Here is a 57,112-nt window from a genome sequence, read left to right as displayed (position 1 = left end):
TGCCGATCCCGGCCGTCGGCTACGTCTTCTCCGGCTTCGAGTTCCTCGGCATCATCCTGGTCACCGCCATTCCGTTCGGCATCTATGATCTCGTCGAGGCCATGGACAATGTCGAGAGCGCGGAAGCGGCCGGCGACGAATATCCGACCACGCGGGTGCTGACCGCCGACGGCGTCGTCAGCCTGATCGGCTGCCTGATGGGCAATCCCTTCATCAACGCCGTCTATATCGGCCATCCCGGCTGGAAGGCGATGGGCGGCCGCATCGGCTACTCCGCCGCGACCGGCATCATGGTGGTGGTGCTGGCCTGGTTCGGCATCATCTCGGTGCTGCTGGCGTTGGTGCCTGTCGTCGCGATTTCGCCGATCCTGCTCTACATCGGCATGCTGATCGGCGCGCAGGCGTTCCAGACCACGCCGGTCAAGCACGCGCCGGCGATCGTGCTGGCGCTGACGCCGCATCTGGCCGCCTGGGCCAAGCTCCAGATCGACACCATGCTGGCCTCGACCATGACGGCTGCGGCAACCGTCGGCGGCATGGCGGCCGACAAGGCCGACGCGGTCAAGACGGCTGCGGTCGCGGCGCTGCCGCAGCAGGGCGTGTTCTATCACGGCCTCGAAGTCATGGGCGGCGGCTCCATCCTCGGCGGCCTCATCCTCGGCGCAATCGGCGTCTTCATCATCGAGCGCGACTTCGAGAAGGCATCAAGCTTTGCGCTGGTCGGTGCGGTGCTGACCTATTTCGGCTTCATGCACGGCGAAGCCGTCGGCATCGGCGGCGGCTTCGGCGTCACGCCCGCGGTCGCGTTTGCCTACGCCGTGATGGCCGCCGGACTGTTCGCGGCCAGCAAGCTCGGCACCACCGAGCACTACGCCGCGCATCCGGAGATGCACGCCGCGCCGGCGGAGTAGAGTACACGCATTAGTGGCAGCCGGGCGACGCCGTGTCGCCCGGCCGCTTCATTTTAGCCGCCCTTGACGGCCCCCGCCGTGAGCCCGGCCACGATCTGCCGCTGCGCGAACACCGTCAGCAACAGAACCGGGAAGGTGACGATCAGCGCGGCGGCGGCCAGCGGGCCCCAGCTGAGCTGGTCGAACGAGATCATGTTGTAGACCGCAACGGGCAGGGTGCGCGTCTCGCGCCCCGCCAGCACGATGCCAAACACAAAATTGTTCCAGGAGAAGATCACGGCGAGGATGAACGCGACCGCGACGCCGGGTTTTGCGATCGGCAGCGCGACGTGGCGGAACACCTGCCAGCGCCCGGCACCGTCGATCAGGGCGGCTTCCTCCAGCTCCATCGGGGTCGTCTCGAAATAGCCGATCATGATCCAGATCACGATCGGCACGGTCACGACGAGATGGATGATGATCTGCGGCACCAGCGTGCCGAGCAGACCGAGCCACTGGAACAGCAGGAACAGCGGGATCAAATAGGACAGGCCCGGCGTGATGCGGGCGATCAGGATCACGATCGCGGATTTGTGCGCGGCCATGCGGGCGATGCCGTAGCCGGCAGGGACGCCGACCATGAGCGCCAGCAACGTCGCGCTGCCGGTGACGATCAGGCTGTTCATGAAATAGGTCAGGAAGCGGTTGGAGGCGAGCACGTCGGCATAGTTCTTCCAGGCGATGCGATCCGGAAAGAACACCGGCGGGTAGGCGGCATTGTCGACCTCGAACTTGAGCGACAGCGAGATCATCCAGAGGAAGAACAGGATTGCCGGCGAGACGATGACGAAGACAGAGAGCCACAGGCCGATCTTGCCGATGATCTGACGGGGTGTCATGCGCCCCTCGCGATCTCGGTCCACAGCATGCGCTGGCGGGCGTAGAGCATCACCGCCGCAAGCAGGACAATCAGCAGGAAGAACACGACCGCGATCGCCGAGCCGTAACCGAGATCGTAATAGGTGAAGGCGACGCTATAGAGATAGATGTTGATGGTCTCCGACGCCGAGCCCGGTCCGCCCTGCGTGATCGCGAAGATGATGTCGAAGCTCTTCACCGCGTCGATCATGCGGATCATGCCGGCGATGAACAGGAACGGCATGATCAGCGGCAGCGTGATGAAGCGGAACACCTGCCAGAAGCTGGCGCCGTCGATCTGCGCGCTTTCGTAAGGCTCGGTCGGGATCGCGGCGAGGCCGCCGAGCACGATCAGCATGACCAGCGGCGTCCATTGCCAGGTCTCGACCAGCACCAGCGAGGGAATCACGGTTGCGGGGTGGAAGACCCAGAGCTGTGCGGGAATCCCGACCAGCGACAGCAGATAGTTCAGCACGCCGAGCTGCGGGTGGAACATCATGGTCCACACCAGCGCGATCGCCACCGGCGTCGCCATCATCGGCATGATGAAGACGCCGCGCAGAAATCCGCGACCGGCGAAGTTCTGGTGAAACACCACGGCCGAGAGCGTGCCGAGGATCAGCGGCAGCACCACCGACAGCACGGTGTAGACCAGCGTGTGGCCGACCGCTTCGAGAAAGCGCGGATCGCTCGTGAGGCGCAGATAGTTGGAGAACCCGACGAAGGTGGTCGGCGCGCCGACCTTCCATTCGTTCAGGCTCATCCAGATCGTGAAGACCCACGGGAAGATGATGATCGCGAGCACGACGACCAGCGCCGGCACCACGAACGGCCAGTAGGACGGCGGCCGCAGCTCCTTCTCCGGCGCGGCATCGGACCGTGCCGCGGCCGGAGTCGATTGTGTCAACGCACTCACGCTTTTTCACTGCGCTCCAGGATCGGCCGGAACTGCTCGTGAGCCTTTTTCAGCTCTGTAGCGGGGTCGGTACCTGTGATGGTCGAGGTAATTGCGGCGCCGACAAGATCGCGGAATTCGGCGACCGGGATGATCACGGGCAGGCCCAGCTTGCTGATCTTGGCGGAATCAATCACCGACTGCAGCCATTCCTTGGGCATCTTTACGCCGCTCTGGACCTCGGGGTCATTCAGGATTGAGTTGCGGAACGGTACGCCGCCGCCGGCCTGCAACAGCCGCGCGCCTTGCTTCTTGGAAACCACCCACTGGCAGAGCAGATAAGCGGCTTCCTTGTTCTTGCTCGCCGCGGCAATGCCGATGCCGTCACCATAGGTGGCCGAATATTGTCCCTTCGGTCCGGCGGGAACGACGGTGTAGCCGACCTTGCCGACGACGCGCGAGGCGGCAGGATCTTCCAGCGGCGGCGCCCAGCCAACGCCGTCGATCCACATTGCGGAACGTCCTTGCGTGAACGAAGCCATCGACTCCATCCAGTTGAAGCCGACGACGCCGGGCGGAGCGACCTTCGTCAGCAGCGTCTGGTAGATTTTTGTTGCCTCGATCGCTTCCGGACCGTCGGTCAGGATGTTACCCTTGGCGTCGAGGAATTCGCCGCCGCAATTGAGGAAGAAGTTCGTCCACAACGTCATGTTGGCATTGCGCAGGCCTCGTCCGACGAAGCCGAAGGTGCCTTCCTTGGGGTCGGTGAGCTTCTCGGCAGCCGCGATCATCTCGTCGAAGGTCTTGGGCACCGCGACGCCCTTCTTCTGGAACAGCTCCTTGTTGTAGTAGAGGATGAAATAGTCGACCGACCAGGGCAGCGACAGCATCTGGCCCTTGTCGTTCTTGGCGTATTGCAGGCCGGCGGCCGAGAAATCGCTCTCGACGAGATCGGGCGCGGTCAGCGTCGGATCCTTCATGAAGGGCGTTATGTCGGCGAGCCAGCCGGCTTTCTCGAACTGCCGCTTCTGCACGTGATAGCTGAGATGCACGACGTCGAAGCTCGGCCGTCCCGAGGTGAGCTCGATCACGACCTTCTGGCGCTGCTGCTGCTCGGGGATCTGCTCGGATTCCACCTGGATGCCGGTGAGCTCGGTAAACTCCTTGATGTTCTTCTGCAGATTATCGCCGCGTGGGCCCTTGGCGAGGATCACCTCCAGCTTGGTCCCGGCGTATTTCTTCCAGTTGACCTCGGCGCGTGCCGGCAGACCGGTCAGACTGAGCGCGCCGGCCGCGGCGGTGCCCGTCAGCAGCGTGCGGCGCGAGATGTTGTGGTTGGCCAATGCAGTCCCTCCCTCTGATTCATCTTCTTTGGGAGGGATACTAGCGGCCGTACCACGCCTGCCTAGTCCTAATCTACGATCAGGGACGTACGGCCGGCGTCTCCATCGGCAGGCCGCGCGCCCGCGACATCAGGTAAAGTTCGAGCGCGACCAGCTCGGGCGAGCCGTAATCATAGGCCTGGGCGCGGACACCGCTCATGCAGCTGCGCAACCGACGCTCGATCGACCCCAGCGTTTGCCACTCCAGGCGGTAGAGCGGATAGCCGGTCGGCTGCGCTTGCGTGATCGGCGCGCCCGCGAGGCGCTTGTCGAAATTATCGTCGTGGCAATTGGTGCAGGCGAGGTTGAGCTGCCCTTCACGCTGCATGAAGAGGTCGCGGCCCTGGTCGACGAACGGCTTGAGCTGCGGATCGTCGCCGGCCGTGATCGCGACGCCGCTCGACTGGTGCGCGACATAGGCCGACAGCGCCAGCAGGTCGCGGCTCTCGTAAGGCAGCGGCATTACCTGCTGATGATTGGCACGGCAGAGATTGATGCGTTGGTCGAGCGTGACGGGGCGCGCCAGCGCCTTGTCAAAGGCGGGATAGCGCGCTGCGACGCTCTTCATGCTGCTGCGCGCATCGCCATGGCAATCTGCGCAGGCTTTGCCCGCGTCGCCCATCTTCTTGCCCCAGAGTGCCTCGCCGTCGAGCACGAACAACATGCCCGGATTGGAGGTGTCGTCGTCCTGCATGGCGCGCGTGTCCGGCCCCATGAACGAATAGCCGGAGCGGCGCGCATCGGGCGGGATCTCGCCGGCGAGCAGGGCGGGGCCCGTGACGAGCAGCATCGCCGCCGCTATCGCGCGCCAAAGAATCATTCGACCGTGATCGATGCGGAGGCGGTGGATGAATAGCCGTTGTCGCCGGTCCATTCGAACTCGAACTTGCCGCTCTCCTTCGCGACGGTGAAGAACGAGAGATAGGGGTTCGCGGCGATCGCCGGAAACAGGTCGGCGCGGAAGATTTCGGTGCCGTTGTAGCGACAGGTGAAACTGGTGATGATGTCGCGCGGCACCAGTCTGCCGTCCGCGGTGTGACGGAAGCCGGTTTCCATGATATGCGAGGTCAATGTGCGGATCTCGATGATGTCGCCGCGCTTGGCCTTGGCCGGGACGTTGATGAGCGCGGCCATCAGTTCATCTCCTCGGTGCAGGCGGCCAGCGTGACAACGACATCGGCCATGACCTGCCAGAAGGTGTCGTCGGAGAGGCGCGCGATCGCCACGACCTTCTGGGTGTCGGCGAGCCGGATCCTCGTCGAGACCTGGGCACGGCCGGAGGAAGGATTGAGATAGAAGTTGCCGATGTTCGGCTGCGGGTTCTTCTCGTTGAAGACGTGGATGCTCTTGACGTAGTCGGTCGCCGTCATCGGGCTGGCGACGCTCACCGTCATCGGCACGGTATTGCCGTTCTCGACCAGGGGCGGAATGTCGAGCTTGACCCTGCCGGTGCGGATCTGTGCTTCACCGACGACGTTGCGGATCGCGGTGGTGAGCATGGCCGGCGTCGCCTCCAACGGCCGCAGCGTGACGATCGGGACCGTCCCGGCAACGGTGACGCCGCCGGCAAGGCTCAAAAATCGTCGTCGCGTGGTTGGCATGAGCCTAGTCCCGAAGCGTTGCAAGAAAGGCCACGATGTCCTCGATCTCCGCAGCCGACAAGATCGGCTTGCCGGCAAAATTGCGCCCGACCCGGACGAGGCCATCGTTACGATAATAGGACGGCATGATAGTGTCGGGGTTGAAACGCGCTGCATCGACCAGCCGAAGCCGCAACTGGCTCGCCGACCACCGGTTCCCGGCGCCGCTGAGATCAGGCGCGAGGTCGCCCTGGAACCGCGTTTCCGGAAACGGGCCGGAATGGCAGAGGATACAGGTGGTCGTGCGCGCCAGCACCAGCGCGCGCCCGCGCGCGGCATCGCCGGGCGCGCCGGTGAGCGATTGTGGAATGCCGTCGCCGACGATCCTGTAGGGCACGAGCTCGTCCGCGCTCGCGCTGCAGGCGAGGCTTGTGGCGATCAGCGCCGCGATATGGACCGATGATCTAGCCAAAGGTGTCCGCCGTGATGGTTTGAAACCAGCGCTCCGCATCAGTCGCCTCGCGCGCACGCAACTCGCGCGGCGCATCGACCGGGCTCGTCGTGCCGCCCTCGACCTCGGCAAAGATGTCGCCCCTGGGCTGGTAGTTGCCGGCGAGGGAAAAGCCGTAACCGGGCGCGACGGTGTTGTAGCAGACGCCGGTCAGCCGCGGCGCCTCCGGTGCGCGGCCCGCGAGGAGGCCGATGATCGCGCTCGCGCAAGCCTTGCCCTGAGCGCTCGCCGCTGATGCCGATTTCGGGATGCCGCCGCCGAGACAGGCGTCGCCGATGACGTGGATGTTCTTGACGAGTTTCGACTCGAAGGTGACAGGATCGATCGGGCACCAGCCGGTATGATCCGCCGCGCCCGCGATATCGGCAATGCGACCGGCGCGTTGCGGCGGGATGACGTTGGCGACGTCAGGCGTGTAGTTGCCGAATTCGGTGACGATGGTCCGGGTCGCGGCATCGACAGAGGTCACGCGGCCGCCTTGCGACAGAGCAATGCGCTCGATCATGTCGCCGTAGAGCTCCTTCCACGCCTTCTCGAACAGCCGCTGTTGGGAGAAACTGTCCTTGGCGTCGAGGACCAGCACTTTCGAGCGCGGTTTTTTCGTCTTCAGATAATGCGCGATCAGGCTGGCGCGCTCGTAAGGCGCTGGCGGACAGCGCGACGGATTGGCGGGGATGGCAATGGCGACCGTGCCGCCGTCTTCCATCGCCTCCAACTGCCGGCGCAGCAACAGCGTTTGCGCGCCGGCCTTCCAGGCATGCGGCATTTTTTCCGATGCGGCGTTGTCATAGCCGGGCAGGGCCTCGACATGGAAGTCGATGCCGGGCGCGAGCACGAGGCGGTCGTAAGGCAGCGCGACGCCGTCGGTCGTCATGACGCTGCGCCGGTCCGGCTCGATCGCAGTTACGGCCTGGCCGATCACAGTGACGCCCTCGGCGGCGAGCTTGTCGTAGCCGAACTGCTGCGCGTCGATGTCGCGCAGGCCCGCAATCACCTCGTTGCTGAAGGGACAGGAGGTGTAGACTGCGTTGGGTTCGATCAGGATGACCTGCAAATCTCCCTGCGCATGCTTCAGCGCGCGGGCGCAAGCCGCGCCGCCGAAGCCGCCGCCGACCACGACGACACGTCCCGTGGATTGCGCGCGCGAAATCGATGGCCGCGCCAACGCTGCGGCCGCCAAGGTGATGCCGAACACGGCATTGCGCCGTGTCACCGGGCGCGTGGTCATCAGGGGCATCTGGAAAAGGGCTACGGCGGCAATCTCTCGCCGCCGCAGCATGTTGCTTTAGGCGAAGGTGATGTTCTGGTCGCGCAGCGGCACTGAGCGGATGCGCTTGCCCGTCGCCGCGAAGTAGGCATTGAGCACCGCCGGCGCCGCAACGCCGATGGTCGGCTCGCCGACGCCGCCCCAGAACCCACCGCTCGGCACCATCACCGATTCCACCTTCGGCATCTCGTTGATGCGCATCGAGTTGTAGGTGTCGAAGTTGCTCTGCTCGATCTTGCCGTCCTTGACGGTACAACCACCATAGAACAGCGCGGAGAGGCCATAGACGAAGGAGCCCGCGATCTGCCGCTCCACCTGCGCCGGATTGACGACGTAGCCGGGATCGGTGGAGGCGACGATGCGATGCACCTTGATCTTGCTGCCGTCGGTCACCGAGATCTCGGCGGCGCCGGCGACATAGCTGCCATAGCCCATCACCTGCGCGATGCCGCGATAGACGCCTTGCGGCGCCGGCGTGGTCCAGCCGATCTTCTCGGCGACCGCATTGAGCACCGCCAGATGCTTGGGGTGGTTACCCATCAGCTTGCGGCGGAACTCTAGGGGGTCCTGGCCTGCGGCATGGGCGAGCTCGTCCATGAAGCATTCCATGTAGATCGCGTTGTGATTGACGTTGACGCCGCGCCAGAAGCCCGGCGGAACGTGCGGGTTGCGCATCGCATGCTCGACCAGCAGGTTCGGCACCGAATAGCCGAACGCGGCTTCGCCGGATTGGGCGACGCCCTGGAATGCCGCCGGATCCATGCCGTTCTGCAGCGCTTCGGGGCGCAGCGAGAACAGGATCGATTGCCCGGACAGGCGGTAGTGCAGCGCGACCAGATTGTTGTTGGCATCGAATGCGCCGGTCATCTTGCACTGGGTGATCGGGTGATACCGGCCGTGCGCCATGTCCTCTTCGCGTGACCACAGCAGCTTGACCGGGGTGCCCGGCATCTGCTTGGCGATCATCACCGCTTGCCGGACATAGTCGGTCTGGCCGCGCCGGCCGAAGCCGCCGCCGAGCATGACCTTGTGCACGTCGCACTTCTCCGCCGGCAGGCCTGACGCCTCCAGCACCGCCGCGAAGGCGGCTTCGCCGTTCTGCGTGCCGCACCAGACCTCGCACTTGTCCGCCGTGTAGACCGCCGTGGCGTTCATCGGCTCCATGGTGGCGTGGTTCTGGTAGGGATAGGCGTAGACGGCCTCGACCTTCTTGGCGGCGCCGGCGATCGCCGCCTTGGCGTCGCCGTTCTTGTTGCCGACATAGGCCGGCTGGTCATTGTCGAGGCCTTCCGCCAGCCACTTCGCGATCGACTCGCTGGAGACCTTGGCGTTGTCGCCCTCGTCCCAGACGATCGGCAGCGCCTCCAGCGCGGTCTTGGCGTGCCACCAGGTGTCGGCCACGACCGCGACCGCGGTATCGCCGACCTTGACGACCTTCTTGACGCCCTTCATTCCGGCGACCTTGGCCTCGTCATAGCTCTTCAGCTTGCCGCCGAACACCGGGCAGTCCTTGATCGCGGCGTTCAGCATGCCCGGCAGCTTGACGTCGATGCCGTAGATCATCGCGCCGTTGGTCTTGTCGGCGGTGTCGAGCCGAAGCAGGCCTTTGCCGACGATGGTCCAGTCCTTGGGATCCTTGAGCTTGACGTCGGCGGGCGGGGTCAGCCTTGCGGCGGCCTCGGCGACCTTGCCATAGGTCGTGGTCCGGCCTGATCCCTTATGGGTGATGACGCCCCTGGCCACGGTGCATTCGGACGCCGGCACCTTCCACTCATTGGCGGCGGCCTCGATCAGCATCACGCGCGCGGTGGCGCCGCCCTTGCGGACGTAGTCCTGCGAGGAGCGGATGCCGCGGCTGCCGCCGGTGGAGAAATCGCCCCAGACGCGTTTGCGGGCAACGCTCTGGCCGGGGGTCGGATATTCGGTGGTGACCTTCGACCAGTCGCATTCGAGCTCCTCGGCGACGAGCTGGGCAAGGCCGGTGAGCGAGCCCTGGCCCATCTCGGAGCGGGCGATGCGGATCACGACGGTGTCGTCGGGCCTGACCACGACCCAGGCGCCGATCTCGGGCGAGCCGTCGGCGGCGCGCACCACGGCGGGGCCGCCGAAGGGGATGTCGAGGCCGATTGCGAGGCCTGCGCCGACAGCAGCGCTGCCGATGACGAAGGCACGACGGTTCATCTTGGGAGAGACGTGCTTGTTCATGGGGCGGCTCCTTACGCGGCTGCGATCGTGTGGATCGCCTCGCGCACCTGCTGGAAGGTGCCGCAGCGGCAGATATTGGTGATGGCCTCGTCGATATCGGCGTCGGTGGGCTTCGGCTTCTCGTTCAGCAGCGCCGCGACCGCCATGATCATGCCGCTCTGGCAATAGCCGCATTGCGGAACATCCTTCGCGATCCAGGCTTCCTGCACCTTGTGCAGCGTGGCGCCGGAGGCGAGGCCCTCGATGGTGGTGATCTTCTTGCCCTCGGCCTCGGCGACCGAGACGCCGCAGGAGCGGGTGGCGACACCGTCGATGTGAACCGTGCAGGCGCCGCATTGTGCGATGCCGCAGCCGTATTTGGTGCCGGTCAGACCGGCATTCTCGCGGATCGCCCAGAGCAGCGGGGTGTCCGGCTCGACGTCGAGTGTGAGGGTTTTTCCGTTGATTGTTAGGTTTGCCATCGCAGTCCCCTGATTGGCCCAATCCACCGATTGGACTCAGGGGCGTAATGTGTCCGGCAAATTGGAACTGTTCAAATCAAGAGTCCGCGGGGTGGCCGTCAAAGAGATCGAAACGCGCGGGGAAGAATGTCGGGTGCGCGGTGTTGCGGCGTGTGAACGGCCGTGCATGGCCGCAGCGCTTGGCCGCACAGAATTAATTTGACTAACCCAAGGCGTTGTACAACCTTTGCGTTTGGTGGACCATTAGTCCATCCTAAGGGAGAAGTGCCATGGGCCGCATCGTCACGATTGATCTCGAAAAAGTTCTCGCGTCAGGTAATGATCTCAAAGCCAAGTCGCCTTCTGGACTCACGACACACGCAGACCTGCTCGGCCTTGCCAGCGACGTCAGCAAGGATCCCGTCTCGTATCTGAGCAGCGTCGGCGTTCAGCTCGACGACCAGACGGCAACGATGTTGCGGAGCAAGCTCGCCACGCGAAGCGGCGGCGTGCAGGCCGGAACGATCCATATCGACATCCTCTGATTCCGCGTCGGCAAATATCTCGTCGGCAGATCATGATGGCCGGCTGACCGGTTCGCCGGGCAGCCGGGATATGAGGTCGTCGGCCATGGCGCTCGGCGCACAATTCTTATCCGATTTTCGCGCGGCCAGGGTGACGCCCAGCAATCTCGTTCTCAACGTCACCTTGAAATGCCCGCTCAGATGTTCGCACTGCTGCTTTTCATCTGACATGTTTCACGGCGGCCATTTGTCCGCCGCCGATGTCCATCGCTGCATCCGGCAAGCGGCGCAGATCCCGTCAATGGAGATCGTCCATTTCGTCGGGGGCGATCCGATGCTGCATGCCGACATCGTGGCCGAGGCCGTGGCGCTGGCGGCATCGCTGGGCTTGCGCGCCGGCATCACCACGAGTGCGTTCTGGGCCAAGTCGCCCGCGCGCGCGACGGCGGCCGTCCGGCGATTGCGCACGGCCGGCCTCACCGAAATGACGTTGTCTTACGACGATCCCCATGCCGAGTTCGTACCGCTGAACTTCATTGCCAACGCGGTGGCGGCGGCGCGCGAGTGCGGCCTGCTGCTGCGGATCGCGGTGGTGGTTGAAGCAGGCTCGAGGATCACCGCCGCCAGCCTGCGCACTGATTTGGGCCTTCATGACGAGCCCGGCATCAACATCTATGAGACCGTCGCCAACTCGACGGGCCGCGGCGAGGGCACGGACGAGAAAACGCAGGCCGGGCGCGTTCAGCACGCGTCGGCCTATCGCGGTCCCTGCGAGTCCGTTCTCCACACGGTTTCGATCGATCACGAGGGCGGTATCCGGCCGTGCTGCGGCGTGCTGCCTCATTACGATTCACTAAAGGTCGGGCACATCGCGAAGGAGGGGATCGAGGCCGCCATGCGGGCGGCCGCCGACGATCCGCTCTACCGATGGATCAGGCTCGAAGGGCCCATCGCCATCCTGGCCGCTGTCACGGCCGACGACCCCGTGCCGATGCGCGCGCAGGATTTCGACGGCATCTGCACCGCATGCGATCGCATCTTCCGCTCGCCGGACCTGTTGGCACGCGTGCGCGAAGCTGCTGAGGCACGTCGCAGCCAGATCGAGACCTGCGAGATGCTGCTGGACGGACAGCCGTCGCCTGCCAACCTCGTGGGCGCCCAATGAGCACCGATGTCCTCTTCTGTTCGGCACCGGTGATGTCCGTGGTACGGCCGTCGGCGGCGCTCGGTCTGTTGCAGGCGCTGCTGCGGCAGAAGGGCATTCGCGCCGAGACGCTCTATCTCAATCTGCTGTTCGCCGATCGTATCGGGCTCGATCTGAACGAGCAGCTTGCGGAGAAGCTGCCCAGCCATCTCCTGGCCGGCGACTGGTTGTTTGGTGATTGCCTGGGTGCGCGGCCCGACCGGCCGCGGGTGCAGCGCCACAGCCACGAGCTCGGCGCCGCCATCGCGCGCAAGGGGCTGGAGCAACTCTACGAGATCCGCCGCAATTTGATCCCGTCCTTCGTCGCGGAAGCAGCCGACCGGTTGCTTGAACGAGAACCCAAGATCATTGGCTTCACCTCGATGTTCGAGCAGACGGTCGCTTCGCTCGCGATCGCGGCTGCGGTCAAGGCGCGGGATCCGTCCGTCGTGATCTGCTTCGGCGGCGCCAATTGCCACGGGCCGATGGGCGCGGTGCTGCTGAAGAACTTTTCGCAGATCGACTACGTCTTCAATGGCGAGGCCGATACCGTGTTCGGCCCCGCCGTGGTGGCGATCCTGCGCGGCGAGCGGCCCCGGGGCCTGCCGGGATGCCTGTCGCGCGACCAGCCCGCAACGGGTGCAGCGGCCGGTCCGACCGCGATGGATGCGCTGCCGATTCCCGACTACGCCGATTATTTCGCGCAGCTGGCCGAGCTGTCCGACGCCGCGCGCGTGCGTCCCTCGATTCCGTTCGAGTCCTCGCGCGGCTGCTGGTGGGGCCAAAAACACCATTGCACGTTCTGCGGCCTGAACGGGGAGGGCATGGCGTTCAGGGCCAAGTCGGCGCCGCGCGTGCTCGAGGAAATCGAGACGCTGCATGCGCAGTTCGGGATCATCAGGTTTGCCGCGACCGACAATATCCTGGGCATGTCCCACATCGACGGCGTGCTCGGAAAGTTCGCGGAACGCCCGGTGCGTGGCTTTCGCTTCTTCTACGAGATCAAGGCCAACATGGACGAGGCGCAGCTCGAGACGCTGGCGCTTGCGGGGACGGTCTGGTTGCAGCCCGGCATCGAGAGCCTGTCGGATCCGGTGCTGCATCTCATGCGCAAGGGCGTGAGCGCTCTGCTCAACCTGCGTCTATTGCGCAATTGCCGCGAGCTCGGCGTCGGACTGGTCTGGTCGATCCTCTATGGCTTCCCCGGAGAGCCGCGCGAGGCCTACGACACCGTCGCCAAGTTGGTCCCGCTGCTTGAACACCTGCAGCCGCCGGTCGGCTGCGGCCGGATTCGCCTCGACCGCTTCAGCCCCAATTTCGAGCGCGCCGCGGAGATCGGCTTTCGCAATGTCACGCCGATGCCGGCCTATGGCGCGATCTACGACGTTCCGGACGAGGATCTCGCGAACCTCGCTTATTTCTTCGAGGGCGATGCCCCCGACGCCGCGCGCGAGCAGGACTTGGTGTTGCTCAAGGACGCGAGTGCGGCCTGGCGCGCGCGCTGGTTCGACCAGCCCTTCGCGCCGCAACTGACGATGACGGCCGTCGGCACCGCGCATCTCGTCAGCGACACGCGGGCCTGCGCGCTTCAGCCGTTCTATTGCCCGGCACCGGTCGAGATTGCCGTGCTCAATCTGCTGCGCAATCCCTGCACGCGGCCGAGCGCCGTTGCGCAGCTCGCAGATCGCTTCGACACTGTAACGGTCGAGGCCGCAATGGATGCGGTCTTGACGCGGCGGTTCGTGGTCGAGATCGAGGGCCGGATGCTGTCGCTGGTCACGGAGGCCGGCCGGGAGATCTTTGACGCCGATGCCCGCGCCGAGTTTCCGCTCGGATTCGTCCTGCCGCGCGAGCGCGCGACAGCTCGTGCGGCGTTGACTGAAGTTCGCGAAGAGCCGACCGGCCTGGAACGGGTGCAGCCATGACCGTCGAAGTCCGCCCGCTCGGCGACAAGTGCAACATCAAGTGCCGCTACTGCTATCAGGAGGGCATTCGCACCGCCGGCAACGTTCCGACGCGCTACGATCTCGACGCGATCATGGCGACGCTGGACAGGCTGGCGGAACCGTTCAGCCTGTTCGGCGGCGAGATCATGATGACCCGCCGCTCCGATCTCGAGCGCCTGATGCAGCTCGGCTTCGACCGTCACGGCGGCGTCGGCATGCAGACCAACGGCACGCTGATCGAGGAGCGCGACATCGAGCTGTTCAGGAAATATCGCGTGCGCATCGGCATTTCGATCGACGGCCCGGGACCGCTCAACGATGCCCGCTGGGCCGGCAGCCTCGCGGCAACGCGGCGCGCGACCGCCCGTATCGAGGCGGTGATCGAGACGCTGTGCCGGGAGGGCATGCCGCCGAACGTGATCGTGACGCTGAACCGGATGAACGCTGCGCCGGAACGGCTGGGCGTATTGTGCGAATGGATCAGGTTTCTCGGCAGCCTCGGTGTGCGCAAGCTGCGCCTGCATTTGCTGGAGCAGGATGAAACGGAAGGCGGCGAGGGCCTCGCACTTACCGCGCAGGAGAACCTGGCGGCCCTGCGGCGACTGCGCCGGCTCGAACAGGAGTTGCCGTCGGTTCAATTCGACATTTTCGCCGAGATGGCCGCGATGCTTCGGGGCGACGACGCACGCACCTCGTGCGTATTCCACGCCTGCGATCCCTACGCGACCCGCGCCGTGGTGGGCGTCGAGAGCGACGGCCGGCTCGGCAATTGCGGTCGCACCAACAAGGGTGGCGTGACCCATCTGCGCGCGGGCCGCGAGGCGTTCGAGCGTCAGCTCTCGCTCTACCGCACGCCGCAGGCCAATGGCGGATGCCAGGGCTGCCGGTTCTTCCTGGCGTGCAAGGGCAATTGTCCAGGCACGGCGATCGGGGGCGACTGGCGGATGCGCTCGGTCGACTGCCCGGTATGGTTCGGCCTGTTCGAGGACATCGAGGCCGAGCTTCAGGCGAAGGGAGAAACCGTGATCAGCCGGTCGGACCTTAGGTCCGACCTTGAAGCGAGGATGATCGCAGCCTGGTCGATCGGAGACAATCCGACCTTGCATTCACTGATCGAGCAGGTGGACGCACCATGACGTCCGCGGGTCCGACATGCTGGTTGACCTGGCCCCGTCCTCCGCTTGCGGCGACCCCGCGCGAGCCTGTTGTCGCCAAGGCGGCTACGCAGCGCATCAGCTTCAGCGGCCCGCAAGCCCGTAGCCTCTGGCAGCCGCGTCTGGAACGTCTCAGGCGAGCGGCGCTCGCGATCGAATTCGAGATGGTGCGCCAAGGGCGCCTTCCGGCGACGCTGGTGTGGACCGACTATGATGGCGTCGACGCCTTGACGGAACGGGCGCGCGCGATTGGTCTCGAAGCAAAGCCGGTCAAGGCCTCGCTCGGCTATGCCGCAGACTGGCCGCTTGAGGCATCGATCGACGAACCGAAGCGCCTCCTCGACTATGCGTTCCTGATCGGCACCGCGCCGCTCGACGTATCGATCGCCGAGCCGGCCGCGAATGACCTGGCGCAGGCGGCGATACGGTTTGGCTATCCCGCGTGCTGCGCAAAGTCCTGGGCGAATGACCTCCGGCACGGCGGAAGCGATCCGCTGGCGAGCCTTCTCGCGCGCGATGACAAGGCAGCGATGATGGCTCACGTCGCGCTCGCGGTTCTGGGACTGGGACCGGTGCGGCACGCGCCGTGTTCGGCGGATTGTCTCGCCACGCGGGAATGCTCGCGCGCGTTCCTCGATCTCGGCCGCGAACTCGGATTTGTCGAAGAGATGGCGTGGCTCGAAGAGATCGCTGATTGGGCGGTCGATGCGTCGCTGGTCAATGGCATCGCCGAGATCGCGACGACGGCCTTCCGCTGCATGTGGCTCTCAGACGAGGGGGCGGCGCGGGCTCGGCCGCTGCGTCACGCAGTGACGCGCCCCGAAAAACGAAAGGCCGCGCCGGTCGAGCCCGTGGAAAGCGCCAACATCCTCGCCGAATTCGGCAACGGATTTGAAGCGGCTGGATTCGAAAGCCCCTTCGCCATGCGCTCGCGCTTCAGTACCGTGGTGTGGGAGCAGACCGCCGCGTTGCGCCGCGCCACATCAGCCGTGCATGTCGGGTGCGGCGAAGGGCTCCTGCTGGAACTGATCGCGCAAACGAAGCCCAAGCTGAGACTGTACGGCACCGAGGAGGAGGCTGCGGCAGTGGAGGCAGCGCGCCGGCGCCTCGGCGCCTCCTTGCCGGTGCTCGGCGGGTCCAGCATCGAGGCGCTTGCCGCGCTGTCGCGTCTCTTACCCGAAGGTATCGATCTTGCCTTCATCGATGCGGAGCAGCTTGGGGGGCACGACGCGCTGGCCGCCGTCCGCGCGGTCGCAAAAACGGTGATCGTGATTGGCACCGACCGCTCGCTGCACCGGTTCAAGGACATGAATACGTATGCCGCGGCGATGGGGCTCGCCTTGTTGCCTGGACGGGCCGCGAGAGTCTCTGCGGCGCTCTCGCCGGCGAATGATTGCCTGCACTGACCGGTTCGAAGGAGAACGCGCCATGAATGCGACGTCGATTGACTGGGAACGCACGGCACGCCCGCAGGCCGACGGCTACGACACCGCCGTCGCCCTCGGCCTGATCGAAACCGAGCCGACGCCGTGGCGTCCGCTGCCGCCGCAGCGGCCTCCGGTGAACGGCGCGCCGTCGATTGCGGAGGGCAGGGTTGCCCTGCGCACCGAGGATCCGCTGCTGCCCGCGCCGCGGTTCGTCCCCGACGCGCAAGCGGTCCCGGCGATGGAGCAGGCGCTCCATTACGTCCGCCGCTGGCCGCTCGCTGCGAAACAATGGCCTGATATCGTGCATACGATCCAGTGCTATCACGACACCGAGCAGCCCACCGAAGGACCCGGCCGCCTCGGTTCGGCCAGCCACTCGGTCGATGCGCGCTTCGGCGTCATCGGCCTCACCGTGAACTGCCCGCTCGCGACCGCGCAGGCTATCGTGCATGAAATGGCGCATCACAAGCTGAGGGCGTTCGGCGTTGCCAACGAGAATGCAATCCGGATCATCAGCAATCCGCAGGACGAGCTCTATCCCAGCCCGATCGTGGTCGACCGGCCGCGCCCGATGACGGCGGTGCTGCACGCGCAATATTCGTTCATCCACGTCACCCAGCTCGACGTGCACATGCTGGAGCAGGAAGACGATCCGGAAGTGCGCAGCGACATCCGCCAGTTGCTCGCGCGCAACGCATCGCGGATGGAGAAGGGGTTCGAGACCTTGCGGCAGCACGCCCGCACCGACGGGCCGGGCCGGGAGTTCCTCGGCGCGTTCTTCGCCTGGTGCAGTGATGTCCTGGCGACCAGCCGAAAGATGCTTGCAACCGAGCGCGCCTGATCGGCTCGGTCCTCGGCAGGCCGGGTTCCAGCCCGAAATGCCAGATAATGCGGCCTGAAGCGACGCCCGGCCGTGAACGCCGGTTCCAGGCCCCGGCCACCGCTGCGTTGCGGCGACAGTTTGTCCCTTTTGCAGGGGTGCAAGACGGAAATGCTTTGCTACACTGCACCCGAGTAAAAAGGAGTTCCATGAACGTGCCGGGTCCCAACGTGCTAATGCTCTATCCGCTGTTCTCGGCAGAGTCCTTCTGGAGCTTTGGCGAATCCTGCAAGGTGATGGGCGTCAAGCGCCCTGCCGCCCCTTTGGGGCTGATCACGGTCGCCGCGATGTTGCCCAAGGACTGGACGGTCCGGCTGATCGACTGCAACACGCAATCTTTCGGCGACGAGGATCTCGCCTGGGCCGACGTCGTCTTCACCGGCGGCATGTTGCCGCAGCAGGCCGATACGCTGCACCTGATCGAGCTCTGCCGCGCCGCCGGCAAGCCGGTGGTCGTGGGCGGGCCCGATCCCACCTCCAGCCCCCACATCTACGAGAAGGCCGACTTCCGGGTGCTCGGCGAGGCCGAAAGTGTCATTGACGAGTTCATCGCGGCCTGGGAGAGCGGGGCCCGCTCCGGTGTCTTCACCGCGCCGAAATTCCAGGCCGACGTCACCAAGACGCCGGTGCCGCGCTTCGACCTGCTCAAATTCGAGGACTATCTCTATATCGGTGTGCAGTATTCGCGCGGTTGCCCGTTCACCTGCGAGTTCTGCGACATCATCGAGCTCTACGGCCGTGTGCCCAGGACCAAGACGACCGAGCAGATGTTCGTCGAGCTCCAGACGCTCTACAACATGGGCTATCGCGGCCATCTTGACTTCGTCGACGACAATTTCATCGGCAACAAGAAATCGCTGCGGCAGTTCCTGCCCCAGCTCGCCGAATGGCAGCGCGCCCACAACTATCCCTTCGAGCTGTCGACCGAAGCCTCGGTCAATCTCGCCGACGATCCTGAATTGCTGGAGCTGATGGGAGCCGCAAATTTCTTCGGCATCTTCGTCGGCATCGAAAGCCCGGACCCCGCGACGCTGGTCGCGATGCGCAAGAAGCAGAACACGCGACGCAACATTGCCGAGAGCATCCACAAGATCTACGCCGCCGGCATGCTTGTTACCGCGGGCTTCATCGTCGGCTTCGACAACGAGAAGGTCTCGATGGCGGAGGCGATGATCGATTTCATCGAGGAGGCCGCGATTCCGGTCGCCATGGTCGGCTTGCTCTATGCGTTGCCGAACACGCAGCTGACGCGCCGGCTCGAGCGCGAAGGCCGGCTGCATACGGGCCACGATGTGGCGCCGACCATCGGCGCCGATCAGTGCACGGCCGGCATCAACTTCGATCCGGTCCGCCCGTTGCGCGACATCCTGATGGACTACAAGCGGGTGCTGGAGCACATCTACAGCCCGGCGGCGTATGCGAGCCGCGTCGACCGCCTGATGACGCTGCTCGACCGTTCCAGGCAGCGCCCCGAACTCGCCGAAGGAGATATCCGCGCCAGGCTCGGGGCGATGGAGACGGTGCACCGCGTCGTCACCGCCCTTCCCGAGGCGCGCGGGCCGCTGTGGCAGACCTTCATGAACTGCGCCAAGCGCGACACCTCATCGGCGCGCATTGCCGTGCAGATGATCGCGGCCTATGCGCATCTCGGGCCGTTCTCGCGCAAGGTCATCGAAGCCATCGACACGCGCCTCGCCGCGCTCGATGACGAGTCGGTCGTCCCCGCAGCGACGATCGACGTGACGGCGGCCCGGCACCTGGCCTGAGCGCTTACTTCACCGCGAGCCGCAAGAAGCTCATGACGCTGCCGAGCGCGGCAAAGCCCGCGCCAAGGGCCAGCGCGACGGTTGCGCCGTCGTGCCCGGCAAGCGCAAAGCAGAGCGCGGCGAGCGCCGCGCCCGTGGTCTGCCCGGTCAGGCGTGCGGTGGCGACGATGCCGGAGGCGCTGCCGCTGCGATGGGGCGGGGCGCTCGACATCACCGCCTTCATGTTCGGCGCCTGGAAGAAGCCGAACCCCATGCCGCAGATCACCATCCGCCAGATGATGTCGGGGATGGCAGGGTTGGCCGGCAGCATGGCGAGCAATGCCATGCCCAGGCCGAGCAGCACGAGACCGATGCCGCCGAGCAGGCCGACCGCGTGGCGGTCGGACAGGCGTCCTGCGATCGGCGCCATGATACCGACCACCAGCGGCCACGGCGTCATGAAGAAGCCGGTCTCGACCTGCGAGCGCCCGAGCACGTCCTCGAAATAGAACGGCAGCGAGACGAAGGCGAGGCCCTGCACGGCAAAGGAGCACACGGCGGTCGCCGCCGACAGCGCGAACATCGGCCGGGCGAACAGGTCGATCGGCAGCATCGGTGCGGGATGGTCGGCATGGCGGCGCGTCAGGATGAAGCCGAACGCGATGGCCGCGACCAGCTCGATGCCCACGATCACCGGCGACAGGTTATGCGCGGCGCTGCCGATGCCGGTGATGAACAGGCCGAGGCAGGCCGACGCCAGGATCGCGCCGAGGAAATCAAAACCGTGATCGGCCCGCGGCGTCTTCGGCAGCATCGCAAAGCCGATGCCGGTCGCAACCAGGCCGAACGGGATGTTGACGGCGAACAGCCAGGGCCACGGGCCGAGCGCGAGGATGGCGGAGGCGATCGACGGTCCGAAGGTGAAGGCGGTCGCGACAACAAGTGCGTTGTGACCAAAACCGCGGCCCAGCATCCTTCCGGGATAGACGAAGCGTACCAGCGCGGTGTTGACGCTCATGATGCCGCTGGCGCCAAGGCCCTGCAGCGTGCGCGCGACCAGCAGGCTGTCCAGAGACCACGCCACCGCGCAGAACAGCGAGGCGATGGTGAACAGGATCAGGCCGCCGAGATAGATGCGCTGATGCCCGACGATCTCGCCGAGCGCCCCGAGCGGCAGCAGGGTCGCCACCAGCGCGATCTGATAGACGTTGACCACCCACACCGACTGCTCCGGCGTGACATGCAGATCGGCGGCAATGGCGGGCAGCGCGATGTTGGCGATCGCGGTGTCGAGCGAGGCCATCGCCAGCGCGGTGAAGATCGCGGCAATCGCCCAGCGCCGCTGCGTGGCCGGAAGGCCGTCGGCGGTGACGTGGTCGGGCTCGCGCGCGGCGGCAGGTAACGTGATTGTCATTGCGTGAGCGCGTTGCTCCGGCGGCTGAGGGGACTTTTGGCATGTACTACGCCGAAGGCCGCCTCCACAGGCATATGCTTGCATGCTGTGTATGCGCGAAGGTGAGGCGATGTGGCCTCGCGCCGGCATATGATCGCGCCGGCTGCCGCAATATGGGGAAACGCCATGCAAATCGTCGTTCTGCCCGGTGACGGCATTGGTCCGGAGATCACGACCGCGACATCGGGCGTGTTGCGCGCGGCCTCCGAACGCTTCCAGCTCAATCTCCGCCTCGAGGAGCATGCGGTCGGGCATGCGAGCCTCAAGCTATCGGGCACGACGGTGCGCCCCGAGCTGCTCGACATCGTCCGCGCCGCAGACGGTGTCATTTTGGGGCCGACCGCGACGTTCGACTTCAAGGACGAGGCGCATGGCGAGATCAATCCGTCCAGGTATTTTCGCAAGAACCTCGATCTCTATGCCAATGTCCGGCCCGCGCGCACCTATGCCGGGCGGCCCGGCCGCATCAGTGATTTCGACCTCGTCGTCGTGCGCGAGAACACCGAGGGGTTTTATGCCGACCGCAACATGGAGCAGGGCAATGGCGAGATGCTGGTCACGCCGGACGTCGTGATCTCGCTGCGCCGGATCACGCGTCTGTGCTGCGAGCGCATCGCGCACGCCGCCTGCCGCCTCGCGATGAAGCGGCGCAGGCATCTCACCATCGTGCACAAGGCCAATGTGCTCAAGATCGGCGACGGCATGTTCCTCGACATCTGCCGCGCGGCGGCGCAGGGCTATCCCGGCCTTGCGGTCGACGACATCCTGGTCGACGCCATGATGGCGCATGTGGTGCGGAGCCCCGACCGCTTCGACGTGATCGTCTCGACCAACATGTTCGGCGACATCCTGTCCGATCTCACGGCGGAGCTGTCAGGCAGTCTCGGGCTCGGCGGCTCGCTCAATGTCGGCGACCGCTACGCCATGGCGCAGGCCGCGCACGGCTCGGCGCCCGACATCGCGGGCCAGGACGTCGCCAACCCGGTCTCGCTGATCCTGTCGACGGCGCTGCTGCTGGCCTGGCACGGCGAGAAGACGAGCGCCGTGCGCTACGAAGAAGCCGCGCGAGCGATCGAATCGGCGGTGGCGAAGGCGCTTCGCGAGGGCAGGGCGACGCGCGACGTCGGCGGCAAGCTCGGCACCATCGCGGCGGGGGCAGCGATCGCGGAGATCCTGCAGGCGGAGTGAGGGACGTCTTCGCTTTTCCTTGGGGCTCAAAACAAAAAGTCGAAAAACAACCCCATGCACAGTAGAACGGCCCTTGATCGACAAGGGATTTTTGCGATGCGTCGCGACGGCATCCGCAGCCGCGATCAAGTTGACCCGTCGGGCAAAACACTGGCAGGATGCAATCGTGGCGGATCGCGGCGTAAATGCATCTGCATCTGCGGCGACGGCGCGCATTTCCAGCGGGTTGACCTATGAAGTCTGAGACGGATGGCATCAACCTCGCAGCCAAGCCAAGTGGAACGGGTTGCGTGGAATGCTCGGCTGCAGGCGGGTGGTGGCTGCATCTTCGCCGATGCGTCGAATGCGGTCACATCGGCTGTTGTGATGCCTCGCCTAATCAGCACGCATCGAAACACAACGCGGCCACAGGTCATCCGATCATCACGAGCTTCGAGCCGGGCGAGCGATGGTTTTACGACTATCGCACAGGAGAGGCTTTCGCCGGCCCGAAGCTTCAAGGCCCGCAATCGCATCCGTTGGATCAGCCGGTGCCCGGACCCGCCGGAGCGGTGCCTCCGGACTGGCAAACACGGCTGCATGAATAGGCGGTAGGCGGCCCCCGGCGACATGGCTCCGCCCACGTTGAGCCAGATCAATACTCCCCCAGCAGGCCCGCCGGACCTTCCCATCAGCGCAGCGATGGAAAGGACGGCCCATATGCAGACCCTGCTCAGGGAAATCAGGGACACCCCTTTGCTCTGGATGCTGGTGTTCGTGCCGATCGTGCTTGTGGCCGAGGCGGTGGCCCCGCATTCCCACACGCTGCTGTTCGTGCTGGCGGTGCTTGCCATCGTGCCGCTGGCGGCGCTGCTCAGCCACGCCACCGAGGCGGTCGCCGCGAAGACCGGCGATGCCGTCGGCGGACTGCTCAATGCAACCCTCGGCAATCTCACGGAGCTGATCATCGCCATCACGGCGCTGCGCGCAGGCCAATACATGCTGGTGAAGGCCTCGATTGCGGGCGCGATCGTCACCAACGCGGTGTTCATGCTGGGGGCCTGCCTGCTGCTCGGCGGCCTGCGCTATCACGTGCAGGAGTACAACCGCGCCGGCGCGCGACTCTCGTCCGGCCTGTTGCTGATGGCAACCGTCGCCCTGCTTGCGCCGTCGGCGGTCGCCGATCTCGGGCACCTGCCGCAGGGCGCGGGCATCCTGAACAAGCTCAGCCTCGGCATTTCGGTCCTGCTCATTTTGGCTTACGGGCTCGGCCTGTTGTTCTCGCTCGGGACCCACAAGGAATTGTTCGCAAGCGCCGATCACGGCGACGAGAAGGAGGCGCACTGGCCGATCGGGCTGGCGGTCGGCACGCTGCTGGCCGTCACCGTGCTGGTCGCGCTGGTCAGCGAAATCTTCGTGGAATCGGTGCAGAAGGCGGCGGAAACCTTCGGGATGAGCCCGGCCTTCGTCGGCTTCATCGTCGTCTCGCTGGTCGGCGCCGCCGCCGAATTTGCGGTGGCCTTCGCCGCGGCGCGCAAGGACCGGCTCGACATGGTCGTCAGCATCGCGCTCGGCAGCGCCTCGCAGATCGCGCTGTTCGTTGCACCCGCGCTGGTGCTGCTCAGCTACGTCGTGGGGCCGAAGCCGATGGACCTGCAGTTCTGGCCGGGCGCCGTCACCATGGTGATGATCGCAACGGTCACGTCGGCGTTCATCACCGCCAGCGGACGCTCGGCATGGTTCGTCGGCGCGCTGATGATCTTCATCTACGCGGTCTTCGCGCTGACGCTGTATGTGGTCCCGCCGGCGGGCCAGGGATGAAGTGCGGTCGCCCGTCGGCGCGTGAATTGGTTCATCGGCGAACGGCGGCCCGTGACTAGCCATCGTCCGAAGACGCGAATACGTTTCCGCTAGTAAGCCCAATAGCTGCCGGAGGGCGCGCAATAATCGCCGCCGTAGCCGTAGTCGCCGCCATATCCGTAATAGGACGCGGCCGGATAGCCGTAGGCGGGATAACCGCCATAATAGCCGCCATAGCTTCCATAATAGGCGCTCCGCGCGATCGCGCCACCCACGACGGCGCCGGCGACACCGTAACCGAGGCCGCGATAACCATAGCCGCGATAGCCCCAGCCTCCACGATAGCCGTAACCGCCACGGTAACCCCAGCCGACGCCGCGATAGCCGTAGCCGCCACGCCAGCCGCCGACCCAGCGCACTTCGGTCGTGGTCTGATCGACCATCGATTTCATCGTCGACAGATGCGTCGGGAGCGGCCCGGCCTCTGCACCGGTGCCGAGCAGCAGGGCGCTCGCAGCAGCGAGAACGAGGGGGCGCAGGGAGTTCGGGGAGCTCATGATCGATCATCTCCTTGGCTAGGGCGGCGCATTCTGCGCGGCCATCGAGCCTATTCCGTTGTGGCGCTGCCGTGGCGGCCTTGATCTGGATCAAGCATCTGGATGGCAGCGGGCTGCAGGCCACCTCATCGGCGAAGGTTCGCTTCGGAAAGAAGGAGACGTTCTTCGGCTCGGCAGCCGTTTCGGCCTTTGACCCGGAACGGACCTCAGCGCCCACTTTTGCATCATCAGCCCTGCTGCTAGAGTTCCAACCGCGATACCTTTCAGGCAATCCATTTTTGCCGGGGACCTCATGCCCTGGACCGCAGATATTTCGGGGATGACACTATGAAGAGAACACTGTTCGCGGTGGCTTCCGTGCTCGTGGGTCTAGCGACTTGCTTCGGCGCCGCCGCGCCAACTGCTGCGCAGCAGAGCGCTCCGCAGGCCAATATCATCTATATCCTGGCCGACGATCTGGGTTGGGCCGATGTCGGATTTCATGGCTCCGACATCCTGACACCAAATATTGATGAGCTCGCAAAGACCGGGGCACGGCTCGAACAATTTTACGTACAGCCCATGTGTACGCCCACGCGAGCGGCTTTGATGACTGGTCGCTATCCCTTACGCTACGGACTGCAAACCTTGGTCATTCCCGCATCTTTGTCCTATGGTCTGCCGACTGATGAATGGCTCCTCCCTCAAGCGCTGAAGGAGGCCGGTTACACAACTGCGATTGTGGGCAAATGGCATCTCGGTCATGCCAAACGCGAGTTTTGGCCAACGCAACGCGGTTTCGACTATCAGTATGGCGCGCAACTTGGCGAGATCGACTACTTCACACACTCCGTCCACGGCAAGCTTGATTGGTATCGGGACAACAAGCCAGTCAACGAGAAGGGCTATGTGACGAGCCTGTTGGGCGATGACGCGGTTCGCTTCATCGACGCACAGAGCGCCAAGAAGCCTTTCTTCATGTATCTCGCCTTCACCGCACCCCATACGCCCTATCAGGCGCCGCAGGAGTATATCGAGAGGTACAAGAAAATCAGTGACCCCAACCGCCGCATCTATGCTGCGATGATCACAGCCATGGATGACCAGATTGGCCGGGTCGTGACGGCGCTGGAAAGGAAGGGATTGCGGCAAAATACGATAATCATTTTCCACGGCGACAATGGCGGCAACCAATCGGCCCATCTGGCGGGCGAGACCGAGGTGAAGGGACCGCTGCCTGCGAGCAACGGGCCTTATCGTGGCGGAAAGGGAGACTTGTACGAGGGAGGCACGCGGGTGTCGTCTCTCATCAACTGGCCGGGTGGATCAAACCGGGGACCATCGTCGACCAGAAGATGCACGTGGTGGATTACTACCCGACGCTGGCCAAACTTGCTGGCGCGAGCCTCGGCAAGAGCAAGCCGCTTGATGGCTTCGACATGTGGCCGACCATCAGCGACGGCAAAACATCGCCGCGCGACGAGGTGGTGTACAACGTTGAAATGTTTCGCGGTGCAGTTCGCAAGGGGGATTGGAAACTGGTCTGGCGAACGACATTGCCATCGAAAATTGAGCTTTTTAACTTGGCGCAAGACCCCTACGAAAAGACCAACCTAGCAGGTCAAAATCCTGAAAAGGTCGCCGAATTACAGAAGCGAATTGATGGCTTGGCAGCAGAGATGTCGAAATCGCAACTGCTCACCGAAGTCTTCAAGGCGTTTCCAAGGAACTGACCGGTAGGCCCCCGGCATTGCCCGACGAGGATGCGTTCTACGAGCAGATGGATTGATCTCCGAGGGCGGAGATCGGCGTCGGTGACCGCTGATTGAGCCCGTAGGATGGGTAGCCCGTAGGATGGGTAGAGCACTTGCGAAACCCATCACGCTTCACGTCGGATGCTGTCGATGGGTTTCGCTGCGCTCTACCCCATCCTGCGGGCTTGGACCTGCGCCAAAAAATTGCTTACGCTCAGGTTGGGAGCATCGGGGATTGGCGATGCAGCGACGGGAGTTCTTCAAGTTTGCGAGCGGCGCGGCAGCGGCCTGGCCGCTCGCGGGGCTGGCGCAGCAGGCGCGGCGGCAACACCGCATTGCGTTGGTCCATTCGGGTATCCCCGCTGGCCAACTGACCGAGACTGCTGGCCCCTTCTGGGTGCGGAGGTTTTATCAAACGCTGCGTGGTCTCGGATATACCGAGGGAAGCAATATTGTCGTCGAACGTCATTCGGCCGAGGGGCGCTCGCAGCACTTCACTTCTCTCGCCGCTGCCGTCGTCGGCAGCGACCCGCAGGTGATCGTTGTAAATCTTAACGAACTGGTCAAAGCGTTTGCCGCGGCTACGACAACGATACCGATTGTCGCGATCATGGGAGACCCTGTCGCGACAGGATTGGTTGCAAACCTCGCGCGTCCCGGAGGCAACCTGACGGGTGTCAGCGTCGATGCAGGCTACGAAATCGTCGCGAAACGCCTGCAGATTCTGAAGGAGGCGATGCCCTCGGCCGCTAAGGTCGCTTACCTGACATCGTCGCGCACCTTGATGGATACTCCCCTGGGACTGTCGCTTCAGAAGGCAGGGCAGGCCCTGGGCATCGTGCTGAGCTGGAATTTCCTTCAAGAGGTGAATGATGCGCAACTCCGTCGTACCTTTGCCGAGCTGACGTCACAGCGGTTCGACGCTGCCATGGTTGACGCAAGCGGCAGCTTTTTGGCGCGATGTGCGTTGATCACCGAACTGGCCGGGAAATTTCATCTTCCGATGATCTATCCCTTTCGCGACTATTCGGATGCGGGTGGGCTGATCAGCTATGCGCCGGATCTCGGTGAGCTTGCCGAACGGCTTGCCGTTGATGTGCACCAGATCCTCAACGGGACCAGGCCGGGCGACATCCCAATCTACCGGCCCAACAAATTCCAACTGGTTATCAATCTGAAGACCGCCAACGCGCTGAGCCTCGAAATGCCTCCGATGCTGTTCGCCCGCGCCGACGAGGTCATCGAATGAGAAAGCCATTTGCTGCGGTGCATGAGTCTGAAAAATGGCCCATGGCTGACCTTAGTTCGGAGAATGGGTAGAGCACTTGCGAAACCCATCACGCTTCACGTCGGATGCTGTCGATGGGTTTCGCTACGCTCTACCCATCCTACGGGCTAACCGGAAGCGACGGGCCATCCTTCAACCGGCTCTTTTAACCCAAGGCGGACTTCGTATCAGCCAAACAACAGATCACCAGACTGCTATAGTCGGAACTAAATCTCCCTAGCCGGGATGCGTCATGAGCAGCGAGTACGTAGAGCGGCGATTGGCGGTTTTCTGGCAGCCCGATGTCGCAGGCTCATCGTCCGGATCGTGCCGGGACGAGGATAGATTGACCTCAAATAGCCAGCGACTTGGCCCACGAACGAATTTGAGGACAACCCCATGAACAGCAGCGATATCCCCGAAGGTTTTGCGCCCGATCTCCCCAAAAGTCCCATCACCGCCCCATGGGAGCCGCTCTATTCAAAACGGACAGAGAAGGCCGTGGTTCTCGGATTAAGGGTGGCCAAGCCACACACCAATGGGCAGGGGCAGGTTCATGGCGGGCTGATTGCGACCCTTGTGGACAACGCGATGGCCTATAGCTGCAGGCAAGTCATGGGCGGCTGGGCGTCGTCGTGGATGGCGACAATCTCCCTTACGGTCGATTTCATCGGCCCCGCGCAGATCGGGCAATGGCTCACCGTGGAAAGTGACGTGATCAAAACCGGCAAAACGATCTGCTTCGCGCAAAGCCTGGTCAAGGCCGACGACAGCGTGATCGCTCGGGCGAACGCCACGTTTCGCGTGGTGCCGAAGCACCAGAGCGACAACGATCCCCGTTAGCCCGTAGGATGGGTAGAGCACTTGCGAAACCCATCACGCTTCACGTCGGATGCTGTCGATGGGTTTCGCTGCGCTCTACCCATCCTACGGGCTCAGATTTCGCAACCGGTCAAATTCAATGCCCTGCGCAAGCCACCAAACGCCTTGAGCCGGCAGGGCTCGGTATCGCTGACAGCCTTTGAACGCTGGAAATTGGCAGTTCGTTTGATAACGGTTGCCTTCTTCGGCTTGGGGCGTACAGCGGCGATCTTCTTCTGATTGTGCCGATGACGGGCGATCGGCTCCGGCTCGGACGAAACGATATGGATGTCTTCTGGCGGAGCAACGCGGTCTCCGACCGAAGCTGCCTGTGTCGGCATCTCGTTGCTCGCAGCGACAACTTCGAGGCGATCGGCCTTCGCCAAGGCGTCATGGGAAGCAGAAATGCCTGCGTTTTGCTCGGCAAGCGGCTGGACGATCGCGGCTGCGCGACGCGACGGAGCTCTCAGCTCCATTGCTGACAGCATTCCTACACTCAACAGGATAAGGAGGCCCAACAACGCCATTCTCAGCATAATGCGCCTCTAACCTGGGTTAGTGCCGCTGATAATCCTCCGCTCCAATAAGGCAACTTGTCGGCGGCTGCCGACCCACGACGAATCATTTGCCGACAGGGTTAACGCCGTGATGCTCCCAACACGTACCGAGAATACCGCCGCTTACGTCGGTTTCCGCGAGCAGACCGCACCTTGGCACGGAAGATGGTCTGTTAGCCCGAAGGATGGGTAGAGCACTTGCGAAACCCATCACGCTTCATCTCGGGTGCGTTGATGGGTTTCGCTACGCTCTACCCATCCTACGGGCTCTACCCGTCCTATGGGCCTTCCACGGCGTCGCCTTTTGTCTGTATGATGGTTCGTGCTTGGCTGAGGGCCCCATGAAACGGCGCAAGTTCATCACTGTCATTGGGGGAGTGGCTGCCACGTGGCCGTTCGCAGCTCATGCTCAGCAATCGAGCAGGCTTCGCCAGATTGGTATGCTTTCACTCGGCCGCGGCGACAAATCCGACGCCAGTCTGAAGACGCTCGATGCGTTTGTCCCGGCATTGCGTGAGCTCGGCTATGCCGAAGGAAAGGATGTCGCATTGCACCGCAGATTCGCGGACGGCGATGCGGACAAGCTCAGCGAGCTCGCGCAGGAATTCGTGGCGCAACGGGTCGATGCAATCGTTGCTTTGGCTACACCGGCCGTCCGCGCCGCCAAGAATGCGACTTCCACACTTCCTATTGTCGGCATAGGCATGGCCGACCCCGTCGAGGACGAACTCGCTTCCAGCCTGGCGCGGCCGGGCGGCAATGTGACCGGGACGACATTTCTTGGCCCGGAGCTGGTGTCCAAACGGCTTCAATTGCTCAAGGTGATCGTTCCCGGCCTTTCGCGCGTCGTCGTACTGTGGCACCCCCGGGCATACGGTGAGCGCACGATGAAGGGGATGCTGAACGAGATCGAGAGTGCCGCTCAATCTCTCGCAGTCAAGCTTCAACTTGTGCCGGCGGAAGGTCCTGCCGATCTCGAAGGCGCGTTCGCGGACCTGGCCAAAGCGCGCGCCGATGGCCTCGTCCTGTTTCCCAGCCCGATGCTGTACAGCCAGTACACGCGGATTGTGCCATTTGCCGAGAAGAACCGCCTGCCGGCCATCTACGCCGCCAGAGAAGCAGTTGATCTCGGGGGCCTGGTCTCCTACGGCGTCAACCTGCCTGACTTGTCGCGAGCCACCGCCAGCTATCTGGCCAGAATTCTCAAAGGTGCAAAGCCGGCCGAATTGCCGATACAGCAGCCGACCAAGTTCGAGCTGGTCATAAATCTTGCAACGGCCAAAACGCTTGGCTTGTCGATTGGTCGGGACTTTCTCCTAGTCGCCGACGAGGTGATCGAATGAGCAGGCCGCAGAATGGGTAGAGTCCTTGCGAAACCCATCTCGCTTCGTGTCGGATACTGTCGATGGGTTTCGCTGCGCTCTACCCATCCTACGGGCTACCTTGCTTTCGTTGAGCTTGTCTCGATCAGGCTATGGCTTCGCACTCATGAGTCCACGTCCTAGTCAGCCTCAACGTAGCGAATGATGCTCTGATCTTGAACGCTTGCAACCAATTCATCCGCGCGGGACAAAAGCCGGTAGAGCAAAGGAGAGGAATTTGCCTGGTTGTAGCCGAGAGTGAGATCGACGGTTGGTGGGACGCCCTCGAGCGCTCTAGCAACAACGTTTGGCGCCAGCATGTTTTGCGCATAGAGCGGAACGAGAGTCACTCCGCCCGTGGATGCGACCAGCGACATGGCCGACGATATGTTCTCGCCTTCGTACTTTGCCTTGAGCACGATCCCAACCTTCGACGCATAATCCTGAATCACAGCGTGCAATACCGGAGACGTTCTCGCCGAGCTGACATAGATCTCGCGGACAAGATCCTGTGGGCGAATCCTTTTGCGCGAGGCCAAGCGATGGTCTGCCGGTAGCACTGCGATCAAGGGCTCCTTCGCCAACAACTTGAAGGTCAGGCCTGCGTTCTGTTTCTCGGGGCGGAGAAAGGCTATGTCCAGCTTCCCGCGCGTTAATGCGAGGGCGAGTTCTGGCGAGGACTGACTACACAGGGTAACTTCGATCTCCGGCTCTTCCTCGCGGAGGATCCGCAATAAGTGGGGGAGCCACATCACCTCCAGCCCGACCATGAACCCCATGGAAAGTGCGGGCTTTCGCGGCTGTGCGGTCCGCCGCGCACCATCTGTCGCCGCCTCGACTTGCAACAGCGCCAGCCGTGCGTGATCGAGGAAAACTCTTCCGGCATCGGTCAGCACCACGCCGCGCGCCTGCCGCTCCAGTAGCTGCACGCCGACTTCGGATTCCAAATCGCGAATCTGCCGGCTCAGCGACGGCTGCGACGTGTTCAGGCGCCGCTGGGCGGCAGTCAGCAAGCTGCCTTCCTCCGCGACGGCAATGAAATAACGCAAATGCCGTAGTTCCATCCGCCCCTCGCTATACTTTCAAGGCATAGGTCGCAACCTACAAGGTCTTTGTCGTCAGCAGAAGGGAGATCTACGGTCGCTCTCGTTCAATCAGAAAAGGACAAGACAATGCCTTCAACTTCCAAGCCAGCAATCGTTTTTTGCCATGGCGCCGCGCGTCGATGATCGAGGTTGCGCTTGGGGTGGGTTCTGCTCGCAGAGCAACTTCAATCGCCTCTTTCGCCGGCATACGGGAATGACGCCGCGTCAGTTCCGGACCGAGCAGCGCGATTGAGAATGGTTTCCCTCATTCAGCAGGAAGCGCGCACAAATGCGCAGGAACGTCGAATACTGCCGGACCAATTCGGCTGATAACGCGCCGGCGATCGGGTGTTGCCAGGGCAAGGGCTCGCTGGGGCCTTTAATTCTAAAACGCCCGAAAATTGAGTAACGCGTGGCTCAATGGATCAATCAATCGCTATCTTATCGATAGAATGTCTAACAGCGCAGATGGAGCGACTCGATGTCCACGATCACTACCAAAGACGGCGTAAGCATCTTCTACAAGGATTGGGGATCAGGTCAGCCGATCGTTTTCAGCCACGGCTGGCCGCTGACAGCGGACGACTGGGATGCCCAGATGACCTTCTTCCTTCGCCACGGATACCGGGTGATCGCCCACGACCGACGCGGCCACGGCCGGTCCGACCAGCCCAGCACCGGCAACGACATGGACCACTGGGTTGCCGACCTCGCGGCCCTGACCGAACACCTCAATCTGCGCGACGCGATCCACATCGGCCACTCCACAGGTGGCGGTGAGGTGGCTCGCTATGTCGCTCGCCACCAGGAGCGCGTCGCGAAGGCGGCGCTGGTCGCTTCACTGACGCCGAACATGTACCGGAGCGAGGACAACCCGTCCGGTCAACCGCCGGAGTGGTTCGAAGCGATCCGCGCGGGCGTGCTGGGCAACCGGTCGGAGTTCTACCGTTTCGTCCCTGAGAATCCGTTCTACGGCTACAACCTAGATGGGGCGAAGCCTTCGGAGGCGGTCATTGCGAACTGGTGGCGCCAAGGCATGGCCGGCGGTGCCCTCGCTCATTACGCAACCGTCGACTCTTGGCTCGAAGATTATACCGAAGACCTCAAGAAGATCACCGTGCCGGTGCTGGTGATGCATGGCGAGGCTGATCAAGTCGTCCCGTTCGCAAGTTCAGTGCCGCGTGCGGTCGACCTGCTCAAGAACGGGTCGCTGAAGACTTATCCCGGCTACCCCCATGGCATGCTCACCACTCATGCGGATGTCCTCAACCCCGACCTGCTCTCGTTCATCAGGTCTTGACGGCATCTCTCCTCCGTCATCGCCTATGGTGAAGATGGGGTTGTAAATTGAGGAGGGTTCGGGTTTCGTCGTAGTGACGAAGGAACGATCAAGAAGCTCAAACCCTCCTCGAAAATTCGCCGGCCAAAACCCCTGTGCCGCCCATGCGGCAGCTCCCGAGGCTGCATCTCGGCGCTCGTCCAGGCGTCGGGTGTCGAGTGTAGACGGGAAGCGGCTTGCAGGGGTCTCGGGAAATTCACCGCGAACTCTAAGGGTATGATCGGATCATCATTCGGAGCGCTGAAGTTATAGTCGACCCTGGTCTTGGTGCCTTTCCAACTCAAGTGGAGCACGGGTGAGCACTCACCCAACGGTCATACAGGAGGACTCCGATGCGCCGTATTCTGTTTGCTGCGGTTTCCGCCATTTTGATCTCGGTCACGGTCGGATCGCTCTCGCCCGCAGTCGCAGATCGCTACTGCCTGCAAGGGCGCCGCTGGGGCCATCCCGGCAACTGCCAGTTCGAGACTCTCCAGCAGTGCAGGGCAGCTGCCTCCGGCACCCATGCGTCCTGCGGGATCAATCCGCGCTATGCATTCGGACGCTCGCGGCAGGGCAGACAGTAATCGAGCGCCGCGCGGGCTCGTGGTCCTTGGTGGACTTGCGTCAGTTTCGGCGGAGGCACTTCGCTTGCGCGAAAGTCGCGCAGGGGATGCACGCCGCGGATCGCGCGTAGTCGAATACGCCATCCGCATCTGCAAATCGGCCTCGCAGAAACGAGCCTTAAGCTTTTAGGTCCGTGATCCTCATAATTGCGACCACGTTTCCGTCATTGTACGCCTGCTCTTTCGTGTCCTTGTTGCAGGTCCAGACAAAGTTCTTCTTGCCCGTAAAGACCTTTCCGTCCTGATCGAGCCGAAGCTCCCCTTCGGTGATGTGGCAAACCATGGCATTCATCATCGGGGGGCCCATGGTCTTCGACCCCGGCTGCATGATGACGTCGCGCATCGAGACGGTCTTGAAACCGGGGATGATGGACGGTGTGTCGCCCTCGTATTCGCGCACCACCACTCCTGGCCACGGCGTCGTATCCTTGTAGCCTGCGGTTTGAGCCGAGGCGGGCTTCATCACGGCTGCGGTAGCCGCTGCCAACCCGATTCCCAATGCAGACCTTCGATTGATCTTGCTCATCGCTTTCTCCTGAAGTTACTGCAACGCCGCCGCAAAAGCGGCTCACGCATTCGTGGACTGTGAATGGTCATGCGAGACCGAAAAAGGGGCGGTCTCTCAAGGATGCGTACCTGCCGACAGCATTAGCTCTGCTCGTTCGTCCCGAACGGCGACTTCGGCACATCCCGCTTCAACGGCGACTGCATTCTACGCCACCTGAGATGCTTGAGAAACAGGTGGTTTCGTCTGAAGACCCGATTGGCAGACCGCGACGAGGCAAGCACCAATTTGACGCCCCTTTCCCAGTCGGGAACTTTGCCGATGCTTTGTCGTTCCCGGTGAGCGGGCGCAAATGTAGGCGGAAGCCATGAAATGGATGCTTGTGGTCCTGGTTGGCGGCGTCTCACCCGTCAATACTGATCTGGTGTTCGATAAGTTCAGTGAATGCCTCGCCGCTGAGGAACAGATGCGACAGCACTACGCCGATGCGTTCGATGCGTGGGATCGCACGGCTGCGACAAGAATTGACCGGCGCAGGGACTACAAGAAAGCCCGCGAGATCGAGGCCAAACGGCTGTTGAGCAATGTCGGGACGTGCGTCCCGCATGGTGGCGGTGATCGGCAGCCCGTTACCTCGCAGCAGCAACCTCCCGCCACACCATCGCAACAGCCTGCTACGCCATCCCCGTCGCAGCCGGCGCCGCGAACTTAGGCTCGGACGCCAGAAGTCGAGGGTCTCATCGTAATACTTATCGTTAGCCGTCGGCCGCGTCAGGCGGCGCGCTGGGTGTGACGCGAGGAGAGATCCGGACACAGCACCAGCTTGCCCTCGAGACCGCCGGCCTCGAGGCGGCGGTGAGCATCGGCCACCTCCTCGAAGGAGATCCGCCCGGCGATGCGCGGCCGGATGGCGCCGGTTGCCAGAAGCTCGAACAGTTGCTCCAGGTCCTCCCTGAACCAGGTGGGATGTCGCGCCCGCATGGCATTGACCGAGTAAAAGCGGGCTCGCTTGCCGCCGGGCAGCAGTCTCCACAAGTACAGGCGCGCGATCTCCATCGCGATAGGAAGCATTCGACGCTGCGCCTGCACGCTCGCCGAGAAGCCGATGGCACAGAGCAGCCCGCCAGGCTTGAGCGCTGCGTATGAGCGGCGATAGCCGTCTTCGCCAACGCCGTCGACGATGAGGTCGAACCCGCCCGGCAGAACCCGCGTGAAGTCCTCATGCTGGTAGTCGATCGGCGCTGCCCCCAGGTTTTGGACGAGCGCCATGTGTTCGTTGCGTACGGTTCCCCACAGCTCGAGGCCGGCCAGTCTCCCGAGCACGAGCAGCGCCTGGCCGACCGCGCCGGCGGCCCCGTGAACGAGAACGCGCTGGCCCTGCTGGACCTTGGCCGCGCGGTGCAGAATTTGGTACGCGGTCGTCCAGCTCAAGATCAGCGCGGCGGCTTCTGCGTCGTCCACGCCCACCGGCACGCGGGTGAGGTCGGTGGCCCGAAGCGTGCGATACTCGGCGTTCGACCCGACCACCGTCATGTCGGCCACGCGGTCGCCGATCTGAAAGTCGTGCACGCCTTCGCCGAGCTGATCGATGACGCCCACCACGTCGTAGCCCATCACGAACGGGGGGCGGAGGCGCATCGTTTGCGGGTAGAGATGCCGCCTGATCAACACCTCGGTGTAGTTGAGGCTCGACGCAAGGACGCGAACGCGCACCTCGCCGCGGCCAGCGGTCGGCAGGCGAGCGTCGACGATCTCCAGTGCCTCCGGATCACCGAAGCGGCTGACCTGAACAACCCGATTGCGCTGCTCCATCATGGGCGATCTCCACGCAATGCCGTCATTCAGTGCAAGGGCGGCAGACTGCCGTCCGGCGCAAAAAATTGAATTGATCCAGATCAAGCTTGAGCGTGCACCGCTTGGAATTCTCCTCGGGCCAAATGACCAGCCGGGTCATCTGGCGCCATCATTGTTATTTTTTATTGGAGGGGAATATGCCTGCAGTCATTATGCAGTTCGTTTCGCATCCAAGACCCGGTAGCGATCTTGCGACCGTCCTACAGCTGGCAAAAGAAGGTGCGACACTCTGGAAGAAACACGGGGCCGATGTCAGCTATTGGTCGGTGATCGGCGGCGAGGTCGGAAACTATGCCTTCGTTGCTCGCTTCGATAGCGTGGAAGCTTATGGTCGTACCCTGGCGTCGCTGGGCGCCGATCCGGCTTTCGTTGAATTTCAAGCCAAGCGGCTGAAGGCCGGGCAATCCGATTGGGTGCGCTCCAACGTTGCCATCCAGGTTGATCTCTGACGGAGCACCTTCTCCCCCGCGTGCGAGACCGCCTTCGGGCGGTCTCCTGCTGTGCGGCCGATGTCGCCTGCCAGGCCCGATACTGAAGTCAAGGACATACTCATTGAAGGCCGGTCAGCAGGTCGTGCCGGACCGTCCACCGCGCCGGAGGCCGGCATCATCCGGGCGATCGTATGCCTCGCGGGTCAGTATCCCGGTTCGAGGCCACGTAGTCGATCTCGCCATACGTAATGCCGATGTCCCTCAGCTCCCGATCACTCAGGCTGCAAAGATCGCGCCGCAGCCGCTCCCATTTCCGCCACTCCTGAAAAGCCGTCCAACAATTCCTGAAAGCGCTGACACTGCGCTGCTGCGATACGGCCGTCTGGACCAAGCCCGTCGTCTGGTAAATCGTGCTCATGGCAGCATCCTCGGGTGCCTGTTTCCACCCCGGACAAGCTGCCAAGATCCGGCCCGGCACGCTTGACCGGCAACTTACATTTTCCTCACCGCCAGCTTATTCTTGCAATTTCCACCGGGGCCAAAGCGCTGGCCGGTGACCGGGACCTCTGAATTCAGGGAGTTTCGCAGCTTGCGCTATCTCTTCGAGGACTACGCATTGGATCCCGACCGTCGCGAGCTGTATCGCGGCGCGAATGTCGTCCCCGTGGCGCCGCAAGTCTTTGACCTGCTGGACTACCTCATCCGCAACCGGGAGCGGGTCGTCAGCAAGGACGACCTCATCAACGCCATCTGGAATGGGCGCAGCGTCTCGGATGCGGCGTTGACGACGCGCCTGAACGTTGCCCGGAGCGCGGTGAGCGACACCGGAGACGAGCAGCGTCTGATCAAGACATTGCCGCGCAAGGGCTTCCGCTTCATCGGACCAGTGCGGGAGGAAGGGCGCGATGGTCCGGTGCTCGCCGACAGCGGGGGCGAACCAGAAAAACCTGCCCTCGCGCTCCCCGATAAACCCTCGATCGCCGTACTCCCGTTTGCCAATTTGAGCTCCGATCCGGAGCAGGAGTATTTCGCAGATGGCGTCGTGGAGGATATCACGATGGCGCTGTCTCTCTTTCGCTGGCTGTTTGTGATCGCACGCAATTCGAGCTTCACGTACAAGGGCCGGGCCGTGGACGTGAAGCAGGTCGGCCGCGAGCTTGGCGTGCGTTATGTGCTCGAAGGCAGCGTGCGCAAGGCCGGAAACCGCGTTCGCATCGCGGGTCAGCTCATCGATGCCGAAACCGGAGCGCATCTCTGGGCGGACCGCTTCGAGGGGCCGATCGAGGATATGTTCGATCTGCAAGACGACGTGACGTCCAGCGTCGTGGGCGCAATCGCCCCGAAGCTGCAGCATGAGGAGATCAAGCGGGCCAGGCGCAAGCCGACCGAAAATCTGGATGCGTACGACTACTACCTGCGCGGGCTGGCGAAAGCGCGTTGGACCAAGGACGCGAACAGCGAGGCGCTTCAGCTCTTTTACAAGGCGATCGAGCTGGACCCTCATCTGGCCTGCGCCTATGGGATGGCCGCCTGGTGCCATGTTCGGCGCAAGGCGCTCGGTTGCATGAACGATCAAGCGCTGGAAAGTGCGGAGGGCACGCGGCTGGCTCGGAAGGCCGTGGATCTGGGGGCGGATGATCCATTCGCACTATGTATGGGTGGATACGCACTTGCGTTTCTGGCCCATGAGTTCGATGACGCCGCGGCCATCATGGATCGGGCGCTGGCCGTCAATCCAAACCTGGCCAGAGCCTGGATGCTCAGTGCCTGGTTGCGAGTCTGGAGAGGCGAGCCGGACCTCGCACTCGAGCACGCTGCGCATGCCATGCGCCTGAGTCCGCGCGATCCGTCCATGTACTACACCACGTACGGAGCCATGGCCTATGCTCATTTCCTGGCGAGCCGCCACGATCTTGCGTTGGCATGCGCCGAACAGGCCGTGCGCGACAATCCGGGTTTTCTGCTGTCGATCTGCATCTTAGCAGCCAGCAATGCGATCGCCGGACGGCGCGAGCAGGCGCAGAGAGCCATATTGCGTGCGCTCGAATTCAATCCCGATTTGCACCTCTCCAACCTAAGAGATCTGGCGCCATTTCGCCGGACCGGTGACTTCGAGATCTTCGCCAGGGCTCTCCGCGATGCGGGCCTGTCAGGGTGACGCGCACTGCCGCACGCGGCAGGGCGACGGCCGTCCACCTGGCCGGCTTGTGTGACTGATATCACTTACGCCGCGCTTGCCTTTCATCAGGCTCCGCATAGGCTGCGCACATATATTCGGGGCTGCAATGGGCGCTTTTCGCTGGTTTTCATTGTTCTTTTTCATCTGGCTCGCTTGCGGCCCGGCCCAGGCCGAGCGCCGGGTCGCGCTGGTGATCGGCAATTCCGCCTACAAGAGCGTGGCGAAGCTCCCCAACCCCGCGAACGATGCCGTCCTTGTCGGCGGCATGTTCAGGAAGGCCGGATTCGACTGGATCGATACCCGGACCGATCTCAATGCCGCGGAGATGCGAAAAGCGCTGCGTGAATTCGGCGGGCGGGCCCGGGACGCCGAGGTTGCCGTCATCTACTACGCGGGGCACGGCATCGAGCTGGACGGCACCAATTACCTGATCCCGATCGACGCGGCGCTGGAGACGGACAGTGACGTTCTCGACGAGACCGTGGGGCTCGACCGTGCGCTGTTCGCCGTCGAGCCGGCCAAGCAGCTCCGGCTCATCATTCTGGATGCGTGCCGCGACAATCCCTTCGCCAAGACCATGAAGCGAACCGTGGCCGCCCGCGCCATTGGACGCGGCCTTGCCAAAGTCGAGCCGACCAGCCCGAACACGATGATCGCTTATGCAGCGAAGGCGGGCTCGACGGCCTCCGACGGCGATTCCAGAAACAGCCCGTTTGCCGCGGCCCTGGTCGAGCGGCTGCCGACACCCGGTCTCGATCTGCGCAAGGCCTTCGGTTTCGTCCGCGACGACGTGCTGAAAACCACCGGCTACAAGCAGGAGCCTTATGTCTACGGCTCCCTTGGTGGAGATGACGTGCCGCTGGTCGCGGCAAAACCCGTCGTCACCGCGCCGCAGGCAAGCCCGCAGGATGCCGTCCGTCGCGATTACGAGCTGGCGCTCCAGATCGGCACGAGGGAAGTCTGGACCGCGTTCCTGGCTGAATATCCCGAAGGTTTTTACGCCAGCCTCGCCAAGGGCCAGCTCAACCGGATCGCCGCCGAGGAGACGCGTGCGGCGGCCGCGGAGAAGGCGCGGCTGGCCGAGGAGGAGAAGGTGCGGCTCGCAGCCGACCGCGCCAAGAAGGTGGAACAGGACAAGGCCGCCGCCGCTGCGAAGGCCGCCGAGGATGCCCGGATCGCCGCCGAAAAGGCGAAGCAGATCGAAGAGGCCAAGGCCGGCGCGGCAGAGCAACGGCGCAAGGAGGCGGAAGCCGCGGTGGCAAAGGCTCTGGCCGACAAGGCGGCTGCGGAGAAAGCGCTCGCCGACAAGATCGCCAATGAGAAGGCAGCTGCCGAAACGACCGCAAGGGATGCGGCCGCGAAGAAGGCGCAGGACGGCGGCGAGCTGAAGGTCGCGGCCGTTGCGCCGACGTCGTCACAGCCGAGCCTGTCGCCGCAGGAGACGGCAAAGGCGGTGCAGTCGGAATTGCGGCGGGTCGGATGCCTGTCCGCACCTGCTGACGGCGACTGGAAGGTGTCCTCGCAGCGATCGCTCGCGATGTTCAACAAATATGCGGGCACCAAGCTCGACCAGACCGCCGCCGGCCTCGACGCGCTGGACGCGATCAAGGCGAAGCCCGGCCGGGTTTGCCCCCTGGTCTGCGACCGCGGTTTCAGGGCCGACGGCGATGCTTGCGTCAAGATCGCCTGCCGTGCCGGCTACCGCGTCAATGACGACAACGAGTGCGAGAAGATCCAGGACAAAAAACCAACCGCGAGCCGCGAGCAGTCCAGGGCTCGCGATGCCGAGCGCAAGAGCGACGAGGCTGCACCCGCCAAGCAGCAATCATCCGGCCAGATGATCTGCAATCAGGCCGGCTGCCGTCCCGTCGCTCGCGGATGCAGGCTCGTCGCCGACACCTCCGCCGGCATCGGCAACGCCGCCGGGATCAACGGGCGAACGCGCGAAGTGTGCAATTGAGGCGAATGGGCAAACCCGCTCATTCGGAGCTGACACAAATGGAACTGAACGTTAGACTGTCTGCCGCTCGGTGAGCGGATTTTAGCTTGAACCAATCTGGGGGAAGTCATGAAGTCAATTTTGAAAGTCGCATTGGCATTGCTCATTATAGCCTCTCCGATCTCGGCATACGCACAAACGCAGCCTCCTGCGAAATCATCGAGTACCGCGAAGGCCAAGCCGAGGATGCACGACGGTTGCCACGGCAGGGCTGCTCAGATGTCCGGCAAACCCTGCCGCTGACGAATCCCAATCGACAAGAGGCCGCCCGGTTGGCGGCCTCTCACTTTTCCGGATCGTGCTTTAGAACTGATACCTCCGCAAGCCGCCATCCACCGGGATCACCGTGCCCGTGATGTACCGCGCAACCGGCGAGGCCAGGAACACCGCGAGCGCGGCGAGGTCTTCCGGCTCGCCCCAATAGCCGACCGGGATCTCCTCTTCCGCAAAGCGCTCGCGATAGTCAGGCGGATAGTTGCGGCGGATCTGCTCGCTCATGATGCGGCCGGGCGGGATGCAGTTGATGGTGATGCCGTGTTCGCCGATCTCGCGCGACAGGCCCTTGGCCCAGGCGTGCACGGCGGCCTTCGCGGCGAAGGCGGCGTTGAGGCCTTCGGGCTCGGACTTGCCGGTGATGTTGACGATGCGGCCCCATTTGCGCGCGATCATCTGCGGCAGCAGCGTATGCGCGATGCGGCGGTAGCTCGTGAAGTTCAGCGCGATCGCCTCGTCCCATTTGCTGTCGGGTGCATCGATGGGCAGGGGACGGCTGCCGCCGGCATTGTTGACGAGGATGTCGACATGACCGAGCTCTCTCACCGCGAAGGCGGCGATGCTCTCGGCCGCGTCGCTGGCCATCACGTCCTGCTCGAAAGGCGTGATCAGCCCGCCGCCGACTTCGTTCACCAACTCGGCAAGCAGGTCGGTGCGCCGCGCCACGCCGACGACGCGCACGCCTTCGGCAGCCAAGCCCTTGGCAATGGCGCGGCCGATGCCGATGCTCGAACCCGTGACGACAGCGGTTTTCGATTTGAGCCCGAGGTCCATGGTCGCACGCCCTCTTGTTTGCTTCTTGCTTTGCTTTTGCTTGTTGCTCGTCGTTTCCCGCCTGTCCCGCAGGCCTTGCGAATTGCCTGAGCGGGACGAGCAGTGGTAACCAAGAGCTCTCGCGAAGGAAACACGAAAAACGAAAAGGCTGAAACGATGGTCTGGGATCCGCAGCAATACCTGAAATTCTCCGGCCACCGGCTGCGGCCCGCCGTCGACCTGCTGATGCGGATTCCGGATTTCGCGCCGCGCGAGATCGCCGATCTCGGGGCGGGCGCGGGCAACGTCACCAAGCTCATTGGGGAGCGCTGGCCGGATGCGGCCGTGACTGGCGTCGAGGGTTCGGCCGAGATGGTTGCCGCCGGCCGCAAGGCGGCGCCTGACGTGGAATGGTCGCATGAAGACCTCGGTCAGTGGCGCCCGGCGAAGCCATATGATTTGATCTATTCCAATGCCGCACTGCACTGGCTGCCCAATCATGCGGCACTGTTTGCGTCGGTGATGGAGAAGGTGAAGTCCGGCGGCATGCTCGCGGTGCAGATGCCGCGCAATTTTCTCGCGCCTTCGCACGTGCTGATCGGCGAGACCGCGCTTGATGGTCCCTGGCGCTCCAAGGTCGAGCATCTCGTCACGCCGCCGCCGGTCGAAGGGCCCGCCTTCTATCACGATCTGCTGGCTCCGATGTCCGCCAATATCGACATCTGGGAGACCGAATATCTGCAAGTGCTCGAAGGCGAGAATCCCGTGAAGGAGTGGACCAAGGGGACGTGGCTGACGCGCTATCTCGACGTCCTGCAGGGCGACGAGAGGGCCGCGTTCGAGGCGGCGTATGGGATGCGGGTCGCGAAGGCGTATCCGAAGAATGCGGCGGGGCAGACGCTGTTCCCGTTCCGGCGTCTGTTCATCGTTGCCCAGCGCAAGAGCTGATGGCATTGCCGCAATGCGGCATGAAGCTCGCTTCGTCGAAGCGGAGCGGGTGCCGGGTTGCGCATGCAGCTCTCGTCAAGATAGCTTGGCCGCGGACGATTGGGCTTAGGTCTAGTTGTTCGGCTCGCGGTTTGCTGCCACTACTGACCGCGTAATACAAAAAAGACCCGGTTTTAGAGGTTGTTGGGAGGTTCTTCATGCGCAAGCTGCTCCTTGCGGTTGCCGCCGCGGCCATTCTCGTGGCCCCCGCCATCGCACAAGCCCAGAGCCCTATCGTCATCAAGTTCAGCCACGTCGTCGCCAATGACACGCCGAAGGGCAAGGGCGCGCTGAAGTTCAAGGAACTCGCCGAGAAGTACACCGACGGCAAGGTCAAGGTCGAAGTCTATCCCAACTCCACGCTCTACAAGGACAAGGAGGAGATCGAGGCGCTCCAACTCGGCTCGGTGCAGATGCTCGCACCATCGACCGCGAAATTCGCCCCGCTCGGCATCAAGGAATTCGAGGCGCTCGACCTGCCCTGGCTGTTCAAGGACGATCTGACCTATTCCAACGCGATGAAGGGCACGGTCGGCAAGTGGCTGTTCCAGAAGCTCGAGGCCAAGGGCATCACAGGGCTCGCTTATTGGGACAACGGCTTCCACATGGTCTCCGCCAATCGTCCGCTGACGAAGCCGACGGATTTCCAGGGGCTCAAGTTCCGCATCTCGGGATCGAAGGTTGCCGATCAGTATTTCCGCCTGGTCGGCTCGATCCCGCAGATCATGGCGTTCTCGGAAGTCTACCAGGCGCTGCAGACCGGCGTCGTCGACGGCTGCGAGAACACCGCGTCGAACTACCTGACGCAGAAGTTCTACGAGGTGCAGAAGGACATCACCGTGTCCTATCATGCCCATCTGCAATATGCCGTCATCGTCAACTCGAAATTCTGGTCCGGCCTGCCGCGCGACATCCGCACCCAGCTTGATAAGGCAATGGCGGACGCGACCGACTACACCAACCAGATCGCGCACCAGGAGAACGAGGACGCGCTGGCCGAGATCAAGAAGACAGGCAAGACCAATCTGCATTACCTCACCGACGCCGATCGCAAGGCGTGGCAGGAGGCGATGCAGCCGACGTATAAATGGGCAAAGGGCCGGGTCGGGCAGGAAGTGCTCGACCTCGTCGCCAAGGAACTCGACGTCAAGATGAACTGACGGTCGCGTTCGAACAAGAACAACATGAACGGTCGGGAGTGATCGCACTCCCGACCGTTTCGCTCTTGAAAGACGGGCTAATTCTAGGGGGCTGAAGTTGCTGCGTGTGCTGAATCGTTTTCTCGATCATCTCGAGGAATGGCTGATCGCGACGATGATTGCGGCCGCAACGTCGCTCATATTTGTGGCGGTGCTGCACCGCTACGGCGCCGGGCTGTCGATCGACATCGCCAAATGGGCGGAGGCCCGCAGCCTGAGCTTCATTGCCGTTCCCGCGCGCGCCGCGTTCACCTGGCTTGCCTCGCTCGACCTGTCCTGGGCGCAGGAACTCTGCATCTACATGTTCATCTGGATGGCGAAGTTCGGTGCGGCCTATGGCGTGCGGACCGGCATCCATGTCGGCGTCGACGTGCTCGTCAACATCCTTCCCGGCGGGTCGCGCCGGCGCGTCATCACCTTCGGTCTGCTGTGCGGCGCGCTGTTTACCGCCATCGTTGCCTATTTCGGCGGGGCCTTCGTCAACCAGATGTGGCAGACCGGCCAGCAGTCCAACGACCTCGAAGCGCCGATGTGGATGGTGTATCTCACCATCCCGCTCGGCTCAGGCCTGATGTGCTTCCGCTTCCTGCAGGTCGCCTGGTCGTTCTACCGCACCGGCGAGCTGCCGCATCACGACATGGCTGGCGTCGAAGGCGTCGAGCCCGACCCGGTTCATCCGGCGCCGGTCACGCGCAGCCAGGTCGCCCGCGACGAGCGCAGCCCGCTCGGCTGGATCCTGATGCTGCTGCCGGTCCTGATTGTCGCGATCTGCTTCGCGCATGCGGGCCATGTCATCACGCTGCCGCAGGGTCTGCGCGTCGCCATCGTGTTCGCACTGTTGCTCTCGTTGATGCTGACCGGCATGCCGATCTCGATCGCGCTCGGTCTCACCGTGCTCAGCTTCATGTTCACGCTGACCGACGTCCGGACGGAATCGGTGGCGCTGAAACTGTTCACCGGCATCGAGAATTTCGAGATCATGGCGATCCCGTTCTTCATCCTCGCCGGCAACTTCCTGACCCATGGCGGGGTGGCGCGCCGGATGATCAATTTTGCGACCGCGCTGGTCGGTCACTGGTACGGCGGTCTCGCTTTGTCGGGCGTGGTGGCCTGCGCGCTATTCGCGGCGATTTCCGGCTCGTCGCCGGCAACCGTCGTGGCGATCGGCTCGGTGATCCTGCCCGCCATGGTTGCGCAGGGATTTCCGAGGCGGTTCGGCGCCGGCGTGATCACGACCTCCGGCTCGCTCGGAATTCTCATTCCACCGTCGATCCCGATGGTTCTCTACGCCGTCTCCACCAACAGCTCGGTGGGAAAGCTGTTCATCGCCGGCATCGTGCCGGGGCTCGTGCTGGCCACGCTGCTCGGCGCCACGACGTTCTATCGCGCCTGGCGCAACGACTATCCGCGGATGCCGAAGGCAACACTGCTCCAGCGCTTCGATGCGTTCCGCAAGTCGGTCTGGGGCATCCTGCTGATCGTGATCGTGATCGGCGGCATCTACAGCGGCCTGTTCACACCGACCGAGGCCGCCGCCGTCAGCGCGGTCTACGCCTTCATCGTCGCGGTGTTCATCTACAAGGATCTCAAGCTGCGCGACGTGCCGCGCGTGCTGCTGTCGTCGGCGAACCTGTCGGCGATGCTGCTCTACATCATTACCAACGCCGTGCTGTTCTCGTTCCTGATGACCTACGAGAACGTCCCGCAGGCGCTGGCGCAGTGGATGATCGACCAAGGCCTCGGGTGGATCGGCTTCCTGCTCGTCGTCAACCTGCTGCTGCTGCTGGCGGGCAACGTGATGGAGCCATCCTCGATCATCCTGATCATGGCGCCGATCCTGTTTCCGGTCGCGATCAAGCTCGGCATCGATCCCATTCATTTCGGCATCCTGATGACGGTGAACATGGAGGTTGGCCTGTGCCATCCGCCTGTCGGCCTCAATCTCTACGTCGCCTCGGGCATCGCCAAGATGGGGATCACCGAGCTCACGGTCGCGGTGTGGCCGTGGCTGCTGACGATGCTCGGATTCCTGGTGGTGGTGACGTATTGGCCGGGCCTGTCGTTGTGGCTGCCGCGGCTGCTGGGGATGTAGCGGGAAGAGCACGTCGTAGCCCGGATGGAGCGCAAGCGTAATCCGGGACATTCCGCGCGAGGATCGACATCCCCGGATTGCGCTTCGCTCCATCCGGGCTACGCATCCTTCCGCCAGCGGTGGAAATCGACCGCGAGATGCGGTTAGATGCCGCGCGATAGGCCGGGAGGACAACAAAATGACAGAACCCACCAGCGAGCCGAAGGACGCAACGCCCTCCGTCATCGCGCAGCAAACGGCGATGCTGAACGCGTTGCCGTTTTCCGACACGCGGGATTTCGACGACGCCGCGCGAGGCTTCCTCGGCACCATCGACAACGCGAAGATATTGAATCCGCAAGGCCGGACGGTCTGGAACCTCGAGCCTTACGGCTTTCTCTCCGCCGAACCGGCGCCGCTCACGGTCAATCCGAGCCTGTGGCGGCAGGCGCGGCTCAACATGCATCACGGCTTGTTCGAGGTGGTGCCCGGCGTCTACCAGGTGCGCGGGCTCGACATCGCCAACATGACGCTGATCGAGGGCGACAGCGGCGTCATCGTCGTGGACACGCTGACCTCGATCGAAGGCGCGCGCGCCGCGCTCGATCTTTACTTCAGGCATCGTGGCCTGAAGCCGGTCGCGGCCGTCATCTTCACGCACACCCACACCGATCACTGGGGCGGCGCGCGCGGCGTGCTGGAGGAGGACGCGCTCGCCACCGGCAGCGTGCCGATCATCGCGCCGAACCTGTTCATGGAGCATGCGGTCTCCGAGAACATCATCGCGGGACCGGCGATGCTGCGCCGGGCGCAGTATCAGTTCGGCCCGTTCCTCGCCAAGGGAACACGGGGGCAGGTCGACAACGGGCTCGGCAAGTCGATGGCGGCAGGCGGCGTTGCGCTGCTGCGCCCGACCGATCTGATCATGGCGACCGGCGACAAGCGCGTGATCGACGGCGTCGAATTCGAATTCCAGATGGCGCCGAACAGCGAAGCGCCGGCGGAGATGCATTTCTTCATCCCGCGCTACAAGCTCTTGAACTTGGCTGAGAACTGCACCCACAATTTCCACAATTTGCTGCCGTTCCGCGGTGCCGACGTGCGCGATGCGCTGGCGTGGTCGAAATATCTGGGCGAGGCCTTGCAGCTGTGGGACGGCAAGGCGGAGGCGATGTGCGGCCAGCATCACTGGCCGGTGTGGGGACGCGAGCGCATCGGCACGATGATCCGCCAGCAGCGCGATCTCTACAAATTCGCGCATGACCAGACCATTCGGCTGATGAACCATGGCCTCAACGCCGCCGAGATCGCCGAGACGATCCAGCTGCCGAAGAGCCTCGAGGGCGCCTGGCATGGCCGCGGTTATTACGGCCACATCCGGCACAATGTGAAGGCGATCTACCAGAAGTATCTCGGCTGGTACGACGCCAATCCGGTCAATCTCGATCCGCTGCCGCCGGTGGAGTCGGGCAGGAAGTACGTCGAGTATATGGGCGGCGCGGACGCCATCCTCACGCGGGCGCGCGCGGATTTTGACAAGGGCGAATTCCGCTTCGTGGCGCAGGCACTCGGCCATCTCGTCTTCGCCGAACCCGACAATGCGGCGGCGCGTCACCTGCTGGCCGATACGCTGGAGCAGCTCGGCTATGCCGCCGAGAGCTCGACCTGGCGTAACGCCTATCTGTTCGGCGCCCAGGAATTACGCCAGGGCATGCCGAAGACCCCGCCGCGCCCGCCGATGCCGCGCGAGACGCTGGCGGCGCTACGCACCTCGCAGCTCTGGGACGTGCTCGGCATCCGCCTCAACGGGCCCAAGGCGGACGGAAAGCACATCGTGCTGAACTGGAATTTTTCCGACACCGGTGAGACCTTCGTGCTCAACCTGGAGAATTCGGCGCTGACCTACACCGAGGGCGTGCAGGCGGAGGGCGCGGATGCCAGCTTCACGCTGGCGCGCGCGACGCTGGCCGAGGTGATCGCGAAGCTGACGAGCTTTCCGGAGGCGGTGGCGGCCGGCAAGGTCAAGCTGTCGGGCAATCCGATGAAGCTCGCCGAGCTGATGGGCCTGATGGACGAGTTTCCGAGGATGTTCGAGATCGTGGAGCCGAAGCGGGTGGTGGTGGGGTAGCCATCGCCGCTGCGTCACACTCCGTCATTGCGAGCGCAGCGAAGCAATCCAGGATCTTTCCGCGGGGGCGCCTGGATTGCTTCGCTGCGCTCGCAATCACGAATTAATAGAGGAGGGCGCAACATACTGGGTGTCGTCCCGGCCTTCGCCGGGACGACGACGGAGATTGTTGCCGCCTTACTCCGCGCTGCTGACCAGCTTGATCCGCGGCGCTTGCTCCTCGGTCAGGCTGCGATAGGCGGCGAGATAGTCCAGCGCCATCCGCCGCGCCGTGAAGCGCGTCTCGAACTGCTTGCGGATGGCGGCGCGGTCCAGTTGCGGGATCCGTTTGACCACGCCCGCGGCGCTGATGACGTCCTCGACCACGAAGCCGGTCAGGCCCTCGTCGATGATCTCAGGCACCGAGCCGCGGTTGAAGGCGATCACCGGCGTTCCGCAGGCCATGGCTTCGATCATCACGAGGCCGAACGGCTCCGGCCAGTCGATCGGCAGCAGAAGTGCAAGCGCGCCGCTCAGGAAGTCGGACTTCTCGTGATCGTTGATCTCGCCGATGAACTCCACCAGCGGATTGTTCTCGATCATCGGCTTGATCAATTCGTCATAGTAATCCTGGTCGGCGCGATCGACCTTGGCCGCGATCTTCAGCGGGATGCCGCAATGGGTCGCGATCTTGATGGCGCGGTCGACGCCCTTCTCCGGCGCGATGCGGCCGAGCACGGCGAGGTATTCCTGCTTCACCGGTTTCGGCGTCAGCAGGTTCTCGGGCAGGCCGTGGTGGATCGTCGTCACCCAATTCGCCTGCGGCACCGGCCGCCGCTGCGCGTTCGAGATCGAGATCACAGGCATCTTCGAGAAGGTGGTGAAGACAGGCTGGTGCTCCGGCAAGTCGAGCCGGCCGTGCAGCGTGGTCACGAACGGCGTCGGCTGGCGGTAGAACAACGACCACGGATAGTAATCGAGATGGAAGTGGAGGAAGTCGAACTCCTCGTCGTCACATTTCTGCCGCACGCGCTCCAGGAGCACCATATGCAGTGCGTTGGGATCTCGTACGGAACCGTCGAGGCGCAGCGCCCGCGGCCACAATGCATCGAGCTTTGCAGATGTCTGCGAGTCGCCACTGGCGAACAGCGTCACGTCATGCCCCAGGGCCACCAACTCTTCCGTCAACCAATGCACCACCCGCTCAGTGCCGCCATACAGCTTGGGTGGAACAGCCTCCGTCAACGGAGCTACCTGCGCGATGCGCATCTCACCATCTCCTCTGCGATCATGAATGTTGAAACCCCCACCTATGCGGCACTGGCAATGCCAGCCAAGGGAACGTTCCCGCACTTGCGAAGTTCCTTCTCCCTAACGTTACTTATTCGACACGTTGGGGAATGGTCGCGATGCTGCCATCACATCTTCGCAGATCGTCCGCATCCGCATGTCGTGATCACTGAACCCGGGAACCGGGACAAGCGGTCGATGTTCACGTCGATCAGTACAAATTGAAAAGCCAGTCACGACGGGGCGATAGCATATGGATCAACTTTCTGGATACGCACGCAGGCCATTTGCCTTTGTCTTGCGCTATCTCAGGCGTCGCCTCGCATCACATCTGGTGATCCTGACCGCGGTCGTGGGCGCCGTTGCCTGCTCCGTGGGCACGCAGTACGGCGTCAAATCCCTGGTCGACAGTTTGTCAGCGGGAACTTCTCATGGTGGCAGCGTATGGCTGGCATTCATTCTGCTCATGTCACTGATCGCCGCCGACAACTTCCTGTGGCGGATCGCGAGCTGGACGGCCAGCTTCACCTTCGTTCGCGTCACCGGCGATCTCAGGCGTGACATCTTTCGCCATCTGACCGGGCACGCGCCGAGCTACTTCTCCGATCGCATGCCCGGCATGCTGACGAGCCGTATCACCGCGACCTCGAATGCGGTGTTCACGGTCGAGAACATGTTCGTCTGGAATGTCCTGCCGCCGTGCATTGCCACAATTGCGGCAATCATGCTGATTGGAACCGTCAGTCCCTACATGGCGCTGGGCCTGATCGTGATCGCCGGCGGCATGGTGATCGCGATGTTCCATCTGGCTGCAGCCGGCAAGCCGCTGCACGACGACTTCGCCGACAAGGCCGCTGTCGTCGACGGCGAGATGATCGACGTCATCAGCAACATGCCGCTGGTCCGCGCCTTCTGCGGCATCAGCCATGAGCACGAGCGCTTCGATGCGACCGTCAATCGCGAGCTCACCGCGCGCGGCCGCAGCCTGCGCTATCTCGAGAAGCTGCGGCTGACCCATGCCGGCGTGACCGTTCTCCTGACGGTGGCGCTGATGGCCTGGGCCATCACGCTCTGGCAGCAGGGCGAGGCCACCACCGGCGACGTCGTCCTGGTCTGCACGCTCGGCCTCTCCATCCTCAATGCGACGCGCGATCTGGCGGTGGCGCTGGTCGACGTCACCCAGCACGTCGCCCGCCTGACCGAGGCGATTGCGACCCTTCTCGTGCCGCACGAATTGCGCGACCATCCCGAGGCCGAACCCCTGGTCAAGAGCGGCGCCGCGATCGCGTACAACAACGTCACCTTCGGCTATCCCGGGGCTGAGAAGATCTTCGAGCGCTTCAGCCTGCGGCTGCAACCCGGCCAGCGCGTCGGTCTGGTCGGCCACTCCGGCGGCGGCAAGTCGACGCTATTTACCCTGCTTCAGCGCTTCTACGATGTCGACGAGGGCAGCGTCACCATCGACGGTCAGGATATCTCCAAGGTGACCCAGCTGAGCCTGCGCGAGGCGATCTCGGTGGTGCCGCAGGATATTTCCTTGTTTCATCGCTCGATTCGCGAGAATATCCGCTATGGGCGGCCGAACGCGACCGACGACGAGGTGCTGCGCGCAGCGATCGCGGCGCGCTGCGACTTCGTCGAGAGCCTGCCTGAGGGCCTCGACACCATGGTCGGCGACCGCGGTGTCAAGATGTCCGGCGGCCAGCGCCAGCGCATTGCCATCGCGCGCGCCTTCCTGAAGGACGCGCCGATCCTGCTGCTCGACGAGGCGACCGCGGCTCTCGACAGCGAATCCGAGGAGGCGATCCGCGAGGCGCTGACACGCCTGATGCGCGGCCGCACCGTGGTTGCGATCGCGCATCGCCTGGCGACGCTGCGCAATTTCGATCGCGTGGTGGTGCTCAAGGCCGGCAAGATCATCGAGGACGGCGCGCCCGACCGGCTGATGCAGGGCCACGGCCCCTACCGTGAGCTGGTGACGCAGGAGATGAGCCGGCTGGCGAAAGTCGCCGCGTAAGCCCGACGGTGCATTCGCGTTGGTTGCGTCTCGAAACAAGCGCAGGGGAGCCGCTTATGGCAGCCGAAGTCATCACCAAGTTCGTCTCTGTGGCGCGGACCGTGGAGCAGGTCGTCGAGCAGCCCTTCTATATCCCGATGACGGGGCCGTCGGCGCGCCCGCGACGCTCGCTCAAGCACGATGACACCTTCATCGTGCTCGACAGTCATGGCGACATCGGCGCATCGGCCGGCGGGCCGGACGGGCTGTTTCACCACGATACGCGCTATCTCGCGCGGCTGGAGCTCGTGCTCGACGATCTCCAGCCCCTGCTGCTCGGCTCCAACCTGCGCGACGACAATTCGGCGCTGACCGTCGATCTCACCAACCCCGACATCTACCGCGAGGGCAGCCTCGTGCTGCAAAAGGACCTGCTGCACATCGTGCGCACGGTGTTCCTGTGGCGCGGCACGGCCTATCAGCGCATCGGCGTGCAGAACCACGGCGACCGGCCTGCCTGCTTCGAGCTGACGCTGCTGTTCGACAACGACTTCGCCGATTTGTTCGAGGTTCGCGGCGAGCGGCGGCCGCGCCGCGGGACCGGTACCAGCCGGCTGCTCGGGCCGACCGACGTGCTGTTCGAATATCGCGGTCTCGACGATCGCGAGCGCACCACCGGCCTGCATTTCGATCCGCGTCCGACGCGGCTCTCGGTCAATGCCGCCACCTGGCAGCTCGAGCTGGATCCGCACCAGTCGAAATCGCTGTTCGTGGCCGCGTTGTGCAACCGGCCGGTCACCGAGAAGCCGGCGCGCTTCTTCAGGGGCCTGCTCGCACACCGCCGCGAGATGCGGCAGTCGACGATGGGCGCGGCCAGTATCGAGACCTCCAACAACATCTTCAACGAGGTGCTGTGCCAGGCCATGGCCGACCTCAACATGCTGATGACGGAGACGCCGCAGGGACGCTATCCCTATGCCGGCATTCCCTGGTACTCGACGACCTTCGGGCGCGACGGACTGATCACCGCGCTGCAGATGCTGTGGATCGATCCGCGGATCGCCAAGGGCGTGCTGAGGCGGCTCTCGCATTTCCAGGCCAAGGCGATCGATCCACTGGCCGATGCCGCGCCCGGAAAGATCCTGCACGAGATGCGCGGCGGCGAGATGGCGGCACTGCGCGAGGTGCCGTTCGCGCAATATTACGGCAGCGTCGATTCGACCGCGCTGTTCGTGCTGCTGGCCGGAAGCTATTTCGAGCGCACCGGTGACGAGAAGACCTTGATCGAGCTGTGGCCCGCGATCGAGGCGGGGCTCGCCTGGATCGACGGTCCCGGCGATCCCGACCACGACGGCTTCGTCGAATATCAGCGCGCGACGGAGAAGGGGCTCGCCAACCAGGGCTGGAAGGATTCCTATGACGCGATCTTCCATGCCGACGGCCAGCTCGCGGAAGGCAATATCGCGCTCGCGGAGGTCCAGGGCTACGTCTATATGGCAAAGCAGCTGGCGGCGCGCTGTGCGCTGCGCCTCGGCAAGCCGGACCTCGTGCGCAAGTTCGAGGCCGAGGCCAAGGCACTGGCCGAGCGCTTCGAACAGGCGTTCTGGTGCGAGGAGCTCGGCACCTACGCCCTGGCCCTCGACGGCAAGAAGCGGCCCTGCAAGGTGCGGACCTCCAATGCCGGGCAGGTGCTGTTCAGCGGCATGATCCGGGAGGACCGCGCCCGTCTCGTCGCCGCCGACCTGATGCGGCCGCATTTCTTCTCGGGCTGGGGCATCCGCACCGTCGCCGTCGGCGAGGTGCGCTACAACCCGATGTCCTATCACGACGGATCGATCTGGCCGCACGACAACGCGCTGATCGCGCTTGGGCTCGCGCGCTACGGCCTCAAGCATTCGGTGGCGCATGTCTTCAAGGGGCTGTTCGACGCCGCCACCTATATGGACCTGCGCCGGCTGCCCGAATTGTTCTGCGGCTTCCGGCGCGAGAAGCGGCGCGGCCCGACGCTCTATCCGGTCGCCTGCGCGCCGCAGGCCTGGGCCAGCGCGACGCCGTTCACGCTGCTGGAGGCGGCGCTCGGCATCGAGTTTGACGTGGCGCGCGGCGAGATTCGCCTGCGCAATCCGCATCTGCCCGCGTTCCTGAACGAGGTCATCCTGCGCGATCTGCGCCTCGGCGATTCCAGCGTGGACTTGCGCGTCAGCCGCCACGGCGACGACGTGGCGCTGGAGGTGTTGCGCACGCGCGGCCAGATCCAGGTCTCGATCGTGCTGGCGCGCTAGCGGCGCGCCGTGAGGAGGGTGTTATGCGTGCGATCGGAGCGCTAACCCGAGCGCTAACCTTGGGCGTGGCGGTCGTCGCGGGCGTGGCGGTCGCCGCCACGCGCGCCGCCGACGGACCGCCCGCGGGACAGACTGAAGCAAACGCGCCGCCGACGGCACAGCCGCCGGCTTCGACCGTTCCCGTCACGCCGAAGGACGCCGCGCCGCCGCCGTCGGTGACCATCATCGGCGCGAGCGATGCACATGGCGTGCTCGGCCGCGATGTGCGCAGCGCCGCCGACGAGGACATGGGCCGCATCGTCGATGTCATCGTCGACCGGGACGGGCACGTGCGCGCGGCGGTGATCGATTTCGGCGGGTTCCTCGGCGTCGGCAGCCGCAAGATCGTGGTGGACTGGAACGCGATGCGGTTCGGCAAGATTGCCAACAAGAAGGACAGCATCACGCTGGAACTGACCAAGGCGCAGGTCGCGGCCGCGCCGGAATACAAGGAAGACACGCCGATGGTCGTGCTCGGCGCGTCCGGCAGCCTTCAACCGCTGCAAGCGATCCAGTGAGGTGCCGGGAGGGCTGACCGCCTGTGCTGTTGTCCAGGAAGCCGAACCATGCAGATCGCGATGGCCACGTTGAACGGGACAACGTCGCCGCGCTGCCGCCTGCGGGCATTCCGGCGCCGTCGCGTCAGAGCCTGCGCGGCCTCGACTGGTTCATCTTCTTCCTCGCCGACGTGCAGACCGGCTTCGGTCCCTTCATCGCGGTCTACCTGACGACGCAGAAATGGACCCAGGTCGAGATCGGCCTCGTGCTGTCGATCGGCGGCATCGTCGCCCTGATCGGACAGATGCCGGGCGGCGCGATCATCGATGCGGCGAAGTCCGAACGGCTGGTCGCTGCGCTCGCGATCGCGACCATCGGCGCCTGCGCGCTCGCCTATGCCGCGATGCCGGTCTTCGCCGTGGTGGTGACGGCCGCCACCCTGCATGCGATGGCGAGCTGCGTGCTGGGGCCGGCGATCGCGGCGATCAGCCTCGGCCTGGTCGGCCCGCTCGCGATCGGCGAGCGGCTCGGCCGAAACGCGCGGTTCGCCTCGCTCGGCAACGGCGTCGCCGCCGCCGTGATGGGCACGGCCGGATATCTCTTGTCGAGCCGCTCGGTGTTCCTCGTCACCTTCCTGCTCGCGATCCCGACCCTGATCGCGTTGTCGCGGATCCGCGAGGAGGAGGTCGACATCAGGCGCTGTCACGGCGAGATGCCGCCGGAAGCCGCCGACCGCGGCGACACCAATGTCTGGCATTTGATCCGGCAGCGTCCGCTCATCGTCTTCGCGCTCAGCGTGCTGCTGTTGCAGCTCGCGAACGCTGCGATGATGCCGCTGATGGCGAGCGCGGTGACGGCGCGGTCGAGCCAGTGGGCGACGGTGCTGGTCGCGGCCTGCATCATCGTGCCGCAGGCGATCGTGGCGCTGCTGTCGCCGACCGTCGGGCGCAAGGCGCAAGTCTGGGGCCGCCGGCCGCTGCTGTTGATCGGATTCGGTGCGTTGACGATTCGCGGTCTGTTGTTCGCGACCGTGCGCGATCCCTATCTGCTGGTCGCGGTGCAGGTGTTCGACGGCATCACGGCGGCGGTGTTCGCGGTGATGATTCCGCTGATCGTCGCCGACGTCGCCTTCGGCAGCGGTCATTTCAACCTGGCGCAGGGCATCGTCGGCACCGCGACCGGCATCGGCGCGTCGCTGAGCACGGCGCTCGGCGGCTATGTCAGCGACAAGTTCGGCAACGCCACCGCCTTCATCGGGCTGTCCGGCGTTGCCGCGACGGGGCTGCTGCTGATCCTGCTCGTCATGCCGGAGACCCGGCGCACCGGCATGGCCGCGACGAAAGAAATGGCCGGCTGAAGAATTTCAGCCGGCCAAAGTAGGCAGGGAGGAAGAATGTCAGGCGTCGAGATTGTGCAGGCGCTGGCGGTTGCGCAGCACGATCTGGCGGGCGCCGGAGAAGCCGAGAATGCCCTGGGTGTGCAGCTGGGACAGCGCACGCGAAACGGTTTCGAGCGTGAGGCCGAGATAGTCGCCGATGTCGCGGCGGCACATCGGCAGCGCCATCATGCCGGCAACCGCGAGGCGGCGGTCCATTTCGAGCAAGAAGGTCGCAACGCGCTCCATCGCGGTCTTGCGGCCGAGCAGCAGCATGTGATCTTCGGCGTGACGCAGCTCGGAGGCCGTCATGGCCCAGAGCTTGCGGGCGACCTGAACGTCGGTGCCGGCGGCCTTCTCGAGGCTGGCGCGCTTCACGAGACGCACATTGGTGTCGATGATGGCCTCGGCGGCGAGGCGGTGGGTGGCGCCGGATTCGAGGCCGAACACGTCGCCGGGAAGATGGAAGGCGCCGATCTGGCGGCGACCGTCTGAGAGGAGCTTGTAGCTGCGCACCGCGCCCGACACGACCTGGTAGACATATTCGGCCGGCTCGTCCTCGCCATAGATCTCCTCGTCCTTGCGATAGGAGAACTCGGTGGCGACGAGGCCGACATGGCCGGTGACCGCGCCGAACTGGTCGGAAACGGGGTGGGCAGGGGCAATCTTGCCACCGATCTGGGTGTTGATCGCCTGGGGCTTGAGTGTCTGGGTCAGCATCTGCGCCATCTCCGTTGTGATGGAACATCGCTACCCCCGTTTGCGCAATCCGGAAATTTCGCGCGTTATCTTAAGGACGTTTACCTACGTAGAATCCCGTAGGTCAATTACCGCGGCGGTCCTGGATGGCGTGGCGGATGCACTTGACCAGGTTTTCATCGAGAAGCGGCTTCAAAACCACGTCCTTGACGCCCACTGCAGCCGCCCGGGTCGAGATGTTCTCGTCCGGATAGCCCGTGATCAGGATCACGGGCGTGTCGCTGTCGGATTCGCGCAGGCGGCCGGCGAGGTCGATCCCGTTGATATCGGGCATCTTGTAGTCGATCACATAGCAGTCCGCGCCCGGAGCGCCGGCGGTATTGAGCAGCGCCGTCGCATTCTTGAAGGTCCGCACGGCGAAGCCGTCGGTTTCCAGCAGGAAGCGCAGGGAGCCCAGCACGGCGGCATCGTCGTCGACCACGTAGACGGTGGGCTTTGCCGATGACGCCATCGGGACACGCTGAGGGTGCGAGCCAATCTCGATCATTCTGACTGGCTAGCACAGGTGGCCACAACCGCCTTGACCTGCCTCAAGCCGATTTGCCTCAAGCCGGTTCGGCTCAATCGTTGAGCATGCCGGCGCGCATCGCGAGGCGAACCAGCTCCGAGAGAGAGTTGGCCTGCATCTTGGTCATGACGTTGGCCCGGTACACTTCAATGGTGCGCGGGCTGATATCGTATTCGCGGGCGATCAGCTTGTTGGAAAGACCTGCGATCAGTCCCTCCATCACCTGACGCTCCCGGGGACTCAAGGATGCGACCCGGGCCGCGATGTCCTGCGCGACGGCCTCGTTCTTGGCGGCCGGCTCGGCCTGGCGTATCGCCGTCTCGATCATGGTGGTGAGACGATCGTCCTCGAACGGTTTCTCCAGGAAGTCGACTGCCCCGAGCTTCATCGCCTCGACCGCGAGCGGCACGTCGCCGTGACCGGTCATGATCAGGATCGGAAACGGGCTCTGCTGCGCCTTCATGCGCTTCAGGAGCTCGATGCCGTCGAGGCCCGGCATGCGCACGTCGGAGACGACGCAGCCGAAGGCAAGGCCGGGCAGGGCGTCGATGAAGCTCTGCGCGTTGTCGAACAGCGTGACGCCGAAGCCGGAGGAATCCAGCAGAAAGTTCAGCGAGTCCCGCATCGCGTCGTCGTCATCGATGACGTAGACATGTCCCTTGGTCGTCATGCATCAATTCTCGTCGGCTGCCGGGAGGGTGAAGCGGAATGTCGCCCCGCCCGATGCGTTGCTCTCGGCCCACATGCGTCCGCCGTGAGCCTCGATGATCGAGCGGCTGATCGACAGTCCCACGCCCATGCCGGTGTCCTTGGTGGTGAAGAAAGTCTGGAACAGGTTTGGAATGACGTCGTCCTGGAAGCCGGAGCCGGTGTCGGACACCTCGATCTCGATCATGTCGTCGGCGACAGGCGTGTTGGTGACGACGAGCTCGCGCCGCGGCGACTGCGCCATGGCCTCCAGCGCGTTGCGGAACAAATTGACCAGCACCTGCTGGACCTGCACCCGGTCGGCGAGGACGAGGTCGGCTTCCGGATCGAGGCTGAAGCGAAGCTGCACATTCTGCTCGCGCGCGCCGGCGAGCCCGAGCGCGCCGGCCTCCTCGATCAGCTTGGACAGGCTCTCGACCCGCTTCTCCGATTCGCCGCGGGCGACGAAGTCGCGCAGGCGCCGGATGATCTGGCCGGCGCGCAGCGCCTGCTCGGCAGCACGGTCCAGCGCGCTCTCGACCTTCGGTGTGTTGGGATCGACGCTGCCCGCGAGCAGCCGCCGCGAGC

53 protein-coding genes and 1 pseudogene (2 of these 54 only partly in view) are annotated in these 57,112 nt (G+C 64.0%); 31 read left to right on the top strand and 23 right to left on the bottom strand.

Translation table 11 applies throughout. The annotated features are described in order from the left end of the window. Positions 1-911 carry the 3' portion of a regulator gene (locus QA649_RS33315; RefSeq protein ID WP_283020929.1) on the top strand. Its footprint begins 757 nt before the window's first position, so only the last 911 of its 1,668 coding nucleotides appear in the window; its start codon lies off the left edge, out of view; the stop codon is at positions 909-911. Between the two features lie 53 nt (positions 912-964). Here QA649_RS33315 and QA649_RS33310 read toward each other — a convergent pair whose 3' ends face one another. The 10 genes from QA649_RS33310 to QA649_RS33265 form a co-directional block, all read right to left on the bottom strand. Beyond that, on the bottom strand, positions 965-1,789 hold the full coding sequence (locus QA649_RS33310) for a carbohydrate ABC transporter permease (protein WP_283020927.1): 825 nt from the start codon (positions 1,787-1,789) through the stop codon (positions 965-967). Beyond that, positions 1,786-2,724 carry a sugar ABC transporter permease gene (locus QA649_RS33305; protein ID WP_283020926.1) on the bottom strand — a complete coding sequence of 313 codons (939 nt, stop codon included), beginning with the start codon at positions 2,722-2,724 and terminating at the stop codon, positions 1,786-1,788. The genes QA649_RS33310 and QA649_RS33305 overlap by 4 nt, the downstream gene beginning before the upstream one ends. After that, positions 2,721-4,046, bottom strand: coding sequence for an extracellular solute-binding protein (locus QA649_RS33300; RefSeq protein WP_283020925.1), 1,326 nt, complete (start codon positions 4,044-4,046; stop codon positions 2,721-2,723). The genes QA649_RS33305 and QA649_RS33300 overlap by 4 nt, the downstream gene beginning before the upstream one ends. Positions 4,047-4,125: 79 nt before the next feature. Further along, positions 4,126-4,905: a sulfur oxidation c-type cytochrome SoxA gene (gene soxA / locus QA649_RS33295; protein ID WP_283020924.1), complete on the bottom strand. Its 780-nt coding sequence runs from the start codon at positions 4,903-4,905 to the stop codon at positions 4,126-4,128. Then, positions 4,902-5,219, bottom strand: coding sequence for a thiosulfate oxidation carrier complex protein SoxZ (gene soxZ, locus QA649_RS33290; RefSeq protein WP_283020923.1), 318 nt, complete (start codon positions 5,217-5,219; stop codon positions 4,902-4,904). The genes soxA and soxZ overlap by 4 nt, the downstream gene beginning before the upstream one ends. Next, a complete protein-coding gene (locus QA649_RS33285) occupies positions 5,219-5,686 on the bottom strand; it encodes a SoxY-related AACIE arm protein (RefSeq protein WP_283020922.1) in 468 nt (155 codons plus the stop codon). The genes soxZ and QA649_RS33285 overlap by 1 nt, the downstream gene beginning before the upstream one ends. 4 nt (positions 5,687-5,690) lie before the next feature. Then, entirely contained in the window at positions 5,691-6,137 is a 447-nt protein-coding gene (gene soxX / locus QA649_RS33280) for a sulfur oxidation c-type cytochrome SoxX (RefSeq protein WP_283020921.1), read from the bottom strand. Further along, on the bottom strand, positions 6,130-7,413 hold the full coding sequence (locus QA649_RS33275; RefSeq protein WP_283020920.1) for an NAD(P)/FAD-dependent oxidoreductase: 1,284 nt from the start codon (positions 7,411-7,413) through the stop codon (positions 6,130-6,132). Before QA649_RS33275 ends, soxX begins: the two co-directional genes overlap by 8 nt. Before the next feature lie 48 nt (positions 7,414-7,461). Continuing rightward, positions 7,462-9,648 carry a molybdopterin cofactor-binding domain-containing protein gene (locus QA649_RS33270; protein WP_283020919.1) on the bottom strand — a complete coding sequence of 729 codons (2,187 nt, stop codon included), beginning with the start codon at positions 9,646-9,648 and terminating at the stop codon, positions 7,462-7,464. 11 nt (positions 9,649-9,659) lie between these two features. After that, positions 9,660-10,109: a (2Fe-2S)-binding protein gene (locus QA649_RS33265; RefSeq protein WP_211413642.1), complete on the bottom strand. Its 450-nt coding sequence runs from the start codon at positions 10,107-10,109 to the stop codon at positions 9,660-9,662. A gap of 269 nt (positions 10,110-10,378) precedes the next feature. On the opposite strand from QA649_RS33265, the gene QA649_RS33260 reads away from it, so the two are divergent. From QA649_RS33260 to QA649_RS33230, 7 genes are all read left to right on the top strand, one after another. Continuing rightward, on the top strand, positions 10,379-10,633 hold the full coding sequence (locus QA649_RS33260) for a hypothetical protein (RefSeq protein ID WP_018646167.1): 255 nt from the start codon (positions 10,379-10,381) through the stop codon (positions 10,631-10,633). Between the two features lie 85 nt (positions 10,634-10,718). Then, positions 10,719-11,777: a radical SAM/SPASM domain-containing protein gene (locus tag QA649_RS33255; protein ID WP_283020918.1), complete on the top strand. Its 1,059-nt coding sequence runs from the start codon at positions 10,719-10,721 to the stop codon at positions 11,775-11,777. Then, positions 11,774-13,720 (top strand): RiPP maturation radical SAM C-methyltransferase, encoded by a 1,947-nt coding sequence (locus tag QA649_RS33250; RefSeq protein ID WP_283020917.1) that lies wholly within the window; start codon positions 11,774-11,776, stop codon positions 13,718-13,720. Before QA649_RS33255 ends, QA649_RS33250 begins: the two co-directional genes overlap by 4 nt. Then, complete coding sequence (locus tag QA649_RS33245) at positions 13,717-14,877, top strand: radical SAM protein (protein WP_283020916.1); 1,161 nt, start codon at positions 13,717-13,719, stop codon at positions 14,875-14,877. The genes QA649_RS33250 and QA649_RS33245 overlap by 4 nt, the downstream gene beginning before the upstream one ends. Positions 14,878-15,092: 215 nt before the next feature. Then, a complete protein-coding gene (locus QA649_RS33240; RefSeq protein ID WP_283020915.1) occupies positions 15,093-16,301 on the top strand; it encodes a hypothetical protein in 1,209 nt (402 codons plus the stop codon). 22 nt (positions 16,302-16,323) lie between these two features. Continuing rightward, positions 16,324-17,163, top strand: coding sequence for an HEXXH motif-containing putative peptide modification protein (locus tag QA649_RS33235; protein ID WP_283020914.1), 840 nt, complete (start codon positions 16,324-16,326; stop codon positions 17,161-17,163). Between the two features lie 188 nt (positions 17,164-17,351). Next, positions 17,352-18,968: a radical SAM protein gene (locus tag QA649_RS33230; RefSeq protein ID WP_283020913.1), complete on the top strand. Its 1,617-nt coding sequence runs from the start codon at positions 17,352-17,354 to the stop codon at positions 18,966-18,968. A gap of 4 nt (positions 18,969-18,972) precedes the next feature. Here the strand turns inward: QA649_RS33230 and QA649_RS33225 are convergent, their stop codons facing one another. Then, positions 18,973-20,361, bottom strand: a complete 1,389-nt coding sequence (locus QA649_RS33225; protein ID WP_283020912.1) for an MFS transporter — start codon at positions 20,359-20,361, stop codon at positions 18,973-18,975. A gap of 165 nt (positions 20,362-20,526) precedes the next feature. Between QA649_RS33225 and QA649_RS33220 the strand changes: the two genes are divergently transcribed. The 4 genes from QA649_RS33220 (at position 20,527) to cax (ending at position 23,388) form a co-directional block, all read left to right on the top strand. Then, on the top strand, positions 20,527-21,588 hold the full coding sequence (locus QA649_RS33220; RefSeq protein WP_283020911.1) for an isocitrate/isopropylmalate family dehydrogenase: 1,062 nt from the start codon (positions 20,527-20,529) through the stop codon (positions 21,586-21,588). Between the two features lie 73 nt (positions 21,589-21,661). Continuing rightward, positions 21,662-21,832 (top strand): hypothetical protein, encoded by a 171-nt coding sequence (locus QA649_RS33215; protein ID WP_283020910.1) that lies wholly within the window; start codon positions 21,662-21,664, stop codon positions 21,830-21,832. After that, the gene (locus tag QA649_RS33210) at positions 21,822-22,175 is read left to right on the top strand and encodes a UBP-type zinc finger domain-containing protein (RefSeq protein ID WP_260385323.1); all 354 of its coding nucleotides are present in this window, start codon (positions 21,822-21,824) and stop codon (positions 22,173-22,175) included. The genes QA649_RS33215 and QA649_RS33210 overlap by 11 nt, the downstream gene beginning before the upstream one ends. Positions 22,176-22,287: 112 nt before the next feature. Continuing rightward, positions 22,288-23,388 (top strand): calcium/proton exchanger, encoded by a 1,101-nt coding sequence (gene cax, locus QA649_RS33205; protein ID WP_283020909.1) that lies wholly within the window; start codon positions 22,288-22,290, stop codon positions 23,386-23,388. Positions 23,389-23,477: 89 nt separating this feature from the next. Here cax and QA649_RS33200 read toward each other — a convergent pair whose 3' ends face one another. Next, the gene (locus tag QA649_RS33200) at positions 23,478-23,924 is read right to left on the bottom strand and encodes a hypothetical protein (protein WP_283020908.1); all 447 of its coding nucleotides are present in this window, start codon (positions 23,922-23,924) and stop codon (positions 23,478-23,480) included. Between the two features lie 327 nt (positions 23,925-24,251). On the opposite strand from QA649_RS33200, the gene QA649_RS33195 reads away from it, so the two are divergent. From QA649_RS33195 to QA649_RS33185, 3 genes are all read left to right on the top strand, one after another. Next, on the top strand, positions 24,252-25,520 hold the full coding sequence (locus QA649_RS33195; RefSeq protein WP_283020907.1) for an arylsulfatase: 1,269 nt from the start codon (positions 24,252-24,254) through the stop codon (positions 25,518-25,520). Positions 25,521-25,898: 378 nt separating this feature from the next. Continuing rightward, positions 25,899-26,906 (top strand): ABC transporter substrate binding protein, encoded by a 1,008-nt coding sequence (locus tag QA649_RS33190; protein ID WP_283026157.1) that lies wholly within the window; start codon positions 25,899-25,901, stop codon positions 26,904-26,906. Between the two features lie 417 nt (positions 26,907-27,323). Next, entirely contained in the window at positions 27,324-27,767 is a 444-nt protein-coding gene (locus tag QA649_RS33185; RefSeq protein ID WP_283020906.1) for a PaaI family thioesterase, read from the top strand. 92 nt (positions 27,768-27,859) lie between these two features. Here QA649_RS33185 and QA649_RS33180 read toward each other — a convergent pair whose 3' ends face one another. Continuing rightward, positions 27,860-28,273, bottom strand: coding sequence for a hypothetical protein (locus QA649_RS33180; RefSeq protein WP_283020905.1), 414 nt, complete (start codon positions 28,271-28,273; stop codon positions 27,860-27,862). A gap of 410 nt (positions 28,274-28,683) precedes the next feature. Between QA649_RS33180 and QA649_RS33175 the strand changes: the two genes are divergently transcribed. After that, positions 28,684-29,685: an ABC transporter substrate-binding protein gene (locus QA649_RS33175; protein WP_283020904.1), complete on the top strand. Its 1,002-nt coding sequence runs from the start codon at positions 28,684-28,686 to the stop codon at positions 29,683-29,685. Between the two features lie 158 nt (positions 29,686-29,843). On the opposite strand, the gene QA649_RS33170 is transcribed toward QA649_RS33175, so the two are convergent. After that, entirely contained in the window at positions 29,844-30,767 is a 924-nt protein-coding gene (locus tag QA649_RS33170) for a LysR family transcriptional regulator (RefSeq protein WP_283020903.1), read from the bottom strand. Positions 30,768-31,269: 502 nt separating this feature from the next. On the opposite strand from QA649_RS33170, the gene QA649_RS33165 reads away from it, so the two are divergent. Together QA649_RS33165 and QA649_RS33160 are read left to right on the top strand one after the other, a co-directional pair. Beyond that, on the top strand, positions 31,270-32,088 hold the full coding sequence (locus QA649_RS33165; RefSeq protein WP_283020902.1) for an alpha/beta hydrolase: 819 nt from the start codon (positions 31,270-31,272) through the stop codon (positions 32,086-32,088). 371 nt (positions 32,089-32,459) lie between these two features. After that, a complete protein-coding gene (locus QA649_RS33160) occupies positions 32,460-32,693 on the top strand; it encodes a DUF3551 domain-containing protein (RefSeq protein ID WP_283020901.1) in 234 nt (77 codons plus the stop codon). Between the two features lie 157 nt (positions 32,694-32,850). On the opposite strand, the gene QA649_RS33155 is transcribed toward QA649_RS33160, so the two are convergent. Continuing rightward, positions 32,851-33,258, bottom strand: coding sequence for a hypothetical protein (locus QA649_RS33155; RefSeq protein ID WP_283020900.1), 408 nt, complete (start codon positions 33,256-33,258; stop codon positions 32,851-32,853). A 346-nt stretch (positions 33,259-33,604) separates the two neighbouring features. On the opposite strand from QA649_RS33155, the gene QA649_RS33150 reads away from it, so the two are divergent. Then, entirely contained in the window at positions 33,605-33,949 is a 345-nt protein-coding gene (locus tag QA649_RS33150; RefSeq protein WP_283020899.1) for a hypothetical protein, read from the top strand. 59 nt (positions 33,950-34,008) lie between these two features. Here QA649_RS33150 and QA649_RS33145 read toward each other — a convergent pair whose 3' ends face one another. Beyond that, a complete protein-coding gene (locus QA649_RS33145) occupies positions 34,009-35,052 on the bottom strand; it encodes a medium chain dehydrogenase/reductase family protein (protein ID WP_283020898.1) in 1,044 nt (347 codons plus the stop codon). Positions 35,053-35,228: 176 nt separating this feature from the next. Between QA649_RS33145 and QA649_RS33140 the strand changes: the two genes are divergently transcribed. Continuing rightward, on the top strand, positions 35,229-35,540 hold the full coding sequence (locus tag QA649_RS33140; protein WP_145831279.1) for a hypothetical protein: 312 nt from the start codon (positions 35,229-35,231) through the stop codon (positions 35,538-35,540). Positions 35,541-35,697: 157 nt separating this feature from the next. On the opposite strand, the gene QA649_RS33135 is transcribed toward QA649_RS33140, so the two are convergent. Next, entirely contained in the window at positions 35,698-35,940 is a 243-nt protein-coding gene (locus QA649_RS33135; protein ID WP_283020897.1) for a DUF1127 domain-containing protein, read from the bottom strand. A 171-nt stretch (positions 35,941-36,111) separates the two neighbouring features. Between QA649_RS33135 and QA649_RS33130 the strand changes: the two genes are divergently transcribed. Both QA649_RS33130 and QA649_RS33125 read left to right on the top strand, forming a co-directional pair. Then, a complete protein-coding gene (locus QA649_RS33130) occupies positions 36,112-37,680 on the top strand; it encodes a winged helix-turn-helix domain-containing protein (protein ID WP_283020896.1) in 1,569 nt (522 codons plus the stop codon). Between the two features lie 127 nt (positions 37,681-37,807). Beyond that, positions 37,808-39,661, top strand: coding sequence for a caspase family protein (locus QA649_RS33125; protein ID WP_283020895.1), 1,854 nt, complete (start codon positions 37,808-37,810; stop codon positions 39,659-39,661). A 342-nt stretch (positions 39,662-40,003) separates the two neighbouring features. Here QA649_RS33125 and QA649_RS33120 read toward each other — a convergent pair whose 3' ends face one another. Continuing rightward, a complete protein-coding gene (locus QA649_RS33120) occupies positions 40,004-40,747 on the bottom strand; it encodes an SDR family oxidoreductase (protein WP_283020894.1) in 744 nt (247 codons plus the stop codon). Positions 40,748-40,903: 156 nt separating this feature from the next. Here QA649_RS33120 and QA649_RS33115 point away from each other — a divergent pair, with 156 nt between their 5' ends. The 5 genes and pseudogenes from QA649_RS33115 to QA649_RS33100 all read left to right on the top strand — a co-directional run bounded on the left by QA649_RS33115 (position 40,904) and on the right by QA649_RS33100 (position 47,111). Beyond that, complete coding sequence (locus QA649_RS33115) at positions 40,904-41,674, top strand: methyltransferase domain-containing protein (protein ID WP_283020893.1); 771 nt, start codon at positions 40,904-40,906, stop codon at positions 41,672-41,674. Between the two features lie 197 nt (positions 41,675-41,871). Further along, positions 41,872-42,873 (top strand): DctP family TRAP transporter solute-binding subunit, encoded by a 1,002-nt coding sequence (locus QA649_RS33110; protein WP_283020892.1) that lies wholly within the window; start codon positions 41,872-41,874, stop codon positions 42,871-42,873. A gap of 154 nt (positions 42,874-43,027) precedes the next feature. Next, positions 43,028-43,456: pseudogene (locus tag QA649_RS43000) on the top strand (TRAP transporter small permease); the annotation flags it as partial. A gap of 267 nt (positions 43,457-43,723) precedes the next feature. Next, positions 43,724-45,004, top strand: a complete 1,281-nt coding sequence (locus QA649_RS42995; RefSeq protein ID WP_349254084.1) for a TRAP transporter large permease subunit — start codon at positions 43,724-43,726, stop codon at positions 45,002-45,004. Positions 45,005-45,182: 178 nt separating this feature from the next. After that, positions 45,183-47,111 carry an alkyl sulfatase dimerization domain-containing protein gene (locus QA649_RS33100; protein ID WP_283020890.1) on the top strand — a complete coding sequence of 643 codons (1,929 nt, stop codon included), beginning with the start codon at positions 45,183-45,185 and terminating at the stop codon, positions 47,109-47,111. A 177-nt stretch (positions 47,112-47,288) separates the two neighbouring features. On the opposite strand, the gene QA649_RS33095 is transcribed toward QA649_RS33100, so the two are convergent. Further along, positions 47,289-48,359 carry a glycosyltransferase family 4 protein gene (locus QA649_RS33095; protein WP_283020889.1) on the bottom strand — a complete coding sequence of 357 codons (1,071 nt, stop codon included), beginning with the start codon at positions 48,357-48,359 and terminating at the stop codon, positions 47,289-47,291. Between the two features lie 274 nt (positions 48,360-48,633). Between QA649_RS33095 and QA649_RS33090 the strand changes: the two genes are divergently transcribed. The 4 genes from QA649_RS33090 to QA649_RS33075 are packed head-to-tail and all read left to right on the top strand — an operon-like array spanning position 48,634 to position 54,552. Next, positions 48,634-50,397 (top strand): ABC transporter ATP-binding protein, encoded by a 1,764-nt coding sequence (locus QA649_RS33090; protein ID WP_283020888.1) that lies wholly within the window; start codon positions 48,634-48,636, stop codon positions 50,395-50,397. 56 nt (positions 50,398-50,453) lie between these two features. Beyond that, the gene (locus tag QA649_RS33085; protein WP_283020887.1) at positions 50,454-52,658 is read left to right on the top strand and encodes an amylo-alpha-1,6-glucosidase; all 2,205 of its coding nucleotides are present in this window, start codon (positions 50,454-50,456) and stop codon (positions 52,656-52,658) included. A 23-nt stretch (positions 52,659-52,681) separates the two neighbouring features. Next, the gene (locus QA649_RS33080) at positions 52,682-53,215 is read left to right on the top strand and encodes a PRC-barrel domain-containing protein (RefSeq protein WP_283020886.1); all 534 of its coding nucleotides are present in this window, start codon (positions 52,682-52,684) and stop codon (positions 53,213-53,215) included. 23 nt (positions 53,216-53,238) lie between these two features. Then, entirely contained in the window at positions 53,239-54,552 is a 1,314-nt protein-coding gene (locus tag QA649_RS33075) for an MFS transporter (protein ID WP_283020885.1), read from the top strand. Positions 54,553-54,591: 39 nt separating this feature from the next. On the opposite strand, the gene QA649_RS33070 is transcribed toward QA649_RS33075, so the two are convergent. The 4 genes from QA649_RS33070 to fixL all read right to left on the bottom strand — a co-directional run. Beyond that, complete coding sequence (locus QA649_RS33070) at positions 54,592-55,290, bottom strand: helix-turn-helix domain-containing protein (RefSeq protein WP_283020884.1); 699 nt, start codon at positions 55,288-55,290, stop codon at positions 54,592-54,594. 103 nt (positions 55,291-55,393) lie between these two features. Further along, on the bottom strand, positions 55,394-55,816 hold the full coding sequence (locus QA649_RS33065) for a response regulator (protein WP_283020883.1): 423 nt from the start codon (positions 55,814-55,816) through the stop codon (positions 55,394-55,396). Positions 55,817-55,889: 73 nt separating this feature from the next. Then, positions 55,890-56,507 (bottom strand): response regulator FixJ, encoded by a 618-nt coding sequence (gene fixJ, locus QA649_RS33060; RefSeq protein WP_283020882.1) that lies wholly within the window; start codon positions 56,505-56,507, stop codon positions 55,890-55,892. Positions 56,508-56,510: 3 nt separating this feature from the next. Next, positions 56,511-57,112, bottom strand: the final stretch of a protein-coding gene (gene fixL, locus QA649_RS33055; RefSeq protein ID WP_283020881.1) for a sensor protein FixL. The gene runs 916 nt beyond the window's last position; the window shows 602 of its 1,518 coding nt (coding positions 917-1,518); its start codon lies beyond the right edge, outside the window; the stop codon is at positions 56,511-56,513.

The sequence above is a fragment of the Bradyrhizobium sp. CB1717 genome (assembly GCF_029714325.1).
Lineage (GTDB): Bacteria > Pseudomonadota > Alphaproteobacteria > Rhizobiales > Xanthobacteraceae > Bradyrhizobium.
Note: the sequence above shows the minus strand (reverse complement) of the source record. Positions and strands in the feature narration are given on the sequence as shown.

Excerpts from the sequence above, each read along its gene's own strand:
- QA649_RS33200 (WP_283020908.1), bottom strand. The coding sequence starts at position 23,924 with ATGAGCTCCCCGAACTCCCTGCGCCCCCTCGTTCTCGCTGCTGCGAGC.
- QA649_RS33190 (WP_283026157.1), top strand. The coding sequence starts at position 25,899 with ATGCAGCGACGGGAGTTCTTCAAGTTTGCGAGCGGCGCGGCAGCGGCC.
- QA649_RS33170 (WP_283020903.1), bottom strand. The coding sequence starts at position 30,767 with ATGGAACTACGGCATTTGCGTTATTTCATTGCCGTCGCGGAGGAAGGC.
- QA649_RS33210 (WP_260385323.1), top strand. The coding sequence starts at position 21,822 with ATGAAGTCTGAGACGGATGGCATCAACCTCGCAGCCAAGCCAAGTGGA.
- QA649_RS33180 (WP_283020905.1), bottom strand. The coding sequence starts at position 28,273 with ATGCTGTCAGCAATGGAGCTGAGAGCTCCGTCGCGTCGCGCAGCCGCG.
- QA649_RS33270 (WP_283020919.1), bottom strand. The coding sequence starts at position 9,648 with ATGAACAAGCACGTCTCTCCCAAGATGAACCGTCGTGCCTTCGTCATC.
- QA649_RS33095 (WP_283020889.1), bottom strand. The coding sequence starts at position 48,359 with ATGCGCATCGCGCAGGTAGCTCCGTTGACGGAGGCTGTTCCACCCAAG.
- QA649_RS33310 (WP_283020927.1), bottom strand. The coding sequence starts at position 1,789 with ATGACACCCCGTCAGATCATCGGCAAGATCGGCCTGTGGCTCTCTGTC.
- QA649_RS33285 (WP_283020922.1), bottom strand. The coding sequence starts at position 5,686 with ATGCCAACCACGCGACGACGATTTTTGAGCCTTGCCGGCGGCGTCACC.
- QA649_RS33125 (WP_283020895.1), top strand. The coding sequence starts at position 37,808 with ATGGGCGCTTTTCGCTGGTTTTCATTGTTCTTTTTCATCTGGCTCGCT.
- QA649_RS33275 (WP_283020920.1), bottom strand. The coding sequence starts at position 7,413 with ATGCCCCTGATGACCACGCGCCCGGTGACACGGCGCAATGCCGTGTTC.
- fixJ (WP_283020882.1), bottom strand. The coding sequence starts at position 56,507 with ATGACGACCAAGGGACATGTCTACGTCATCGATGACGACGACGCGATG.
- QA649_RS33065 (WP_283020883.1), bottom strand. The coding sequence starts at position 55,816 with ATGATCGAGATTGGCTCGCACCCTCAGCGTGTCCCGATGGCGTCATCG.
- QA649_RS33085 (WP_283020887.1), top strand. The coding sequence starts at position 50,454 with ATGGCAGCCGAAGTCATCACCAAGTTCGTCTCTGTGGCGCGGACCGTG.
- cax (WP_283020909.1), top strand. The coding sequence starts at position 22,288 with ATGCAGACCCTGCTCAGGGAAATCAGGGACACCCCTTTGCTCTGGATG.
- QA649_RS33195 (WP_283020907.1), top strand. The coding sequence starts at position 24,252 with ATGAAGAGAACACTGTTCGCGGTGGCTTCCGTGCTCGTGGGTCTAGCG.
- QA649_RS33230 (WP_283020913.1), top strand. The coding sequence starts at position 17,352 with ATGAACGTGCCGGGTCCCAACGTGCTAATGCTCTATCCGCTGTTCTCG.
- QA649_RS33160 (WP_283020901.1), top strand. The coding sequence starts at position 32,460 with ATGCGCCGTATTCTGTTTGCTGCGGTTTCCGCCATTTTGATCTCGGTC.
- QA649_RS33220 (WP_283020911.1), top strand. The coding sequence starts at position 20,527 with ATGCAAATCGTCGTTCTGCCCGGTGACGGCATTGGTCCGGAGATCACG.
- QA649_RS33235 (WP_283020914.1), top strand. The coding sequence starts at position 16,324 with ATGAATGCGACGTCGATTGACTGGGAACGCACGGCACGCCCGCAGGCC.
- QA649_RS33185 (WP_283020906.1), top strand. The coding sequence starts at position 27,324 with ATGAACAGCAGCGATATCCCCGAAGGTTTTGCGCCCGATCTCCCCAAA.
- QA649_RS33070 (WP_283020884.1), bottom strand. The coding sequence starts at position 55,290 with ATGCTGACCCAGACACTCAAGCCCCAGGCGATCAACACCCAGATCGGT.
- QA649_RS33100 (WP_283020890.1), top strand. The coding sequence starts at position 45,183 with ATGACAGAACCCACCAGCGAGCCGAAGGACGCAACGCCCTCCGTCATC.
- QA649_RS33090 (WP_283020888.1), top strand. The coding sequence starts at position 48,634 with ATGGATCAACTTTCTGGATACGCACGCAGGCCATTTGCCTTTGTCTTG.
- QA649_RS33165 (WP_283020902.1), top strand. The coding sequence starts at position 31,270 with ATGTCCACGATCACTACCAAAGACGGCGTAAGCATCTTCTACAAGGAT.
- QA649_RS33225 (WP_283020912.1), bottom strand. The coding sequence starts at position 20,361 with ATGACAATCACGTTACCTGCCGCCGCGCGCGAGCCCGACCACGTCACC.
- soxZ (WP_283020923.1), bottom strand. The coding sequence starts at position 5,219 with ATGGCCGCGCTCATCAACGTCCCGGCCAAGGCCAAGCGCGGCGACATC.
- QA649_RS33260 (WP_018646167.1), top strand. The coding sequence starts at position 10,379 with ATGGGCCGCATCGTCACGATTGATCTCGAAAAAGTTCTCGCGTCAGGT.
- QA649_RS33135 (WP_283020897.1), bottom strand. The coding sequence starts at position 35,940 with ATGAGCACGATTTACCAGACGACGGGCTTGGTCCAGACGGCCGTATCG.
- QA649_RS33145 (WP_283020898.1), bottom strand. The coding sequence starts at position 35,052 with ATGATGGAGCAGCGCAATCGGGTTGTTCAGGTCAGCCGCTTCGGTGAT.
- QA649_RS33140 (WP_145831279.1), top strand. The coding sequence starts at position 35,229 with ATGCCTGCAGTCATTATGCAGTTCGTTTCGCATCCAAGACCCGGTAGC.
- soxA (WP_283020924.1), bottom strand. The coding sequence starts at position 4,905 with ATGATTCTTTGGCGCGCGATAGCGGCGGCGATGCTGCTCGTCACGGGC.
- QA649_RS33115 (WP_283020893.1), top strand. The coding sequence starts at position 40,904 with ATGGTCTGGGATCCGCAGCAATACCTGAAATTCTCCGGCCACCGGCTG.
- QA649_RS33110 (WP_283020892.1), top strand. The coding sequence starts at position 41,872 with ATGCGCAAGCTGCTCCTTGCGGTTGCCGCCGCGGCCATTCTCGTGGCC.
- QA649_RS33250 (WP_283020917.1), top strand. The coding sequence starts at position 11,774 with ATGAGCACCGATGTCCTCTTCTGTTCGGCACCGGTGATGTCCGTGGTA.
- QA649_RS33255 (WP_283020918.1), top strand. The coding sequence starts at position 10,719 with ATGGCGCTCGGCGCACAATTCTTATCCGATTTTCGCGCGGCCAGGGTG.
- QA649_RS33120 (WP_283020894.1), bottom strand. The coding sequence starts at position 40,747 with ATGGACCTCGGGCTCAAATCGAAAACCGCTGTCGTCACGGGTTCGAGC.
- QA649_RS33155 (WP_283020900.1), bottom strand. The coding sequence starts at position 33,258 with ATGAGCAAGATCAATCGAAGGTCTGCATTGGGAATCGGGTTGGCAGCG.
- QA649_RS33175 (WP_283020904.1), top strand. The coding sequence starts at position 28,684 with ATGAAACGGCGCAAGTTCATCACTGTCATTGGGGGAGTGGCTGCCACG.
- QA649_RS33150 (WP_283020899.1), top strand. The coding sequence starts at position 33,605 with ATGAAATGGATGCTTGTGGTCCTGGTTGGCGGCGTCTCACCCGTCAAT.
- QA649_RS33245 (WP_283020916.1), top strand. The coding sequence starts at position 13,717 with ATGACCGTCGAAGTCCGCCCGCTCGGCGACAAGTGCAACATCAAGTGC.
- QA649_RS33080 (WP_283020886.1), top strand. The coding sequence starts at position 52,682 with ATGCGTGCGATCGGAGCGCTAACCCGAGCGCTAACCTTGGGCGTGGCG.
- QA649_RS33265 (WP_211413642.1), bottom strand. The coding sequence starts at position 10,109 with ATGGCAAACCTAACAATCAACGGAAAAACCCTCACACTCGACGTCGAG.